Annotated in this window: 47 protein-coding genes and 3 pseudogenes (1 of these 50 running past the window's edge); 6 read left to right on the top strand and 44 right to left on the bottom strand. The window is 41.2% G+C overall.

Going from position 1 to position 57,671, the window contains the following annotated elements:
• The 3 genes in view from A3I5_RS0107355 to A3I5_RS0107345 are tightly spaced (at most 6 nt apart) and all read right to left on the bottom strand, a layout consistent with a single transcriptional unit that may run on beyond the window.
• On the bottom strand, window positions 1-465 hold the beginning of the coding sequence (locus tag A3I5_RS0107355) for a hypothetical protein (RefSeq protein WP_018373958.1). 1,170 nt of this gene lie to the left of the window's left edge; 465 of the gene's 1,635 nt are visible here — the first part of the coding sequence; its start codon is at window positions 463-465; the stop codon falls past the left edge of the window.
• Window positions 458-1,159 (bottom strand): ATP-binding cassette domain-containing protein, encoded by a 702-nt coding sequence (locus A3I5_RS0107350; RefSeq protein WP_026216985.1) that lies wholly within the window; start codon window positions 1,157-1,159, stop codon window positions 458-460. Before A3I5_RS0107350 ends, A3I5_RS0107355 begins: the two co-directional genes overlap by 8 nt.
• 6 nt (window positions 1,160-1,165) lie before the next feature.
• Window positions 1,166-1,792, bottom strand: coding sequence for an alpha/beta fold hydrolase (locus A3I5_RS0107345; protein ID WP_018373956.1), 627 nt, complete (start codon window positions 1,790-1,792; stop codon window positions 1,166-1,168).
• Window positions 1,793-2,023: 231 nt separating this feature from the next.
• On the opposite strand from A3I5_RS0107345, the gene A3I5_RS12630 reads away from it, so the two are divergent.
• Window positions 2,024-2,209 carry a hypothetical protein gene (locus tag A3I5_RS12630; protein ID WP_156809076.1) on the top strand — a complete coding sequence of 62 codons (186 nt, stop codon included), beginning with the start codon at window positions 2,024-2,026 and terminating at the stop codon, window positions 2,207-2,209.
• A 365-nt stretch (window positions 2,210-2,574) separates the two neighbouring features.
• On the opposite strand, the gene addA is transcribed toward A3I5_RS12630, so the two are convergent.
• The 16 genes from addA to A3I5_RS0107265 form a co-directional block, all read right to left on the bottom strand.
• On the bottom strand, window positions 2,575-6,243 hold the full coding sequence (gene addA / locus A3I5_RS0107340; RefSeq protein ID WP_018373955.1) for a helicase-exonuclease AddAB subunit AddA: 3,669 nt from the start codon (window positions 6,241-6,243) through the stop codon (window positions 2,575-2,577).
• Window position 6,244: 1 nt separating this feature from the next.
• Entirely contained in the window at window positions 6,245-9,499 is a 3,255-nt protein-coding gene (gene rexB, locus A3I5_RS0107335; protein ID WP_018373954.1) for an ATP-dependent nuclease subunit B, read from the bottom strand.
• A gap of 402 nt (window positions 9,500-9,901) precedes the next feature.
• On the bottom strand, window positions 9,902-10,669 hold the full coding sequence (locus A3I5_RS0107330; protein ID WP_018373953.1) for a MurR/RpiR family transcriptional regulator: 768 nt from the start codon (window positions 10,667-10,669) through the stop codon (window positions 9,902-9,904).
• A 71-nt stretch (window positions 10,670-10,740) separates the two neighbouring features.
• On the bottom strand, window positions 10,741-12,078 hold the full coding sequence (locus A3I5_RS0107325) for a 6-phospho-alpha-glucosidase (protein ID WP_018373952.1): 1,338 nt from the start codon (window positions 12,076-12,078) through the stop codon (window positions 10,741-10,743).
• A gap of 14 nt (window positions 12,079-12,092) precedes the next feature.
• Window positions 12,093-13,631 (bottom strand): PTS transporter subunit EIIC, encoded by a 1,539-nt coding sequence (locus tag A3I5_RS0107320; RefSeq protein ID WP_018373951.1) that lies wholly within the window; start codon window positions 13,629-13,631, stop codon window positions 12,093-12,095.
• A gap of 413 nt (window positions 13,632-14,044) precedes the next feature.
• On the bottom strand, window positions 14,045-16,432 hold the full coding sequence (gene pheT, locus A3I5_RS0107315; RefSeq protein ID WP_018373950.1) for a phenylalanine--tRNA ligase subunit beta: 2,388 nt from the start codon (window positions 16,430-16,432) through the stop codon (window positions 14,045-14,047).
• 410 nt (window positions 16,433-16,842) lie between these two features.
• Complete coding sequence (gene pheS, locus A3I5_RS0107310) at window positions 16,843-17,889, bottom strand: phenylalanine--tRNA ligase subunit alpha (RefSeq protein WP_018373949.1); 1,047 nt, start codon at window positions 17,887-17,889, stop codon at window positions 16,843-16,845.
• Window positions 17,890-18,614: 725 nt separating this feature from the next.
• Window positions 18,615-19,463 (bottom strand): DNA/RNA non-specific endonuclease, encoded by an 849-nt coding sequence (locus A3I5_RS0107305; protein ID WP_018373948.1) that lies wholly within the window; start codon window positions 19,461-19,463, stop codon window positions 18,615-18,617.
• Window positions 19,464-19,500: 37 nt separating this feature from the next.
• Entirely contained in the window at window positions 19,501-19,719 is a 219-nt protein-coding gene (locus tag A3I5_RS0107300) for a DNA-directed RNA polymerase subunit beta (protein ID WP_018373947.1), read from the bottom strand.
• On the bottom strand, window positions 19,712-20,992 hold the full coding sequence (gene murA, locus A3I5_RS0107295) for a UDP-N-acetylglucosamine 1-carboxyvinyltransferase (protein ID WP_018373946.1): 1,281 nt from the start codon (window positions 20,990-20,992) through the stop codon (window positions 19,712-19,714). The genes A3I5_RS0107300 and murA overlap by 8 nt, the downstream gene beginning before the upstream one ends.
• Before the next feature lie 89 nt (window positions 20,993-21,081).
• Window positions 21,082-21,312, bottom strand: a complete 231-nt coding sequence (locus A3I5_RS0107290; protein ID WP_051071097.1) for a DUF1146 family protein — start codon at window positions 21,310-21,312, stop codon at window positions 21,082-21,084.
• A gap of 174 nt (window positions 21,313-21,486) precedes the next feature.
• Window positions 21,487-22,365, bottom strand: a complete 879-nt coding sequence (locus A3I5_RS11800) for a class C sortase (RefSeq protein ID WP_408640774.1) — start codon at window positions 22,363-22,365, stop codon at window positions 21,487-21,489.
• Window positions 22,366-23,045: 680 nt separating this feature from the next.
• Window positions 23,046-24,473 carry a SpaH/EbpB family LPXTG-anchored major pilin gene (locus A3I5_RS0107280; protein ID WP_018373943.1) on the bottom strand — a complete coding sequence of 476 codons (1,428 nt, stop codon included), beginning with the start codon at window positions 24,471-24,473 and terminating at the stop codon, window positions 23,046-23,048.
• Window positions 24,474-24,542: 69 nt separating this feature from the next.
• A complete protein-coding gene (locus A3I5_RS0107275; protein WP_018373942.1) occupies window positions 24,543-29,456 on the bottom strand; it encodes an InlB B-repeat-containing protein in 4,914 nt (1,637 codons plus the stop codon).
• Between the two features lie 31 nt (window positions 29,457-29,487).
• Window positions 29,488-30,072, bottom strand: coding sequence for a signal peptidase I (gene lepB, locus A3I5_RS0107270; RefSeq protein ID WP_018373941.1), 585 nt, complete (start codon window positions 30,070-30,072; stop codon window positions 29,488-29,490).
• Between the two features lie 10 nt (window positions 30,073-30,082).
• Window positions 30,083-30,337, bottom strand: a complete 255-nt coding sequence (locus A3I5_RS0107265) for a hypothetical protein (RefSeq protein WP_018373940.1) — start codon at window positions 30,335-30,337, stop codon at window positions 30,083-30,085.
• A 645-nt stretch (window positions 30,338-30,982) separates the two neighbouring features.
• On the opposite strand from A3I5_RS0107265, the gene A3I5_RS0107255 reads away from it, so the two are divergent.
• Window positions 30,983-32,632, top strand: coding sequence for an Rqc2 family fibronectin-binding protein (locus A3I5_RS0107255; RefSeq protein ID WP_018373938.1), 1,650 nt, complete (start codon window positions 30,983-30,985; stop codon window positions 32,630-32,632).
• 197 nt (window positions 32,633-32,829) lie between these two features.
• Here A3I5_RS0107255 and A3I5_RS0107250 read toward each other — a convergent pair whose 3' ends face one another.
• The 7 genes from A3I5_RS0107250 to A3I5_RS0107220 form a co-directional block, all read right to left on the bottom strand.
• Complete coding sequence (locus A3I5_RS0107250; RefSeq protein WP_018373937.1) at window positions 32,830-33,495, bottom strand: ABC transporter ATP-binding protein; 666 nt, start codon at window positions 33,493-33,495, stop codon at window positions 32,830-32,832.
• Entirely contained in the window at window positions 33,488-34,366 is an 879-nt protein-coding gene (locus A3I5_RS0107245; protein ID WP_018373936.1) for a cell division FtsX domain-containing protein, read from the bottom strand. The genes A3I5_RS0107250 and A3I5_RS0107245 overlap by 8 nt, the downstream gene beginning before the upstream one ends.
• The gene (locus A3I5_RS0107240; RefSeq protein ID WP_018373935.1) at window positions 34,363-34,761 is read right to left on the bottom strand and encodes a hypothetical protein; all 399 of its coding nucleotides are present in this window, start codon (window positions 34,759-34,761) and stop codon (window positions 34,363-34,365) included. The genes A3I5_RS0107245 and A3I5_RS0107240 overlap by 4 nt, the downstream gene beginning before the upstream one ends.
• A gap of 494 nt (window positions 34,762-35,255) precedes the next feature.
• Window positions 35,256-35,885, bottom strand: coding sequence for a uracil phosphoribosyltransferase (upp, locus tag A3I5_RS0107235; protein WP_018373934.1), 630 nt, complete (start codon window positions 35,883-35,885; stop codon window positions 35,256-35,258).
• 92 nt (window positions 35,886-35,977) lie between these two features.
• Entirely contained in the window at window positions 35,978-37,135 is a 1,158-nt protein-coding gene (locus tag A3I5_RS0107230; RefSeq protein WP_018373933.1) for a MalY/PatB family protein, read from the bottom strand.
• Window position 37,136: 1 nt separating this feature from the next.
• Entirely contained in the window at window positions 37,137-38,228 is a 1,092-nt protein-coding gene (locus A3I5_RS0107225; RefSeq protein WP_018373932.1) for a cystathionine gamma-synthase, read from the bottom strand.
• 582 nt (window positions 38,229-38,810) lie between these two features.
• Window positions 38,811-40,442 (bottom strand): putative polysaccharide biosynthesis protein, encoded by a 1,632-nt coding sequence (locus A3I5_RS0107220; protein WP_018373931.1) that lies wholly within the window; start codon window positions 40,440-40,442, stop codon window positions 38,811-38,813.
• A 442-nt stretch (window positions 40,443-40,884) separates the two neighbouring features.
• On the opposite strand from A3I5_RS0107220, the gene A3I5_RS0107215 reads away from it, so the two are divergent.
• Window positions 40,885-42,333 carry a UDP-N-acetylmuramoyl-L-alanyl-D-glutamate--L-lysine ligase gene (locus tag A3I5_RS0107215; RefSeq protein ID WP_018373930.1) on the top strand — a complete coding sequence of 483 codons (1,449 nt, stop codon included), beginning with the start codon at window positions 40,885-40,887 and terminating at the stop codon, window positions 42,331-42,333.
• 233 nt (window positions 42,334-42,566) lie between these two features.
• Here the strand turns inward: A3I5_RS0107215 and nagB are convergent, their stop codons facing one another.
• Window positions 42,567-43,277 (bottom strand): glucosamine-6-phosphate deaminase, encoded by a 711-nt coding sequence (gene nagB / locus A3I5_RS0107210; RefSeq protein WP_018373929.1) that lies wholly within the window; start codon window positions 43,275-43,277, stop codon window positions 42,567-42,569.
• A gap of 141 nt (window positions 43,278-43,418) precedes the next feature.
• Between nagB and queA the strand changes: the two genes are divergently transcribed.
• Window positions 43,419-44,447, top strand: coding sequence for a tRNA preQ1(34) S-adenosylmethionine ribosyltransferase-isomerase QueA (gene queA / locus A3I5_RS0107205; RefSeq protein WP_018373928.1), 1,029 nt, complete (start codon window positions 43,419-43,421; stop codon window positions 44,445-44,447).
• A gap of 307 nt (window positions 44,448-44,754) precedes the next feature.
• Here the strand turns inward: queA and A3I5_RS0107195 are convergent, their stop codons facing one another.
• Together A3I5_RS0107195 and A3I5_RS0107190 are read right to left on the bottom strand one after the other, a co-directional pair.
• Window positions 44,755-45,159, bottom strand: coding sequence for a DUF4430 domain-containing protein (locus tag A3I5_RS0107195; protein ID WP_018373926.1), 405 nt, complete (start codon window positions 45,157-45,159; stop codon window positions 44,755-44,757).
• Window positions 45,140-45,631, bottom strand: coding sequence for a hypothetical protein (locus tag A3I5_RS0107190; protein ID WP_018373925.1), 492 nt, complete (start codon window positions 45,629-45,631; stop codon window positions 45,140-45,142). The genes A3I5_RS0107195 and A3I5_RS0107190 overlap by 20 nt, the downstream gene beginning before the upstream one ends.
• A gap of 143 nt (window positions 45,632-45,774) precedes the next feature.
• Here A3I5_RS0107190 and A3I5_RS0107185 point away from each other — a divergent pair, with 143 nt between their 5' ends.
• Window positions 45,775-46,629: a glycoside hydrolase family 25 protein gene (locus A3I5_RS0107185; protein WP_018373924.1), complete on the top strand. Its 855-nt coding sequence runs from the start codon at window positions 45,775-45,777 to the stop codon at window positions 46,627-46,629.
• A 692-nt stretch (window positions 46,630-47,321) separates the two neighbouring features.
• Here the strand turns inward: A3I5_RS0107185 and A3I5_RS0107180 are convergent.
• The 15 genes and pseudogenes from A3I5_RS0107180 to A3I5_RS13075 all read right to left on the bottom strand — a co-directional run.
• A complete protein-coding gene (locus A3I5_RS0107180) occupies window positions 47,322-47,900 on the bottom strand; it encodes a Cap15 family cyclic dinucleotide receptor domain-containing protein (protein WP_018373923.1) in 579 nt (192 codons plus the stop codon).
• Between the two features lie 10 nt (window positions 47,901-47,910).
• A complete protein-coding gene (locus A3I5_RS0107175; protein ID WP_018373922.1) occupies window positions 47,911-48,795 on the bottom strand; it encodes a nucleotidyltransferase domain-containing protein in 885 nt (294 codons plus the stop codon).
• Between the two features lie 21 nt (window positions 48,796-48,816).
• Window positions 48,817-49,593: a hypothetical protein gene (locus A3I5_RS0107170; RefSeq protein WP_018373921.1), complete on the bottom strand. Its 777-nt coding sequence runs from the start codon at window positions 49,591-49,593 to the stop codon at window positions 48,817-48,819.
• 71 nt (window positions 49,594-49,664) lie between these two features.
• Entirely contained in the window at window positions 49,665-50,018 is a 354-nt protein-coding gene (locus tag A3I5_RS13095; RefSeq protein ID WP_428835816.1) for a recombinase zinc ribbon domain-containing protein, read from the bottom strand.
• Between the two features lie 129 nt (window positions 50,019-50,147).
• Window positions 50,148-50,339: pseudogene (locus tag A3I5_RS13090) on the bottom strand (recombinase family protein); the annotation flags it as partial.
• Window positions 50,340-50,469: 130 nt separating this feature from the next.
• A complete protein-coding gene (locus A3I5_RS13085; RefSeq protein ID WP_428835815.1) occupies window positions 50,470-50,631 on the bottom strand; it encodes a hypothetical protein in 162 nt (53 codons plus the stop codon).
• A 38-nt stretch (window positions 50,632-50,669) separates the two neighbouring features.
• A complete protein-coding gene (locus A3I5_RS13080) occupies window positions 50,670-50,987 on the bottom strand; it encodes a recombinase family protein (protein WP_428835814.1) in 318 nt (105 codons plus the stop codon).
• 9 nt (window positions 50,988-50,996) lie between these two features.
• A pseudogene (locus tag A3I5_RS11785) lies at window positions 50,997-51,659 on the bottom strand (S-adenosylmethionine synthetase N-terminal domain-containing protein); the annotation flags it as partial.
• Between the two features lie 69 nt (window positions 51,660-51,728).
• Window positions 51,729-52,421 carry a DUF4336 domain-containing protein gene (locus A3I5_RS11780; protein ID WP_231869682.1) on the bottom strand — a complete coding sequence of 231 codons (693 nt, stop codon included), beginning with the start codon at window positions 52,419-52,421 and terminating at the stop codon, window positions 51,729-51,731.
• Window positions 52,422-52,799: 378 nt separating this feature from the next.
• On the bottom strand, window positions 52,800-53,969 hold the full coding sequence (locus tag A3I5_RS0107145; protein ID WP_018373917.1) for a hypothetical protein: 1,170 nt from the start codon (window positions 53,967-53,969) through the stop codon (window positions 52,800-52,802).
• Window positions 53,970-53,993: 24 nt separating this feature from the next.
• Entirely contained in the window at window positions 53,994-55,064 is a 1,071-nt protein-coding gene (locus tag A3I5_RS0107140) for a hypothetical protein (protein WP_018373916.1), read from the bottom strand.
• A 350-nt stretch (window positions 55,065-55,414) separates the two neighbouring features.
• On the bottom strand, window positions 55,415-55,900 hold the full coding sequence (locus tag A3I5_RS12990; protein ID WP_051071096.1) for an Abi family protein: 486 nt from the start codon (window positions 55,898-55,900) through the stop codon (window positions 55,415-55,417).
• Between the two features lie 4 nt (window positions 55,901-55,904).
• Window positions 55,905-56,396: an Abi family protein gene (locus tag A3I5_RS12985; protein ID WP_051071095.1), complete on the bottom strand. Its 492-nt coding sequence runs from the start codon at window positions 56,394-56,396 to the stop codon at window positions 55,905-55,907.
• Window positions 56,397-56,669: 273 nt separating this feature from the next.
• Complete coding sequence (locus tag A3I5_RS12805; RefSeq protein ID WP_026216981.1) at window positions 56,670-57,062, bottom strand: recombinase family protein; 393 nt, start codon at window positions 57,060-57,062, stop codon at window positions 56,670-56,672.
• Between the two features lie 72 nt (window positions 57,063-57,134).
• A pseudogene (locus A3I5_RS13075) lies at window positions 57,135-57,366 on the bottom strand (transposase); the annotation flags it as partial.
• A gap of 72 nt (window positions 57,367-57,438) precedes the next feature.
• On the opposite strand from A3I5_RS13075, the gene A3I5_RS0107125 reads away from it, so the two are divergent.
• Window positions 57,439-57,671: IS630 transposase-related protein (locus A3I5_RS0107125; RefSeq protein ID WP_018373915.1), on the top strand; the 233-nt coding region annotated here is incomplete at its 3' end.

The raw sequence follows: 57,671 nt of genomic DNA, 5'->3' as shown, positions 1-57,671 counted from the left end.
CATTAAGCCAAAAGAGAAGCTGACTAAGTAAAGCGTTTCTAAAATCAGCAACTGAAATAGATAATAGTGACGTGCTGTCAAACGAAAAATCTTAACCGCAAGGATACTGTCCTTATCATTATTAATCAGGCTTGCTTTTATAGCAGAGCCTATGAAGAGACTAAAGACCAAAAGCAAGAGCCAGAAGTTCTGAACCTTATCTAGGATAGCATAGTCTAATTTTTCTAGAACAACAGAAACTCCTGATAATACCAACAGATAAAGGAAACTATTGAAAAAGGGCGTGAGAACGTAACGAATGATTCCCAAAAATCGCAAGACTATCTTAGCAGACTGACCACGGTAAGCACGACCACTAATGAGATTTCCTAACCAAGGAATCTTTTGCAACCAATAGATAACCATGTTATAGGACTGGGCGATTTTGAGATTCCAGAGAAAACGAAATAGTTTAGCATTAGTCATGGGCAGGCCTACCTTGCAATTCCTCTAACAATTTGGCTTCAAAACTTGGATCATGAGCATCTAACTGGAGGTCATACAACTTTCCATCGCGTAGGAGAACAACCTCATCACAAAGGTCTGTGGCCAGCTGCAAGATATGTGTTGAGAGCAAAATGACTCGACCTTTTTTCAAGGTTTTGAGCAATTTTTTCAGTTGAATGCCAATAACCACATCAACTGAGGTCAGCGGTTCATCAAGCAAGATAATCGGTGGCTGCATGATAAAAACGGTGAGGATAGAGAGTTTGCTTTGCATCCCACTAGAATAGCTCTTGATAATGTGGTGACGATCTTCCTGACCAATCTCAACCATATCCAAATACTCGTCAGGTGACAGACTGTCGGCTGTACCATGTAAGTCCAGGAAGAACTGAACAAACTCGTAGCCTGTCAGGAAATCCGGTAGATAATTTTCTGCAAAAACCATGGCAACGTCAGAAACCGCTAGCGGTCTGCTCCTACCGTCCGCAGTCCAGACCACTTGGCCTTGATCGGCCTCAATCTCATGATTGAGAATGTTGAAGAGTGTCGTTTTCCCAGCCCCATTTCGCCCCAGAATCCCCGTTATCTTACCTGCTTCAAAGTTATAGTCACACCCTTGCAAGACTGATTTATTTTGAAAGGCCTTGTGAATGTTGGTGAGTTGTAGCATGATGTCTCCTTATTGATTCAAAAGTGCCATAAATGCTTGGACTTCTTGAGAAAGCACCACTGGAAAATCCTTATTGAGGGTGTGATTGCCCTCAGGTACTATTCTAAATTCTCCCTGTGGCGCTAACTGCGCAATCGTCCGAGAAGTCTTCAGATTTATCTTATCCTTCTCTCCACAGATGGTTAAAACTGGTTTTTGAAAATCCTTTAAAGCTGCTGTCATATCTAGGTCTGAGATAGACTGGTAAAAGCTGATCAAAGTCGCTTTATCCAGTCCTTGTTTTTTGAAAAAGCTAGCAGGCAAACACTTAAAAGCCAGACCCTGCAAGCGATAAGATAGATTTCCCATCAACTTGTACTGACCAGCTGAAATGATGAGACCTTTAAGCAAAGGCAACTTTTCGTTGATAAAGCTAAGAGCGAGCATTCCACCAAGAGAAAGACCGACCAAAACAAAGGACTCTGTCTGAACATTTAACACTGCTAAAACTTGCTGTCGCAAGAGGTCAAAGTTATCTGGCATTTGACCATTCGGAAACAAATCTAAGGCCAAACAATCCTGTTCAGGCAACTCTGCTATCACCTTATCCCAGCTGTCTTTGCGCTGACCAAGACCATGTAAAAAAATCAATTTCATATTGTTCTCCTAATAATAAGATACAAAGGGCGTGTAGAAATGCGATGGAAAATAAGGGAGTGACCGATGAGTCCAAAGACTCAAGGGAACTCACGCATTTTACCGAGCATTTTAGCCCGTGTTCAGTTTTAAGATATGAGGCCGTGAAAAAATGCGTTGGAAAATGGCGGTAAGTCAGCCATCTTTGATGGCGTCGACGCACCCCGACCAGGACGACTAGGGTTTTCACAGATGAAATCGAAGAAAACCCAGACGGCTACGGTCTCAGTCATACCAAACTCAATCGAGCATTTTAGGCCGAATTCAATTCCAAGATACAAGGCCCTTCAAGAAAATGACGGTAAGTCAGGGAGTGAGACAGAAGTCGTGATTTTATTAAAATTGACTTCGTCGTCTCACCCCCGCAAGGTTGACTAGGTTTGTAGAATACTGAGTTATCAGCATTTTACAAACCAGACAACTACTGCGTCAGTCTGTTCAAACTATAAATGAAACGAGGCTCTATCTTTGCCCCAGCTTCAGCGACGCACCCCGACCAGGACGACTAGGGTTTTCACAGATGAAATCGAAGAAAACCCAGACGGCTACGGTCTCAGTCATACCAAACTCAATCGAGGATTTTAGGCCGAATTCCATTCCAAAATATTAAGCCCGTTTAAAAAAGCGTTGGAAAATAGCGGCAAGTCAGTCATCTCCCCAGTAGATGATTTGACGGGGAACACAACTGACAAAGCAAGTATCAAAAACCATTGAGTTAAAGTATTTCGTTGTAAGTACAACTTCTAAATCTTAACAACCTCGAGCTTTTCTCCACCCAGCAAGATTAGGTACTGATCGACCTGACTGATGCCGTAGGCACGAGTCAGGGCTTGAGCGTAGAGAGCCATTTGGTCACGATAACGGTTGACGATGACCTGAGGGGTTTGATAGCGGTCAGTCTTATAGTCAAAGAGAACGATGCGGTCCTGCAAGACTATATACCCATCAACAATCCCACGAACGACAAAGTCTTCTTGACTGACAGGGTCTTGGACTAGCATGGCAAAGGGCGCCTCCCGTTTGACTTGAGCCGCATGAGCCTGTAAGAGCTTGCCGAGATCCGTCTCAAAGAAGGTCAATATCTTCTGCAAATCGAGACGCGCTTTGACATCGTCTGGCAGATGCATGTTTTCTAAGATGGCTTGGAGCTGACTGAGACTAAGGTCTTGAGCCAGCGGCAGACGCTGCATGAAGCCGTGGAGGGCAGAGCCGACCGCAGCGCTGGTAATCGGAGCGTTTTGTCCAAAGGTTGGCAGATCAAAGGTCAACTCAGCCTCTCGGTCTGCTCCTACCTGATCCATGATGTCTAGCCCCTCCTCATCTAGGACTGGTTTGTAGAACGTTTTCACTTGACTAGGCGTACGTACGGTTGGAAGCTGGGAGGCAGCTTTGTAGTGCTGGTTGAGCCTTTCAACTTCTTCAAGCTGGTCCAGCATGGCTGAGATGTCTGCTGATTGGCGGTTGTGGGCTAGATGGTCTGGATTAATGTTTTGCGTTAGCGTCAGCCTACCGATTTGCTCTGCGGTTAGTTCTTCTGCTCCTACATAGGTCACTTGGTAGTGGAGGTCTTCCTTGCTACCGAAAGCTTCTGCTACTGCTAAAAACCAATCTTGGAAAGAATCTAACTGCTCTCTGGCATTGACTGGCAAAAGACCTCGCTCAGTCTTGCCATCATAGCGCTCTGTTAATTTTTTCTGACTGCCCTTTCCGACCAGATAGAGTTTGGTCTCAGCACGTGTCATGGCGACATAGAGAAGCCGCATACTTTCTGATAAAGCACTGATGTGTTCTTCTTTTTTGGCCATTTGGTAGGGCAAGGTTTCCATAGAGACGCGCAAGCGAGGAAGCGGAGTTCTGTCACCAAAGTGGTCTTTCATGTCAGCTAGGAGTTTAATCCCAACACCATTTTGGCGGCTAATCAGCAGAGGAGAACTCTGCTCACGCTTGTTGCTAAAGAAAGACTTGTCCATATTGAGCAGGAAGACATACTTAAACTCCAACCCCTTACTCTTATGAATGGTCATCAGCTGAACAGCCTTTTTAGGCAAGCTGACCGGAACATCTGCCAGATCGTTATCGCTATCTAAAACCTTGTCAATCATGCCAATAAAGCGAGAAAGTCCCTTGAAACCTGTCCGCTCAAACTGATCAGCTCTGAATGCTAGAGCGTAAAGATTAGCCTGACGCTGCTCACCGTTAGGCAGAGCGCCCACATAGTCATAGTAAAACTTGTCGTTATAAATTCGCCAGATGAGGTCATAGAGGCTCCTGAGTTTAGCTGCTTGGCGCCAGTCCTGTAAGGTCGCTTCAAAGGCCTGTATCTTAGTCTTCAAAGCGGGCGTAATCAGTTCAGGCGCCTCGCCTGTGGCTTCGAGCGCCACCTGCAATTTCTCATAAAGGTAGGCAGAGTTTCGCTCCTGCCTGATTTGAAGAGCCAGTCTAGTCAACTCATCCTCATCAAAACCAAACATGGGCGAGCGCAGAAGGGCGACCAGAGCATAGTCATTGAGCGGATTGTTAGTGGTTCGCAAAGTATCCAGCATGATCTGAACCTCTAAGGATTTGAGGTAGTGCTGCTCCCCTCCATCTGCTACCAGAGGGATACCCTGTTGAGCAAAGGCGGCTAAAATCCCATTGTTACGGGTCCGAGATGGCACTAGCAGAGTTATATCCTCAAAAGGCACCTGCTCGTCATTGTGGAGACGGATAATCTCCTTAATGACGAGGTTAATCTCCTTGAAACCTAGGTCAGCCAATCCATCATCCTCGCTAGCTTTGATATCATCAGAAGTAGACTCCAAGTCTGTCTCGCTATCTGTATCATAAATGAGAAACTCAGTCACATTGGCAGGCTGAGCGAGTTTTTGCCGGTCACTTCCTGCTACCAGCCTGTGAGTGCTGTCATAGCGAATATCACCTATCTCCTCATCCATCAAATGACTAAACAGGCTATTGGTCGCTTCTAACACCTCGCCCTGACTTCGGAAATTTTCCTTGAGCAGGATTAGCTTGCCTGCTTTAGGGTCTTCTTGGTATTCCTTAAATTTCTGATTGAAAATTTGAGGATCCGCCTGCCGGAAACGGTAGATGGACTGCTTGATGTCCCCCACCATGAAACGATTCTGACCATTGGACAAGAGATCTAACATAGCTTCCTGAGTATGGTTATTGTCCTGATACTCATCAACCATAACCTCGTGGTAACGCTCCTGATACAGCTCTCTGACCTCGTCAAATTCCCTTAAAATCCGAATAGCAAAATGGCTGATATCTGAAAACTCAAAGGTTCCCTCCTGAATCTTGCGGGCCAAATAAGCCTCAGAAAAGTCCTGAACGAAGCGCCGAAGCAGCTGCAAAATCGGCAGAGCCTGTCCTTGGTATTCCAAAATCGTCGATAAATGCTGTAATTGGGTCAACTCTGCCTGCAAACTCTTGAAAATCGGGTATTTGACCCCTTTGACGGTTACGTCTGTCCCTGATGGGATTAAAAGACTAACATTCTGAGCCAAATCTGACAAGCTAGGGTAAAACTCCGCTCCTGTACTCCACTCATAGAGCTGGGTAAAAATAGCTTGATGTTTCTTGTAAGCAGCAGTCGGCTCACCCTTGGCAGTCACCTGCTTGTAGTCTGGTAAATTGGTCAAATCCTCCAGATTCTGAGCGGTCTGCTGCATCTTTGCTAGAAGACTCTCCTTTATCTGGTCTGGCAAATCGGCCTCAGTCTGGAAGGTCTCGTAACCTTTCATAAAAACGTCTTCAAGCCAGCCCTCAGGGTCACTGGTCGACTGGGTGAAGCTATAAATCTTATCGACCACCTGCTGAAAAGCCTTGGTTGATTTGCTGGTTCCTGAAAAATTCTGAACTAGGCGGACAAAGTCTTCTCGCGATTCTCCCTCATAGTAAGTCTCAAACAATTGGCTAAAGACTTCCTGTTTAAGCAGGTCTTGCTCACTCTTATCAGTTAAAATCCGAAACTGAGGTGCAATTCCCAGCAGATAGCCGTATTGGCTGACCAATTTCTGTGTGAAAGCGTCCATGGTTCCAATATCAGCTGACTGGACATCCGCCAGTTGCTGACTCAGGTGTTGTAGAAGGTCGAGATCTGTGGTCATGGCAATCTCTGTAGACAATTTCTTTTCCAACCGCTCCTTGAGCTCGCCAGCTGCCTTGACCGTAAAGGTCGAAATAAAAAGCTGACTAATCTTGATTCCACGCTTGATTTTATCAATGATCCGCTCAACCATGACAAAGGTTTTACCAGAGCCTGCCGAAGCTGAAACCAAGATATTTTGTCCATGGGTATAGATGGCCTCAATCTGCTCTGGCGTGCGCTTTTGAGTCTTATCAGACTGGGCTTCCTGAATTTGGAGCTCTGCTATTTCCGCAGGACTCAAAAAAGGTGAAAATGGCATATTAGGCTTGACCTCCTTTCCTTGACATCTGATTCAGCCAGTCTTCTTTTTTACGACCGAGCTTGGCCAAAAAGCGAGCCTGTCCCAAATGCAAATCAGCCTCAAAGTGGGTGATGCTATTGTACTGGTCGCCCGCTACCGAGCGCCCATCGCGACTGTAAGGGTTAATAGCAAAATGCCCCTGCAAAATCTTCTGGGCAGCCTGCTGATAGAGCTGTTCCGTGTGATCCAGCAAGATTCCCAGCTCATTGACATTAAAGGTCGTAGCAGCAGTCTTTCCATACTGACTACTCAAACTTTGACTAGCCTCAGCCTCAAAAAGCCCCTTGAATTGAAGTTCCGTCTTGCTGGCTTTTAGAATCTCATCTAAATCCTTGACCTTGCTTAGCTGAACCACTGGATCCGTCATGTGCAGGTACATTGCCCCAAAGATCTTCTCCTCAAAACTCAGGTGCGGATTGTCCTTCATGGCTAAGATATAGGTCATCAGCTGCGGGCTGAGCCCATTGTAAAAGTCACCAATCTTAAAGGACTGAGCACTGGACTTATAATCGATAATCCCCAGAGCTTGACTAGTCTTTAATTGGTCAATGCGGTCTATCTTGCCGATGATGTTTAGTGGCTTGCCTTGCGGCAAGAGCAGCGTTTTCTCAAAGGAACTTTCCTCCCCGACAGTAGCCACCAAGCTATCATCTCGTAAGGCTGTTGCTGTCGCCTGAGCAATCGCTGTCAACACCTGATAAGAATAAGCCGTCTCACTGGACTCCCCATAAACATCGCGAAAGGCTTCCAACTGGCTAGTTCTGGCCAAGGCCTGACTGACTTTTTGGTCAAAATCAGCCGATGAATCGTTCTCTAAGACCTCTTCAAAAACCTTGTGTAGGAAATTTCCGTGAACTCTAGCATCAGGCACAATCGATTGAACCTCTTCCAAGTGCAGGATATGCCTGAGAAAATACTTGTATTCTGAATTGTAAAAATCAGTTAAACTAGACGCTGATAGACGTAGAGGTTGGTCAGCAGGATAGAGCTTATCCAAGGTCTCTTTGGCCAGAGGCCGAGTCGCAAGAGTCGGTGTTGCTCCTTGATCTGGCCAGCTAATACCAGAACCAGCTAGCTTCTTACGCAGATAGCGGACAGCGACCGCCCAAAAAGTCTGATCTGTCTCACTCAGCTTCTCCTCCATATCTGACAGATCAGCTCGATTAAGTTCGATGACCTGAGACAGAAGCCCCTTGTAGTTGCCAACATCAGCACTACTAGCTTCCAGACTAGCTCGTCCTTTGTCTTGCTTAGGTAACCCCATAAACAGCAACTGGCTCAGATACGGTGACATCTGCTCTTCATTTTCCTTGAAAAGTTGAGGCGTTGACAAAACCAGATGGTCAGTTGCGGCATTTAGTAGAGATAGGGCTGTGAAATGATTTCGCTTGCCTTGCTCCCGACTAGGAACTTCAAAAACGGTCTCACCAGCTGCTTCATTGATAGCTAGCCTTTCCTCATCAGAAATCAGGCTAGTATTTTTGCTGAGTTTTGGAAAATTTCCCTGAGCCAAACCGATAGCAAAGACCAGCTTATTGGCCCGTGGCGTGATAAGATCGTAGGATTTAACATTGACCACATCTACTGTAGCTGGTACTGTCCTAAAGTTAGCACTCAGCATGCCTGCTCGAATCAGGCTGAGACTGTCTTCTACGCTAAGTCTTTCCTGACCAAAAATCGTTGCAAACTGCTCTAAAATCCCTGTAAAACTCTGCCAGACCTGCTCCGCCTGCTCACGGTCCTCTTGTGAGCCAGCCATAGCCAGACGAGCTAAATTCTGCGGAATCTGAACAGCCGCTAAAAATTGACTGAAAGAGTCCAAAAAAGCTTGTCCTGACTGATCTGGTACCTGCAAAAACTCAGCTAGTGGCTGCACAATTTTAGCCCGTAACTGGTTGAGCTTTTTCAAATCAAATTTCCCATTCTGATCAGCCTTAAAGGGCTTAGACAGTCGTGACAATCCCTTGATTTTAGCATAGCGAACATAGACCTCAAAATAGTCCAAGTCTTCCTGACGCCATTCTCCGTAAAGACCCGTTTTTAGCAGATTAATCAAATCATCTGCCTGATAGTGGTAGCGCTTAATCCGCAACAAGCTATCCACCAAATTGACCAATGGGTGCTGACTCATAGGTTCAGCCTTGCCCAGATAGTAAGGAATTTCATACTGGTCAAAAATCTTGCCGATCTGAAGGCGATAGCTGTCCACATCTCCCAAGAGAACAAGGATATCTTTGTATCGATAACCCTCATGGAGATGACGCCGAATGGCTTTAGCCACATGAACCACTTCTTCTTTCTGACTGATGACCTCCCAGATGCTCACGCGCTCCTTATCCGCTTCTGTCAACACCGTCTCATTCACGCTAAAATCATAATAAGCTGCGAATTTCTTGGAAATGCGTACCAGAGCATCGGTTTTTCTTTCTGGGCCTTGCAAGCGAAATTCAGGCTTGACAGCATAGGTCTGAGCCAGCTCACGCAAAAAGTCCACCCCAGCTTGATAGAGATTGCCAGAGACATAGCTAACCTGATAGGCTTCTTGGCTGGCGTAAGTCCCTATCACAATCGGCACCCCTCGCGCTTCTAAAGCCTTAACCAAATGCTCTTCCTCTACTGAAAAACGCGTAAAGCCATCGATAACCAAAGCCATACTCGCCAAATCAGCCGCCAGATGACCAGCTATAATTTCCTGTGTTAACTGCTGGGTTTTGGACTGAGACTGGTAATTTTCCTGGGCTAAAAGCTCATAAAACTGATGAAAAATGACCTGCAAATCAGCCTGTTTATCTGCCGAATCTAATCCTGTCAGCTCTGCTATGCTCACCTGAGAAGACTGTAACTCTTGATAAAGCGCCACCAACTGCTGGATAAAGTCCATATTCTGCTTGAGCCGACCATAGACTCGCAGAGCGTCCTCAGGTAAACTGCTGAGCGCTCGATAAAAGAGCATGCTGAGCCCCGTATCATCAATGGGTGTCTGCTCCTCTATCTCGTTTAAGGTCACATAGCGAACCATCTGACCAAAGCGAGTGACCAAAATCTCAAAAGACGCCTGCTGAGGCAAGAGCTCCAAGACCTGCCGTTCCTTTTCAAAAGACAAGGAATTAGGTGCAATATAGAAAACCCGACGACCAGACGCCGCCAGCTCCACAGCCTCTCCCACCAACATTTCTGTCAAATCCTGACTAATATCTGTGTAAATCAACTTCATAGCAAGTATTCTCCTCCAGCTTGTCCATCACAAGCACTACTATTCACTTCCCGTAATTCTTACGCCCATTATACCAAATTTAGACAGCAAAAAACACCGCCGAGGGGCGGTGCACTACGACAAATGAATGAAGAGGTACTTCTAAGAATTTGCATTCGCAAGCGGGATCCTTTGCTCCTGAGATTGTTTTTCGATAGTTACGCTCTTTGGAGGAATCGGACTATATGTTCAAAAAACGAATGATGAATAGCGAAAAAATGTCCCCTTGAATCAAAATATTGAGCCATGAATACAGATTCTAAAAGAAAAGGCCTTAGAAACTAGAGTCTCTAGGATTTCATCTTCTCCCATACCTATCCCTTTATCTACCACAAGTGATAATCAGTCCGTATGATGAATAATTTATTTAATTTGCTTTTTATAATCCACATAACCAAAAGTAAAGGCTTCTATCAATACAAAGAACGAAGACGTTGTTTGTAGCCACCAATTTCTGGGTAGAGGACTACGACTGGTTGTCGCATAAAGATTAAAGTCCGATTTTCCTGATAACCAATTATTTTGCAAACTAGTGATCGAGACGATATTACTTTTTACCAATTTTAAGCGCCTAACGATTGATTCCAAATTATTATTTTCACCAGACAAGGATAATACAAATACAATATCTTTGTCTGTCAAATGCTCAATGATTCGTCGAAATTCATTCGAATTTCCATCTCCTGGCACGATCTGCAAGGGCTTTCCGATCAAGAGAAATAATCGTTGCAATTCTGCTGCTTGATTTTTCTGAGTCACTCCTGTCGTAATAACATAAATATTATCAATAGTATCTAGCCTTTGATAAATAGGAGACCAGTCGCTTTTTCCTATAATTTCTAGTAAGGAGTGAATATCCTTTGTCACCTGCTCTTTAAAGGTCAGCTGTTCAACTAGCACCTCTTCCTGATCCTGCCATTTTATAAAGTTTTTTAATTCTGTAAAACCAGTAAAACCTAATTTCTGTGAAAAACGAATAACTGAAGATTTTGAGGACAGACTTCGTTTAGCAAATTCCACTACCCCCATTTTAGGTATAGCTGCGGTATTTTCTATAATATAGTTACACATCAATAACTCTGATGAATTTAGTTCATTATAATGTTCATTGACTATATCTGTGAAACGCATATAGAAGTCCATCCTATCTTCACATATTTTTGTTACTAATTATTTATACCACATTTTGATATAAATAACCACTAAACTAAAGTAGGCCAGTATTCTTTATTTGCTTCAATAAGCTCATCTAAAATTTGTTTTGCCACAGTAGCTGATGGAACGGTCTTTGATAAGCTAATCGCCTGCCACAGTTTTTCATAAGATTGTTGTTGATAAGCATCTACCACCAATTTTTCAACAGCGACTTGCTGTTCAATCATCCCTTTTTGGAAATGCGGAATTTTGCCCATACACAATGGTTCGTAACCGCGTTTGCTGACAATACAAGGAACCTCAACCATTGCATCCTCACTGATATTGGCTATCGCGCCCTCATTTTTAACAATGAGGAGCATTCTCTCATAGGTGTTATAAGCTAGTGCACCAGCTAATTGAACGATAAATTCTGCATGTTCTCCTGCTTCAATGCTTGTATCAACCGCAGTCTGATTAGCTGCAATTCGTCTACACTCTGCAAAAACAATTTTCTCACGATGATCCATGACTTCATTTGCACGAGTATAATCTGGGTTAGAATGCGCAACAACATAGTCAGGATAAAGATAGTATTTCAGATAAGTATTTGGCATTGTCGCCTGATCAACTCCCTGAACATCCCTAACTTTCAGGAACGTATCTTTCCAACTTGCCTCTTCTAATAAAGGATTATTCTCATCTACAACTGCTGTGTAACCATATTTTCGGACATGATCGCGTAAGATGGGCATTAAATCATTACCTTCTTTATCACGCATCTCTGTCCACCATCCAAAATGATTCAAGCCATAGTAACGATCAACAATCTCATTCTCGTCTTTCAAACCTAAAATGTCTGCAATTGATTTTTTTATAGCAACAGGCATATCACAAATATTAATAATTTTTGATTCTGGTCGCATCCGACGTGTAGCTTCAGCCACTATCGCAGCAGGATTTGAATAATTGAGCATCCAAGCATTAGGGGAGTATTTTTCCATGTAGTCAACCAATTCAATAACTCCCTTTATAGACCTCATACCATAAGCAATACCACCTGGTCCACACGTTTCTTGACCTACAACTCCATGTTTCAAAGGAATTTTTTCATCCTTTTCACGCATTTTTAACCCACCTACTCTGATGTGTGCCATGACAAAATCAACATCTGAAAAGGCTTCTTCTGGGTCTGTTGTTGCAGCAAATTCTATTTCCGGAGCACGCTCTTGTATGATTACCTCACAGGCCTTTGCTACAATATCTTGACGACTCTTATCATTATCATACAGTTTTAATTTCCTTAAAGGAAACCTATCTTGATTATTGATTAACATCATCACAATTCCTGCTGTATATGTACTTCCCCCACCTGCAATAACCACTGATTGTTTTTCTCTTACCATTATAATATCCTTTCTTACTCTGTTATTCCTAAGGCAGCACAAACTTCTTCTTTAAATGTCTGAACTCCCATACCAATAATAACCTGAATATTTTTGCCATTTTTCACGACACCTTTTTGTTGAGAAACTTTCTGCAATATACTATCATCCACTCTCATGTCATCTTTTACAGTAACGCGAAGACGTGTAAAACAATTCGTGACTTGTTCAATATTCTCTGCACCGCCCAAGCCTTTAATAACTAGGATAGCATCATCCTTCACCTTTTCTGGCACTAAATCTATTTTCTCTGAAATAGATTCTATAGTATTCTCTCTACCAGGGGTTTTGATGTCTAATTTTTTAATTAAAAAAACAAACACCACAAACCAAACAATCATCATAATGCTTCCAACAGCAATCACTAGGTAAAATTTAGTGATATTAGGACTAAATGGTGCATTTGATACAAGGGTATCAATCAATCCATAAAGCATATAAGTTCTAGCACCGATAGCCCATAGAATTGTCTCTGAAATAGCTGTTAGCAAACTATGAACAAACCATAGAAGAGGTGACGTAAATAGAAATATAAAATCTAAAGGCTCTGTAATACCTGCCGCCATTGCAACAAACGTTGATGGTAAAACCATTCCTTTGACTTCTTCTCTCTTTTCTTTTTTAGCACAATAGATAATTGCTGCTGCAATAGCAATTGAACCAAATATTTTTACAAACCCAAAGGTCGCAAACCTCAACGAATGATCTAATGACACTATAGAACCTGAGTTTGCTAGTTCCGCATAAAAGATATTAACTGCTCCGCTGTACATTTTTCCATTGATTTCAGCAGTTCCTCCAAGCGCTGTAAAGCAAAACGGCATCCATAACAAATGGTGAAGTCCAGTTGGAATCAAGAAACGATTCCCAAATGCGTAAACAAACACCCCTATCAAACCAGTTGTTAAAATAAAACCAGATAATGATGAAATGCCCTGATTGATGACTGGCCAAATATAACACATTGCGATTGCTAAAACTAGGGTCACAGGGATAAGGAGCATAAAAGTAAAGCGCGAACCACCATAAATACTAAATAAATCGATAAATTCCTTGTCCGAGAATTTGTTATGAAACCAAGCAACAAGACAGCCTATGATCATTCCTAAAAAAACATTCATATCAACCACTTGAAAGCCCAATACCATTCCTTGCCCAGTCCCAAATAACCCAACTTCACCTGTAGCTGCCAACTGATTTGTCAAGGTCAACCAAGCATTGTTCGCTGCTAGAAAAAATAGGAAAGTGATGAGAGCTATTAAAGAGGCCTCAACTTTCTTTTTATTAGCCAAAGAAGACGCAATCCCTATACAAAAAATCAACGATAGATTATTTAACATGCTATCCATCATCGTTTTTATCAATGAGCCTAATGTTTGAAGAAAACTAGGCATAAATTGAAGTTGCAGAATAACCCCTACTGCTAAAAATAAACCCATAACAGCCATAAACTTGACAGGAACAATGACTGATCTGGAAAATTTTTGCATTACTTCGTTCATTCGAGTGTTCATAACCTCTCCTTTTGTTATTTTGTTGATACGTATCTAGTAATAGGCTATCATTTTTAGAAAACGTTTACAATAACTTCAAAGGACAATGGACTTAAGTCCACTAATTGAAACCATCGAATTTCAGGAAGCATAACTTTTGTACAGTAAACACGATAAAATATTGATATTTGTATTCTAAGCCTTAACGAATACCAATATTTCATTTTTAGGATATTTCCTGAAAAGGTAGCGCGAAGGAACTCTTCCCTATACTACTTCTGATTTAATATCCAATATATATTTATTATTGATATGATGCTATCTACCATCTATGACTACATAATCTTTAGAATTAGTATTAGTTGAGCCATTCCCATCTTGCAAAAATCAGAAATTCAAAATCCCCACTAGCTTAAAACTAGCGGGGTATTTTCTTAACGTATTTCAGCGTTCAGGCTCTGGCTGAGTGCTTTCGTGATCTTAGCCATGTAAGCAGCGACCTCATCATCTGTCAGGCTGTCCTGCGGATTTTGGAAGGTCAGGCTATAAGCCATGGATTTCTTGCCAGGCTCAATTCCCGCACCAGCATAGAGATCAAAGAGCTCAATCTTAGTTAAGCGCTTGACACCTGCTGCTGCAATCGCATCTAGCACTTCTTGGTGACTGATCTCGCTCTTAAGGAGCATGGAAATGTCACGACTAACGCTTGGGAATTTAGAGATTTCGACAAATGGTTGAACAGGCTGGCGGGCTGTTTCAATCGCCGTCAGGTTAAGCTCGACCACATAGGTTTCAGGCACACCGTAATCCTTAGCCGTCGCTGGGTGGACTTGGCCGATAAAACCGAGCACTTGACCATCCAGTTCAATGCTGGCTGCGCGTCCAGGGTGAAGGTTTGGCAGATTTTTATTTGCCACATAGCGCACATCCAAACGCAACTGGTCAAAAATGGCTTCAACAATGCCCTTAGCTGTAAAGAAATCAACCTTATCCTGAGTACCTGCCACTTGGCCTGTAAGCGCTAGCGCAAAGGTCTCGATTTCCTGTGGCAGATCTTCCTTAACATCTCCTGTCTGCTCAAAAATCTTACCGATTTCGTAGAGGGCCAGATTCTGGTTCTTACGGGCAACGTTGTAAGCGACAATTTCTAGCAGACCTGTGACCACATTTTGGCGAAGAGCCGAGCGATCGATAGTCATTGGCCACATAAGCTCTGTTACAGTCGTTGGCTCTGGTGTGAAGGCGACAGCCTTTTCAGGTGTGGTCAAGGCGTAGGAAACCACCTCGCTCAAGCCAGCGCCTTCTGCCAGCGTTCGAACCTGACGGCGCAAGCGTTGCATGCCGGTCAGCTCACCGGCTGTACCTGTCGTATCTGGTAACGTTGTTGGCAACTTGTCATAGCCATAGATACGCGCAATTTCCTCAACCAGATCAGCTGGAATACGAATATCCCAACGACGGCGAGGTACCTGCACCGTAAAACTTTCCTCATCGCCAGAAATAGCCATTCCCAAACGGCGGAAAACGTCAGCAATCGTTGCATAATCCAACTGAGTTCCCAGACGTTGGTTGACATAGTCAAGGCGGGCAGAAACAGGAATATCAGATACATCTAGCTCGCCAGCTTTTACCACGCCAGAGAGAACCTCGCCACCAGCGATTTGGGCGATGAGACTTGCTGCCACATCCAGAGCCAAGCCCAATTCAGCCACATTAGTCCCTTTTTCGAAGCGGGCAGAGGATTCTGAGCGCAGATTGAGACGACTGCTCGTCTTACGAATGGACTTCCCATCAAAGCTGGCAGCCTCCAGCACCACGCGCTTGGTCGTATCTGTAATCTCAGTCGCTAAACCTCCCATGACGCCACCGAGCGCCACTGCTTCATCGCCAACGGCAATCACAATATCATCAGCGGTCAATTGACGCTCTTCTTCGTCGAGAGTTACTAACTTCTCACCGTCCTTAGCCTGACGCGCCACAATCTTGCTGTCTTTGAAAGTATCTAGATCAAAGGCATGCATAGGCTGACCAAAGTAGAGTAGGATATAGTTGGTGATGTCAACCACATTGTTGAGCGGACGGATACCCGCATTCATGAGCAAGTTTTGTAACCACTGTGGGCTTGGTGCGATGGTGACATTATCCACCACACGAGCTTGATAGCTGGCTACTTTATCGGACTTGATTTCCACAGAGAGCACATCGCTAGCAGCTCTGCTATTTTCAACCACTTGGGGATCAGCAAAGTGAACGCTCTTATCAAAGATAGCAGCTACCTCATGAGCCACACCACGCATAGACAGGGCATCAGCTCGGTTAGGCGTGATCGATAACTCGATGATCTCGTCATCCATATCCAGATATGGAAAAATACTATCACCTGGCACAGCCTCCTCTGGCAAGTAGTAAATCCCATCCGCATAAGCCTTAGGAATCACACTATCAGAAATCCCAATCTCAGCCAGAGAACAAATCATCCCTAGTGACTCAATACCACGAATCTTGCCTTTCTTAATCTTGTGATTGCCAGCGATACGAGCACCTGGCAAAGCCACGATAACCTTAATACCAGGCTTGACATTAGGCGCCCCGCAGACGATCTGTGTCGTCTCCTCACCAATATTGACCTCACAGACATGGAGATGAGTCTCAGGCACATCTTCCACTGAGATGACCTCTCCCACGATTAACTTAGATAAGCCTTCTGCGGGTGATGTGACTCCCTCAACTTCAATTCCTGTCGTTGACATGACTTCTGACAAACTTTGGCTCGTCACATCCACATCAACCAATTGTTTTAACCATTTGTAACTTACTAACATCTTATTCCTTTTCCTTGAATTGCATTCATCTTAACCCCTAATGAACATCCATGCCATAGGGTTCTTCTGACCTATCACTAGATACGCGATTAAATCACGAATGGCACAGCTTTGTTTTAGAAAATCAGTCCTGCGACACTCTGATTTTATGGAAATACCGTCTTAATGCTATTTCAATTTCGCACTATTACAGCGTTGTCTACTGATTTTTCGTCATCACTGCAAAAATACGAACTGAGCTTCTGGCCTGATTGAAAAGAGTAAAACTAACTTGCTTCCACTCTCCAAAAGCGAACTGTAACTAGCAGCTTTGAATCCAAGTTCTTAGTCAACTACTTTTTAGCCCTCTTTTTCTTTTGTCAATAGCAGAGCGGCCAAGCTTTTATTAATCAGACAGCATTCTACGTAACTTAACCCTTAAACTGCTCCGAAAAGCGGGCATCGCCCTGATAGAATCCACGAATATCATTGATCCCATAACGAAGCATAGCAATCCGCTCCTGACCAAGACCAAAGGCAAAGCCAGAGTATTTCTCGCTGTCAATGCCAGACATCTCAAGAACGCTAGGGTGAACCATACCTGCACCAAGAATCTCAATCCAACCAGTCTTCTTGCAGACATTGCAACCCTCACCACCGCACTTGAAACAAGAGACATCAACCTCAACAGACGGCTCTGTGAAAGGGAAGTAAGATGGGCGCAGACGGATTTTACGGTCTTCTCCAAACATCTTTTGACTGATTAGTTGAAGCGTTCCTTTGAGGTCGCCCATGGAAATGTTTTCGCCAACAACCAACCCCTCAATCTGATGGAACTGATGCGAATGGGTCGCATCATCCGTGTCACGACGGAAAACGCGCCCAGGCGATACCATCTTAAGCGGTCCATTGCTGAAATCATGCTGATCCATGGTCCGTGCCTGTACGGGACTGGTATGCGTCCGAAGAAGGATTTCCTCAGTAATGTAGAAGGTGTCCTGCATATCGCGGGCTGGGTGATCCTTAGGCAAGTTCATCCGTTCAAAGTTATAATAGTCCTTCTCAACTTCAAAACCATCAACGACTTGAAAGCCCATGCCAAGGAAAATATCCTCAAGCTCTTCAGCCGTCTGCGTCAGGACATGACGATTTCCCACCGCAACAGGCTTACCAGGCAAAGTGACATCAATTGTTTCGCTAGCTAGCTGCATAGCGATTTTTTCTTCCTCAATCAGAGCATTAGCGTTGTCAAAAGCTTCTGTCAAGACATCGCGGACCTCGTTAACGTATTTCCCGATGACAGGACGTTCTTCCGCTGAAAGATCCTTAAGGCCTTTTAAAATCTCAGTCAAGGAGCCTTTTTTCCCAAGGACTTCGACACGAAGGTCTTGGATTTCTTTTGATTTTTCTAAATTAGCCTGTTTCAGCTTTTCGAGAGTGCTGTGGCGAAGCTCCGCCAACTTATCTTGAATGGTCATAATTCCTCCAATAATTTTCATAATGGCCAGACGGCCTTGATAGCAACGAGATGAATGGTGCCTTCCCTAGCGATAACGAATGGCTCTTACCTGATGGGCTACTTTAGTAGCAAGCAGGCTTAGAACTGAACTCAACCCAACTATTTTGAGAGATAGAATCGTTAATCGCCTGCTATTTTTTAACTAAAAAATTCAAAAACTTGCCAGAGTTTGAGGCTGGGCTCAAGTCCAATCTCACCGCTCATCGTTTGCGTAAACACCTAAGCATCTCAGTGCAGCGGTTGGGAGTAAGACTTGTTGGCTATGCCAACTTAGTCTTACCCCTGCTTTGTGGGGGGCTTTGTGGGGGTGGGAAAACGAACTCTTTTTAATTGCTTGAGTTCTTTCCCACTCCCTTTTTCATACGAGCTTTTGCGTACAAAAAACGCGCGTCAGCTCCTTAGCGGAGCGTTGACACGCGGTACCATCCGTTTTCATTTGCCATTCTTACCCAAAGTCGGCAAATCTTAATTTCCTTGTCCTGCAGGGTCCAATGCCTCATCCATCTCCTGCAGTGAGTGAATTCGCAAAGCTTTCCTTGAGCGGATTTTCAGTCACGATCCACCTCCCTGATCAATTGCCACTTTGGTACTAGTCTCACAGACAACTATTCAATTATTCGTAATGTGTTTAACAATACAGTCCTAGTTTAGCAGATTTAAGTTTTTTTGACAAGCGTTATGCTACTAATTAACAGTCACCGCTCCCGTCTCGTAATCAATGCTAATTCCAGTTTGAACATTTGGAACGAAGACATTAAACTCCAAACTACCGTCAGAAGACTTTGCCTCTAATTGGCGTCCTACTGCCACTAGGTCATCATTGTCCGCATAGATGAGCGTCACCCGATAACGCACACGCTTGTTTTTATCCAGAGCCTTGCGGACCAACGTCTCATAGTAATTCTGACCTGTCGAATAAGGCTTGTAGGCTTGATTGGACCAAGCAGTCTGTGTGGCAATATTATCAGGATTGCTCGTTGAGGCATCAAAACCTGACAAGCCACCTCCAATAGCGTAACCAATCAAATGCCCACGATCTACCGCATGGTCGTACTCTCCCGACAAATCATGAACCTGATGCCACCCTGCTGGTGTCCAGTAGGTCTGACCTTGACCTGTCTGTTCACGGTTTTTATACTGACGGGTTGATTTTTCAAGAATAGCATTAGCAACTGTGGGGATTTTTACCTGCTCGACTGTTTTGCTTTTATTATCAATGTAGGGTAAAGAAGACACGCTGGCATCCAGATCGGTCTTATTATGATTGATGATAAAGGCACCAGCCCCATTCCATTCAATGCTTTTTGGCAATTGGGCCCGCACTTCAGCCACTAAAACCGAGCTTGCTAATTCCTGATCAGGCGTCTCATCAGCAGTTGTTGAGTCATTTGCCGGAATAACAACATCTTGCGTTGCAGGACCAGCCAGACCTCCAAATAGACCCGATTCACTGACACCATAGCCCGAAAGGGCTAAAATAAGGGCTATAGCCCCTCCTAGAAGAGACTGCCTCTGTTTTTTACTTAGTTTCATGACACTTTCTTTGCTCCATTGAAAAAGTAGGCTACGCCTACTTCTCAGTGAATTTACCAATGAGCTCCTGCCATTTGCTAGGAGAGAGAATAGACCACATAGAGTCGCCGTCACCAATAACACCGTAGCCAATCATAAGACCAAGGGCAAAAAGCAAGAGACAGGCAAGGATCACCAAAGCAAGAATGAAAAGTCTCTGTAGCACGTATTGGCTGCCCTTGCTTTTTCTACGGCTGAAACTACTAATCTTATGCAAACTCGTCCTCCTTAATGCGCTCAATATCCGCTCCTAATTGGGCTAATTTTTCGTGAAATTTGTAATAGCCCCGATCGAGATGTTCCAGATTGCCAACACAGGTCACGCCTTCAGCTACCAAACCTGTCAAGATGAGCGCTGCTGAAGCGCGTAAGTCTGTAGAAAGTACAGGGGCCCCTTGCAACTTTTCACCACCAAAAATCAAGGCGGTATCACGCAAAATTTCAGAATGAAGTCCCATCCGGCGAAGCTCTTCAAGGTGTTGGAAACGATTTTCAAAGACTGTCTCAATCATAGTTGACTCCCCTTTGACAACTGTCATCAAGGCGGTCATCTGAGCCTGCATATCGGTCGGAAAACCAGGGTGCGGCTGGGTTTTGACAGTAACTGGTTTAAGGTTGGCTACATCAGCTTGGACGCGAATACCACCAGCTTCTTCGGCGACTTTCACACCCATCTCCATCATCTTAGCAAGAAGAGGACGATTGTGCTCCCAGACAGCGTCCTTGATGAGGACATTGCCACCCGTCATAGCCGCAGCTACCATAAACGTACCGGCTTCGATACGATCCTGAACCACAGCGTGTTCTGCTCCATGAAGGCAGTCTACGCCAGAGATTGTCATGGTCTCTGTCCCTGCTCCACGGATCTTAGCGCCCATTTTATTGAGAAGATTAGCCAAATCAACGATTTCAGGTTCACGCGCAGCATTTTCAATCGTGGTGACACCATCAGCCAAAGTAGCTGCCATCATCAGGTTTTGAGTTGCGCCAACACTAGGAAAATCCATATAGATATAAGCGCCCTTAAGGCGATCTGCCTTGGCTTCAATATAACCATGGGTCTGATGAATCTCAGCGCCCATAGCTTCCAAGCCCTTGAGATGAAGGTCAATAGGGCGCGAGCCGATTGTACAACCACCAGGCATAGAGACCTTAGCATAGCCATTACGAGCCAAAAGAGGGCCTAAAACGACAATAGAAGCACGCATTTTGCTGACATAGCGATACGGTGCTTCAAAGTGAAGCGTTCCCGTCGCATCTACTGTAATTTCATTTGCTTTTTGATTAAAGGATACCTCTGCATTGAGGCCACGCACCACATTGTTCATGGTGAACACATCCGATAAGATTGGGACATTGGTCAATCTGGTCTGACCGTCACTTGCCAATACCGTGGCTGCTAAAATAGGCAGGACAGCATTCTTGGCTCCCTCGATTGTGACTTCACCAGCTAAGCGCGTGTTGCCACCTCTAATAATAATTTGTTCCATGGGAATTCCTTTTCATGACTTAGTACACTTCTTATTTTACCATAAGCACCAAAATATTGCCCTTATTTGACATAAAGGCCAATCACCAATCAAAATAAAGCATGGGCCATTCCACGACCAATCGCCAATAGTTCTAGAAAAAAGCTAGAGGCCAAAAATCCTAAAACAAAACTCAGCATGAGTACCAAAAGACGTAAGCGACTGAGGTTATCCAAATGCGTTTTAGTAAACTTCGGCCAATCAACCACCGTTGTCAGAAGATGATAAGCCAAAGCCACGAAAAGCAAGTGACTGCATAATTGTAAAGTATAAGTTGCCATAAATTAATTATAGCAAAAAACTGAGAGAATGATTACCCAAAACTAGAACAAGAGGCTAGGATAAAAGTAATCCCAACCTCCTGTATTTTTAGATTTACTGGTAAGACACAGCGGTTGGGAGTAAGACAACGAAGTTGATTTCAACGAAATCACAGCTTCTGTCTCACTTCCGTTCTAGTTTGTTTTTCCAAAAGCAACCGCTACTTGTAATTCTTGCAGAGCTCTTTGACGTCTTTGCTGCGCCGATTCTCGTGTTGAGAGAAAGACATAGATGACCATGGTCATGAGCAGCGGTAAAGCCAGAAATGGTGCGATCACAATCGGTTTTATCTGTATAGCATTCGCTGTCACCCTTGCAAGACCATCTGTGTTTTCCACACGATGCCCTCTGACTAGCAAACGGTGTGTGTTCACACCATAGGGTGTACAGGTAACTAATGTGCATAAATCTTGACCGTCTTCGATCACAATGCTGGACAAATCTGTCGGCTCAACCACACGAATCTGGTCCACCTCGTAAGTCAAGGTTTCATCCAAGATGTGCAACGTAAAGCGGTCTCCCTCTCGCAATTTATCAAGATCGGAAAACAATCGTGCTGACGGAAGTCCCCTATGCCCTGATAGAACACTATGCGTATTCTCACCACCTACTGGCAATGATGTTCCCTCAAGATGACCGATGGAGGTCTGCAGGATTGACTCATCCGTCCCGTGAAAAATGGATAATTTCACATCAATCTTAGGAATCGTAATATAGCCCATAACCCCTTGTGGATTAAATTGCAATTCTCTGTTATAGGCTTCTTTATCTTCTTCTGAAATAAGCCAATTAAGAGGCTGAGTCGCATTGTAGGCTTTAGCACTCTCTAAAATGCCACTATAGTCCTCTTTGTCCATATCAGCTATCTCCTTGGAATAATCCAAGATAACCTGGGACTGGTGAAAGGAGTTCCAGTAGTCACTCACACTCGGATAGGCCAAGAAGCCCAGACCAAGGAGCAAGATAACCGTTAGCCCAATCATACTGATATGATCCTTAAACCATTTTTTCAAATCCTATCCTCCCTTCTAGCTTTAGTACAAAAAAGGTAATTGTCGAAATGACAACAGTCGAGCTGGAGGTCCTTCGAAAATTACCTTTTTGTTTTAGAGTCTGGGGTGAAAATCCTCAGTCTCGTTTCTTTTACAGATTGACGCAGCAGTTGACTGATTTGTAAAATGCTGATAAATCAATCTTCTACAAACCTAGTCAGCGGTTCGCTGTCTCCAGTCGTTTGCTTACTAACTGAACACGGCCTAAAATGCTCGGTAAAATGCGTGAGTTTCCTTGAGTCTTCAGACTCATCAGTCACTCCCTTATTTTCCATCGCATTTTTAAACGGCCTTTGTATCTTGTAGTGCGCAACTCTTGGACAGCTATACATAGATGGAACATCTGGTTTGTCTTCAACAAACCAGTGTCACCACCGTAACTGTGCGAGGGGAAACGAACTCTTTTTTGGTTAATCAAGTTCTTTCCCACTCCCTAATGGTCTGTGCAAGGGTACGACAACGAAGTCGATTTTATTGAAATCACGACCTCTGTCTCATTCCCTTCATTCAAAGCTCATTTTTCGCTACTCATCGTTCGTTTTTGTCAAAATACCGTCTATATTCCTTCAAAAATTGCTACAATGATAGAAAAACGCTCTCCTGAATCAAATGCCCTTACTTGTCAATACAGGACTTTAAAATTATTGTTGGTTTTTTATCCGACGTTTTGAAATCATCACAATCATAGCACCGATAACTAAGACAGAGCCAATAAGGTAAAAGAGCATCGTACCAAATGAACCGGTTGACGGCAACTCAGTACCAGCCTTGTTAACAACTGTAACTTCAATATTGTCTTCGGCAAACTTAACCTCTTGGCGCTCTGTTAAAATATTATAACCATCTGGCGCCTTGATTTCTTCAAGCCAATAGCTGGTATTCCCTTTAAGACCTTTGACTGTAGCAACACCCGCATCAATCAAGGCACCTTCTTCACCAGCTTCAGCCACTCGGTAGGTTCCTTCTGCTTCTTTGACAACCTTAATCTCTGTGCCTTCTGTTTTGGCATCAAAGAGTTTGAACTGAGCGCCAGTGATCGTTGTATTCTTTTGATTGACCTTATTCAGTTTAAAGTTGTAGTTCTTAACAGTTGTTTTTGTCTTATCTGGATCGGTTGGAGGGACTGGAGTGTCCGTATCAGAGCCTTTCGTTTTATAGGAGATGTCAGCCGTGTTTGTAGCAGCTCCCTCTTTTGCATCTTTCGTCACAGTTGCTGAGTAGGAAAGGACGATGTCCGCTGGAGAATTATAAATGCTATTCTCGCCTGAAACCCATGGAATTTTAACCGTTAATTTTCCTGTTTGAGCATCTTTTGTAATGGTTGCTCCTGAAGTGACATCCTGTCCACCAACGGTTACTTTAACAGACGCTTGATCAATATTAAGGCCTGTTGGAGTATCGGCAATCGTATATTCCGTAATTTGTTTCGTTTCTTTGTTTTCAGTTACAAAGTTTGTTGCTGAAAACTTAACTTGGAAGTCAACTTTATCACCGATTTTGGCAGTTGTTGTGTTTGAAGCTCCGCCAGCTGACACGATCTTCTTCCCTCCATCGCTATCATCTGGAATAACAGGCTTGGTATCATTTTTATCGATAACTGTAGCGGATGGATTTGTACTATCAACAGTCAAGGTTGCTCCCAAAGAAGACTTGATAAAGTAGTAGCCATAAGGAACCTTGGTGAAAGTGAGCGACTGGTCTTCAGCAGTAGCCTTAGCGACTTCTGTACCATTAGCTTCCGCCCATGTTTTAAATTCTGCGCTAGAGACATCAACGTTTTCTTTTGCCATGATATTGCCTTTGGCATCAACAGTGAACCATTTGTCACCACCAAAGTTTTCTGCTGTCTTGCCAGCTGGGAGTTTATAGGAAATAATTCCTCCTTCTCCCACAGTCGCATCAAATAGCTTGTAAATCGTATAGGTTTGCCCCTTAGAGGCATTTGTGATGGTGATCGTCCCTTCGCCACCCTTAGTTGTATCAACTTCTTGGGCAAAACCTGGAAGAGCTCCTGCCAACAAGACTACTGCTATCATGAGCAGTGAAAAAAGTTTTTCTAATGTTTTCATCTTTTATTTCCTTTATAATTTCATGGTAATTGTGATTAAGCATTTCTTAACAGCTCGTTAATTTCGGACTTAAGCGTTCTTTTTTGAACTTCTTTTATAAAATCCGTACAAAGCTGTACCTGTCAACAAGGTTCCAACCAGCAATATCAGCTGATGGCCTATCCCGCCTGTATGAGGAAGAGCTCGACCTGGTTCATTCATAATTTGAATGCGGTGGCTATAGGATGATCCTGCAGGCATCAATCGCGCACTGTTGGTGTCATGTGGTGTTCCAGCCTCATCTGTAAGGCTAAAGACATAGTGACTACTACTGTCATCTTCTGCGGGAAATTCTTCCACTTTGAAGTACACATCTTGTCCTAGTATGATGTAGCCATCTGGCGCCGCCAGCTCCTCAATACGATAGAGCCCTTGTGTGATGCCATTTGGTAGGTTAATCCCCTCTGAGCCATTGCTCACCAGCTCATAAGCACCATCGATGGCTTCCCACATGTTCCCATTCCATCTGGTAACACGGAACTTCCCACCTGAGAGCGCCTGCCAACTTTGATCTGTTTTTTGAAGATTAAGAGTCGGTTGAACTTTCAGCTGTCCAAATTGAGTTTCAATCTCATAGTTGCTCGCGTTAGTATTAGGCTTCAGCTGATAGGTAAAGGTATTTTGACTTTTTCCTGGCAATGTTTGACTTCCAGTAACGGTCGTACTCACTCCTTCTCCTGCCACAAATCCTGGGTCGCTGATCAAAATGTCTTCCGAAACCAAGGCGCTTCCATCGTAGGCTTTGCTAGCGTCTTTTGAAGTCAAGGTCACCTTTCTAGGAGTGATCTTTAACTGTCCATTAGCGATTTGGAATGTCACTTCAATATTTGGATTGTTATTTTTAAACTGACCAACCAAATTCAAGTCATAAACGCCGGCATCTTTTTGACTAATACTTGAGCTCTTGCCATCAAAGACAATGTCAGATTTTTTCAAAAGGTTCGATGGATCTGAAAGCTCCATGCTATAAGAAACCGTTTCTGCTTTACCATCATAGGGTTTTTCTTTACGCTCTCCATTAATAATCACCGTTGCCTTGAGCGGTGTAACAGAGAGACGCCCTGGCTCTGTAACGACTTTATAGTAGTAATTTCGGTCTTGACCAGCAGTATCGACTATCTGATAAGCCACTGGTTTTGTTTGGCTAGAGCCAACCTTGGTCTGACTTCCTTCAAAACGAACGGACTTCAACTGATCTCCAGCAATAAGCTGAGTTTCATAATTTGGCAGAAGATCAGCTAGACCGCTACTTTCAAGAGAGTTTCCATCGTAGACCTTTTGTTTGTCCTGAGCTTGTAGGGTGAGATTTTTCTTATAGTAAAGATTGACTTCAATCTGATCACCGTTGATAATTTTGTAGTAGGTTTTGTTTTCAGCTTTCTGATTATCAATGGATTTTTCAAAGGTATAGCCAGAAATAGCTTTTCGATTGACAGAATAACTTCCTGGCTTTTTCTTCAAGACAGTCAAAGAATCCTGACCAGGAATGGGATTGCCATCCATATCCAGATAGTTTACCTTGATCTTTGCCGTCTCGTAATTCGCATACCTAAAGGTAATGACGTTATTTTGAGAAACGGATGATAAGACAAGTTCTTCCACATTGTCTATTGGATAATAATCCAAGGCCAACATATCTGGAGTGACACCAGCTTGCTTTCCAAAATGTTCTTTATCAACAGGGACAGCCTTTTCCTTAGCACTGAGCCAAGAGCCATCAACTACTTTAGTCTGGCTAGGAGCAACCTCAATTGCTGGGTTATCTGCCAATACGTATTTAATGGTATAGGTAACCGTAGGCGCCTTTTTCGTGTAGTAGAAGGTTATGACATTCTTACCATGGTCAAGTTGAATGCTTTGCGAACGCTCAGCCGGTCGATAGCCACTAATTGCTAGAGCTTTTTCAGAAATGGTTTGACCTTTGACAAAAGCAGGATTGCTTTCCACCTTCTCAGTCGCCAAAGGAGTTTCCGTTCCTTCTTCTAAATACTTGACCGTATAAGTGATCGGCTTTGCCCGCCACCTTGCATAAAGAGTGGTGTCAGCAGTAACAGGCTTGCTCCAGTCATAACGTGATCCACCAGTCGGCTCTGTGTACCAGCCCACAAAATCATAATGCTCTCTTGAAGGATTAGGTGGCACTGTGACTGTTTTATATTTTTCAACTTGCTGACTATTCGGAGCTTGACCGTCTCCTCCGTTAAGATCAAAGTTAACCTTAAAGATTGGTGCAATCCATTTAGCGTAAAGCACCAAATGATTCGCTGGCATGGTTGTGAACTGGTAAGGCGTATTCAGTCCAGCATCTGCATACCAACCACCCCACGTATAATCACTGTCAACATCTTTAGGGCGAGTTGGCCTATAGTTATAGACTGATGTATTAATATTGGCATCAAATGGGATGTCTGGTGTTGTCTTCACTGTTTGACTACCATACATATAGTTGATTTTGTATCTGTCTCTCTTGTAGTAGAAACGGTAGGTTGCTACATCATTAGAATAAGGATAATTAATATTTCGTTCGTAGTAATAAGTGAAGCCAGAAATATTCTTACCAGATAAGTTAGATTTACGCGTCGTTTGATAGGTTTGACTGTGTTCATTAGACAGAACATAATCCCCTTCTGGAGACTCAAGATAGTATTCAACCCTCTTTGTTATCAGTCCCCGCTGCCAATAGGCTGAATAGGTAATCTCATTATTTGAGTTAGCTAGTGTAACCAGATCTGGAGTAACCTTCTGGCGCCGTGTCACATAATAAGCTGCATCACTAGCATATTTCCACCCTTTGAAAGAATATTCCCCAAGGTTATCATATATTTGGTCTCCTGTAGGCCATAAGTTAGAAATGTCTTGATCCATGACAACATCTCTAACGACATACTGTCTGTTGGTATAAGTACCATTATTGATATTAATGACACCTCTAGAGCTACCAATCGAATTACTGATAGTCCGTCCCCAGTTATTAACAACAGGCCCATTCAGATCAAATATGAAGGTATACCGCTTTAGGCTATAATAAACATTTAGCACCGATGTTCCATCGGGTTCGATCGTTACGCTAGAACTAGCGTTCTTACCATAGGCTCGTTCTTTTTCGTAGCCTGTTGGGATTGAAGATGAAGACAGTCCCGGAACAGTAGCTGATGTCGCTTGAATAGTGTCTCCTACGGTTGCTTGAGCTAGTCTTGAACTTTCATAAACATAGCTTGTTGTACCTGTAGCATTGTCATAAACTTCTCTGTAATAAGCTATCGTATAATTAACTTTCCGAGGTGTCCACTTGGCATACAAGGTTTTATCCGAGCTTAGCTTGGTTGACCTAGTGACCGCTCTTCCGCTAAAGCTAGGATTGTCATACCATCCTGCAAAGTCATAACCAGTCCGCGTTGGGATTGTTTTTGTGATTGGAATTTCCTGATCATATAACCCCGTTTGAGGGTCAATATACGAGCCACCATTGGTCTCATAGGACAAATTGTAGGACTTCCGCGTGTAATACACATTAAGCTTTTGACCACGCGCTTGAGTGATTTCTTTTGCTTCAGTCCGTTCAAAATTAGCATTTGGGAAGGTCAAGACTTGCGGGTAAACAGTTGAATTCAGAACGCCATGAGCTTCCACGCGTTTCATTTCTGAATAGCCATTGCCAGTTAAATTTTTGAGGAGATAAACATATTCGAAAGTTGCTGTGCTTGGCACAAACTGAACTTTAAGCGTCACATGATTATCTCGTTGCCCATCTTTACCGTCCAAATCAGCTAGCTGCCCAGGAGCAATTTCAACAATTGACTTTTCAGGATAATAGACTGAATCCGCCTGAAGGGTAGGATCTTCTCCACGGCTGACCTTTGTAGAGGCAGGTGGCGTAATTTGAAGAGGAGTATCCTTTTCTTCCTTCTGATAGGTTTCTTTGTCAAAAACGACATCCTGATGAGAAGAATTGTTGTGATAGTAGTACTCTACAGAAATCGTGTAAATGGTGATGGGTACAAAGGCAGCTTCTACAAGCATATCTTCTGTCACAAGGGTCTCACTAGTAACAGGCTCGCCTGTCTTAGCATTTTTCCAACTGTCAAATCGATAGCCTTCTTTAAAAGGATTTTCAGGTAATTGACCAATCGGTGTGCCACTTTCAACATCAGAAATGCTTGTAATCTCTTGGCCATCGGATTGGAAAATAATATTAAACAGCGTGCGACCATCGTTTACCGCAGCATTTATAGCCTTGGGCAGGGCTTGAACAAAGCCGTACTCTGAAAAATGATCCGTCATGAAGGAGACAGAAGAAATCTGCTTGTCCTTTCGCTTCGCATCTAATCTGAGAAATTCAGCGCCAGCTTCTGGGTGATAATGAATAGCCATGAGACTGTACTGTCGGCTAATTTCAAGAGGTGTCTTATAGGATATTTCAACCTCAACTGGACCAGCAGGTTCCACTTCCTTATCCTTGCTCCAGAGAGAAATATCATAAAAATGTACCCCAAAAACACCATCTCCCAACTGCCGATAGATTTCTTCTTGCTTTATCTGCCGACTCTCTGGTGTTAGTTCACTAACTCTGAGCGTGACATCACTAGGCAGCTTTGCCCGATCATCAATTCTTACCTTAACCGTGTACTGCTCTGACTCAAACGTCAAAGTAGTCGGTTCCGTTATAAGCATTGCTTTCTCTTCTGAGGAGTTAATATCATCTTCAGATGTTTGAGATAAACCAGCGAGCGTCTCTTTTCCTAAGTCGGATCCCTGATTATCATCAGAATGAACCGACTCATCCCCTTGTCCCAAGGTAACTCCTGACTGTTCAACAGCGGTTTCCTTATCTAGGGTTAAGGCAGGCAATATCAAGGCATAGGTCGTTAAAAAGACAACAAGCGCAGCAAGAATTCTCGTGATGCGGCGGTGTCTTTTGAAAATATGACCAATCATCTTCATCATTGGCGTCCCTCCTCTCTTTCTTTATTTCCTCTTACTTAACAAAACCAATATCACTCAACGGCCAAACTCTAAAAACCAGTTTGCCCACAATTTGCTCCTGAGAAACAGTCCCCACAGCACTATTACGAGAATCTATCGAAATTTGACGATTATCCCCCATAACAAAAAGCCTATCATCGGGAACTTGATAGGGTAAAGTAATATCTGTCTCACCGTATGCTTTTTTGGCAATGTAAGGCTCTTCTACGTATTGATTATCCACGTAAACGTTGCCTTCCTCATCCATGTCCACCCATTGTCCAGAAGTTGCAATAACACGTTTCACTAAAACGTTGTTATTGTAGTAAAACGCTAAAACATCGCCCGTTTTAAAATGACTAGATTTGACAGAGACAACAATGTCGCCATTATCTAGCGTCCCATCCATAGAATCACCATAAATTTTTAAAATTGGTAAAAATAAAACAGCTACTAAGACCGCAATCGCAGCAACTACTAATAGCATAAAAAATGTACTTTTAACACTTTCTAAAAACCGATTCCGATATAAGACCTCTTGGTAGGCACTTTGAATAGCTTTCGTCTCTGGCAACTCCAACTGGCGTCTCTTTTTCATTGAAAATAGCCTACCTTTCCCCTTGTCTTCGAATGTTTTCAAGGTAGATATCCGCCGCCTTTTGGGCCTCCTCAAAAATATTCGTTAGCCTCAAAGAGGCCTCCGCTATTGACCCAACCTCAGCTAGTTTAACCTGCTTATCCGCTAATTGAGACTCTAACTCGTCAATTGTTTGCCGCAAACGGTCAATCTCTTCAGCCTGTTTGCTCATAATTTCAAGCATCTCTACTTTTTTTAGGCGTTTTATCGTTTTTCCTTTTAGCATCTTTTTTTGCCTTCTATAACCTACCTTTTTAAAATACTTTTTCTAGTATACTATTATTTTAAAGATTTTGCAAATCCATGCACTTACAAATACAAGGAGCAAATGGGTTTGAAAATGATAAATATGGCAACTACCAGCTAATTATCACTATTTTTTGGTACATACTTTAAAAATAGATCACATAACCCAGGAATATATATTCGAAATCAATTCTTTTATTCAATATCAGTTTTTTGCTGGTCATCTTTTCTTTTTTAATACTTTTCTGAATCAAAGCAATTTTACTGTGAATGCAGCTTCTAAATGCCTCACCCCAAAAATTCTCATTTATTAAAAAAATATCCTCAAAATGAACTGAGATGAACAATTTTCCTGCATTTGCTGTGTTTGCAGCTCCAAGTCAAACCTGTAGGAGTAATCAAAAACTTTAAGAAAACTGAGCAAACACACGAAGAGACCTTCTCCTGCTTTTTAATAATTTGTGTCGTTTTACATAATATATTAGCCCTTGCTCAAAATAGCTATTTTTCCGTTTTCAACGATTGATTTTTTTCATGCGTCTGTCGTGAGAGAAACTGGTGCTATAAGCGATTCTCCACCACTTTGTGCTATAATAGAGGATAAGACTAATTTCAGGAGAATACCATGTCCTTCGACGGCTTTTTATTGCACCATCTGACTCAAGAACTGAATCGCGACCTCTTAGGTGGCCGAATCCAGAAAATTAATCAACCTTTTGAGCACGAGCTTGTTTTGGCGATTCGGAGCAATCGGCAGAGCTATAAACTATTGCTTTCGGCCCATCCTGTTTTTGCCAGAGTTCAGCTGACGCAAACTGATTTTGCCAATCCGCAAATTCCCAACACCTTTACCATGATCATGCGTAAATACCTACAAGGTGCCGCTATTGAGAGAATCGAGCAGGTCGAGAACGACCGCATTTTAGAAATCTCTGTTTCCAACAAAAATGAAATTGGAGACGCTATCCAAGCGACCTTGGTCATTGAGCTTATGGGCAAGCATTCTAATATCATCTTAATGGATAAAGCAACAAGCAAGATTATTGAGGCCATCAAGCATGTTGGGTTTTCGCAAAACTCCTACCGCACCATTTTGCCAGGCTCGACCTATATCGCTCCACCACAAACTGATGCCCTCAATCCTTTTACCATTGCAGACGAGAAACTCTTTCAAGTCCTCTCAACGGAAGAATTATCTGCGAAAAACCTCCAAAAGCTCTTTCAAGGACTCGGTCGAGACAGCGCTCAGAGTCTCTCTAGTCAGCTGACAGACAATCGCCTGCAAGCTTTTCAAGACTTCTTCCTTCAGCCTGTCCAACCTAACCTGACTGAAAAATCCTTTGCCCCTGTTCTTTTTGAGGACAGTCAAGACCGTTTTGATAGCTTGTCTCAGGCTATGGACGCTTATTACCAAGATAAGGCCGAGCGAGACCGCGTGAATCAGCAGGCTAGCGAATTAATTCGGCGCGTAGACAATGAGCTTGAAAAAAACCGTAAAAAGCTGAATAAGCAAGAAACTGAACTTTTAGCCACTGAAAACGCCGAAGAATTTCGACAAAAAGGAGAACTCCTAACGACTTACCTCCACCAAGTGCCAAATGACCAAGACCAGGTTGAGCTGGACAATTACTACACTGGTGAGACGCTTTTGATCAGCCTAGATAAAGCTCTGACGCCTAGCCAAAACGCCCAGCGGTATTTCAAGAAATACGCTAAACTCAAGGAAGCCGTCAAACACTTGACAGGTCTAATAAGTGAGACACAAGCAACCATTACTTACTTGGAGAGTGTTCAAACCATGCTCTCTCAAGCAAGCCTGACAGAAATTGCCGAAATCCGTGAAGAATTGATCCAGACAGGCTTTATTCGCCGTCGTTCCCGTGAAAAAATCCAGAAACGCCAGAAGCCAGAGCGTTACTTGGCAACCGATGGCAAGACCATTATTTTAGTCGGGAAAAATAACCTTCAAAATGATGAACTGACCTTCAAAATGGCCAAGAAGGGCGAACTCTGGTTCCATGCTAAAGACATTCCTGGCAGTCACGTTATCATCACCAATAATCTTGACCCGACCGATGAGATCAAGACGGACGCGGCTGAGCTAGCTGCCTATTTCTCTAAGGCACGCCTCTCTAATCTTGTCCAAGTTGATATGATCGAGGCTAAAAAGCTCCACAAACCCACCGGTGGCAAGCCTGGCTTTGTAACCTACACCGGTCAAAAAACCTTGCGAGTTACCCCAGACGAGGAAAAAATTAAACGCATGAAACTTTAAAGCCAAACCAAAAAGGCTCTATAATCTCTGATTGGGGATTTACCCACTACAGAAATTATAGAGCCGCTTTTTCTTTGTTAATTTTTGACGATTTTTACGTTTTCAACGGGCCCTAAGACTGATTCCTCATTTTTAACTATTTTTATTGAAAACTTCCTCTCCCAAAACGATATTTCCCCTAAGCTTGGTGCGAATCGTTATTTTTCTTCTACCAGCTGCAATTTTCTATCCTTTATTTCATAAGTAGTATCAGCAATCTTTTGTAAGCGACTATCATGACTAGCAACTATGACAATAGTTCCCGCTGCTTTTTGCTCTTGTAAAAGATCAATAACCAAGGCTAAATTCTCTTCGTCCAGATTAGTTGTTGGCTCATCTGCTAGCAAAATCTTAGGCGAGCCAATGATGCTACGAATAATAGCCACGCGTTGCTTTTGTCCCCCCGAGAGAGTACGGACTCTTTTGTCTGACAATGATGTGAGATCAAACAACCTCAGGTACTCTAGCATTTTTCTCTCAGCTTGCTCCATGTCTTTCTGCTTATTGTACAAATTTGGAAGGAGAATATTTTCCTTAACAGTATAGTCTTCAATCAAGGCAAAATCCTGAGGAATGTAGCCAATATAACCTCCCCTAAAAGCACTCAATTCTTCATCTGAAAGGTTTGAAAGTTCCCTTCCCTCATAACGATAGCTTCCTGAATCCATCCGTTGTAAACCAGCAATCATATTGAGCAAGGTTGTTTTTCCGATTCCTGATCGCCCTGTTAAAATCGTTATTTTACCAGAACAGGCTGTAAAGGATGTTTCTTGGAAAATCACCTTATTTTTAAAGCGTTTTGTCAAATTATGAATTTCAATCATTGAATACACCTCTCAGTTGTCCTTTAGTCATCCAGTAAGCGCAAAAAATCAAAAGGAAATTCAAGAGGCTTAAGTAAGCATAATCCGCTAAAATAACTCCGAAAGGCAGTACGACATGTATAAAGAAGAGAAAGAGAACAAAAGAGACAATAATCGGAAAGATAAAGATGTATAAAAATTGCTTGACTATGCGGTTTTGAGGCATACCAACTAAGCGGAAAACCTTAATCTCTTCTTTACAGATCTGGACTGAAGCCTTCGCTAAGCGGTAAATCAAGAAAGAAGCAAATACAGATAATAAGCTAGCAACACAACAACCAAATATAAAATTATTGTAGTAATAGTCTCTTTCAAGTTTGAAGACTTCTGAAAAAGGTCTGATGATGATATCAATTCCCATATCCTGAAATTTCTGGGCAAGGGATCTTATCTCAGCTTGTTCAGGACTGCGAATGATGAAATCATTTAACAAAAAGAGGGTTGAATCTTGATCAAGCACTTGCTGTCGCAATTCTTCCTCTTCTAAGCGAGCTGGAGCAGCAAGTTCACCATTGAGGTAGCGATTTTTTTCCGAATAAAGCGTTCCTACATGAGATGGTGTGAAAAATGTCTCAGATAGCACTTCTACAAGTTGCTCTTTCTGATTTTGAGTAAGGGGTGTCACCATGCCAGATGGGGCTCCCTGAGATTGAAACAGGAATTCGTAACTCTCTCTTTTGACTTCTTCCTGCATGCGCTCAAGTCTTTCATAGGCTCTAATAGCCTGAGTAGCTTCATTCCACAAAAAGAAATTCATGAAAAAAGCGATGAGGGCAATGATTAAAAATAAGTACCATCTTTTTTTCAAGAGAAGTTTTGCTATTAGTTTCATAACATCCTCCTTATTGAAGCATTTACCAGAATAGTGTTGCCTAAAAATAAACTAGTCACCACCACTAAAAGTAACAAAGCAGGTCGAATCAAGTCTGAGATGTAAAGGCTAGAGACTATCGTCCAAATCAAGTATCCCAGAAATAAACTAGCGCCGTGATAGCCTTGATAGGCATAGACCACATCCATATAAGCCATCCCTAGAATACGCCTGATGTGTAACTCCTTTTTGATAGATAGCAGTTGCAAAATGGTCATGATGCTGTTGATTAGGAAAAGACCAGTGACAACTTGAAAACTGTTCCTCCCCCAATAGAAAAAGAGGGAAAGAAAGCTCACAGTCGCTAAATCCAAATAGATGAACGGATAATAGAACTTTCTCCACCCTTTTTTCATAAAGACCTCCCCACTTACATCTTTTATTTTATATCTTATCGTTTATAGGTAAACGTGGTCTTAGGAGCATTCCAATTGAGACTGTCCCAAACTGTCACACTAGCTCTAACAGTGGTACCGTCTGTTCTCCAGCTGTCTTTGTAGGCTGTCGCATCACCAAGATAGACACCTCATGGTAATGAAGATTTTATTACAGTGATTTCCACCAATCAAAAATGAAGTCTTTTGAGAAGCTCATCCACTAGCAGGAATATCAGTGATAATTTCAATGTTTCCTTTTTTAGAATAGCATCCATTTTTCAATTTGTCAATAGTTTTTTGAAAATTTAGACTTTTAAAACAAGGATACAAAAGGGAGTGAGACAGACACCCATGGTGGCTCCGCCTTCACCCCAAAACGTATAATCGTTGAAGATTACGTATAAGACAACTACTGCTTCAAATTATAAAAAACGAGGCTGAGTATTTTGCCTCAACCTCTGTCATAAACCTTTTTATTTTGTGCCAAAGAGGCGGTCACCTGCGTCACCAAGTCCTGGTACGATATAGCCGTGTTCATTGAGTTTTTCATCAAGAGCGGCTGTGTAGATGTCCACATCTGGATGCGCGTCTTGTAGAGCTTTTACACCTTCAGGAGCAGCCACAAGGCAGACAAACTTGATATTTGTCACACCACGCTTCTTGAGGGAATCTACTGCTAATACGGCTGAACCTCCAGTTGCTAACATTGGATCCACCAAGAAAATTTGGCGTTGCTCAATATCTTCTGGTAATTTAACTAGGTATTCTACCGGTTGAAGGGTTTCTTCATCGCGATACATGCCGATATGACCAACTTTGGCAGCAGGCGTCAAGCTCAAAAGGCCATCCACCATACCGATACCTGCACGCAAAATTGGAACAATGGCCAGTTTTTTACCTGCAATTTGTTTTTGAGTTGTTTTCGTAATAGGTGTTTGAATTTCCACATCTTCAACTGGAAGATCACGTAAAACCTCATACCCCATCAGCATCGCAATTTCATTAACTAATTCACGAAAAGCTTTCGTTGGCGTGTCTATCCTGCGAAGGATGGACAATTTGTGCTGAATCAGTGGATGAGAAATGACTTGGAATTTTCCCATGATAGCCTCCTTAAAATGATATTGCTAAAATTATATCAAAAAAGGACTAAAAAGGCATGCCTCAACACTATTTTTTAAAAAGCAAACTTAACCTAGCCAAATACCTGAGTCAATCGTTGACACGCTTCTTTTATCATATCAAAAGGCATGGCAATGTTAATCCGCGCGTGTTGCTTACCTGCTTGACCAAAGCTCGTACCTGCACTGAGAAGCAAAGCAGCTTCTTCACGACATTTTCTGATTAGGGTCTCCTCATCAAAGCCATAAGCTGAAAAATCAAGCCACACAAGGTAACTCGCTTCAGGCTTCATGACTTTGATTTTAGTCTGACTCTCTAAAGTCCTCACCAGGTAATCAATATTTTTTTCCAGAGTGGTCTTGAGTTCAGTTAGCCAAGCTTCACCGTGGGTAAAAGCAGCTTCTGTTGCAATCATTCCCAAGGTTGATACCTCATGCTGGTTATTCGCCATGCGTTGTTTGGTGAATTTTTGACGGAGATTAGCATTTGGAATCAGGGCATAACTGTTCTTAGTTCCTGCGATGTTAAAGGTCTTGGTCGCACTTGCTAGCGTGATAGAAATATCCTTGAAACGCTCGTCAACTGTGTTAAAGCTAGTGTGCTTGTGGTCATAGAGGGTCAAGTCGCGGTGAATTTCATCAATAACGATGAGAACATCATGCTTGAGACAAAGTTCACCCAGTCTTTGCAGTTCGGCTCGAGTCCAGACACGGCCGCTTGGATTATGCGGATTACAAAGAACATAGAGTTTGACATCATGGTTGATGATGTCCTGCTCCAACTGCTCAAAATCAATCTGATAACGTCCATCATTTTTGACGAGATTATTTTTTACCAATTGACGTTCCAAAAGTTGAATGGTACGAGGAATGGGACCATAATAAGGCGTATTGATTAGAACCGCATCATTTTTGCTTGTCAACGCCTGAAGCGCGATGGAAAGAGACGGCACAACACCTGAGACAAAAAGAATATCATCGCTATGAACAGCATTCCCATAGCGCCTCGCTTCCCAATCAATGACAGACTGATAAAGACTGTCTGGCTCATAGGCGTAGCCATAATCATCTGAGGCAATATAGCTTGCCATGGCTTGCTTAATCTCTGGCGCAATGTAAAAATCCATGTCTGCAATCCACATAGGAAGCAGATTCGGGTCCTGTTCTACTTCTTTCCACTTGACAGAATGCGTATTTAAACGATTAGGGCGTTTGGTAAAATCATAAGTCATCTTATCCCTCCAATGCCTGTTTCAAATCTGCAATCAAGTCCTCTGCATCTTCAATCCCGATAGACAAGCGCAGCAAGTCATCGGTCAGCCCGTAACTGTGACGGACTTCAGCGGGAATATCCGCATGGGTTTGAGTTGTCGGATAAGTAATCAGACTTTCCACACCACCTAAACTCTCAGCAAAGGTAAAGAGCTTGAGGTTGTTCAAAATGGTCGGAATCTTCCTCTCATCAGCTACCTTAATCGATACCATACCACCTTTTCCTGGGTAGAGAATCTCCTTGATACTTGCATGGTTTTTCAGATAAGCGACAATCTGCTGGGCATTAGCTGTGGAGCGCTCCATCCGAAGAGCTAAGGTCTTGAGGCCGCGCATAAGCAAGTAGCAATCAAAAGGCGAAAGAACAGCCCCTGTTGTGTTCTGGTTATAAAAATACTGATCATAGAGTTCTTGGTTGCTAGTCATAAGAGCACCTGCTAGAACGTCATTGTGGCCTGATAGATACTTTGTCGCCGAGTGGATGACCACATCTGCCCCATCTTTAATCGGCGTCTGATAAATCGGTGTGTAGAAGGTATTGTCCACAATGACCTTAGCTGATTGAGTTTGAGCAGCTTTGATGATGGCTGGCAAATCGTATTCGACCATAAGAGGGTTGGTCGGAGTTTCAACGTAAACCACATCGTAAGCTGCCGTGTCAATCTCTGCCAACAATTCTTGCTCGGTATTGACATAAGTAAAATGGAAGCGCCCCTCGGTTTCCTGTTGATTAAACCAACGGAATGAACCGCCATAGAGATCGCGCACAGCTAAAATCTTAGTACCTAAGGGAAAAATACTAAACGCTAAAACAATGGCTGACATACCAGAACTAGTCACCAAAGCATGGTCAGCTCCCTCAATAGCGGCCAAAGTTTTCTCTAGGATCGAGCGGGTTGGATTTTTGGTGCGGGTATAGTCAAAGCCTGTAGACTGACCAAATTCTGGATGCTGATAGGTGGTTGACAGGTGAATCGGCGCTACCAATGCACCCGTTTTCTCGTCCGAATTGATCCCTGTCTGGGCTAAAATTGTCGCAATCTTATGGGTCATGTCCTACCTCCAATTTCTTAAACCTGTATTCATCAGTAAGGCATTTGATTCAGAAGACTGTTTCTTTCAAAGTGGAAACAAGGTCAACACCAAGACCTAAAGATGAGTCCGACAAACTAGTTTTGAATCAAAGCGTTGAGCTGTGAATGCAGATCCTTACACCTATTTTATCACGAATTGGAGAAGCGCTCAGCCTCCTCTTTATTCTTATTTAAGATAGCTAGGTATAGTTTCAAGTTATATTAAACATGTTCCTGAGGCAGAAGCTGTGGTTCATCGAAAGTGGCTTCATCGCCTCACCCTCCCAATCACTGCGTTAAACTGGTCAAACGCTAAATAAAACGAGACTGATACTCAAAGAAAATCAAAAGTAGACAAATTGAACTAGAGCTAAAAGTGACTGAAAAAAGACAGCCTTCCTCACGTGCATTGAACACGAGGAAAGCCATCTTTTTTTCGCCCTTAGTCCTTATACTAGGAAACAACGTCGCAGATTGAACTGAAGTTCCTCAAGACGAGTTGACAATGTATCCTTTTGATTTTTAAAGAACATGAGCACTTTTGGCTCAGTCTCATTGTTCCTTAAGATAACTTCAGTTTACGTCGTAAAGCCTGGGCTTTGTTTTTCCCGATTAGAAAATCAATCGAACGGGTCACCAAGCTTAAGATACCGTATGTCAATACGCCAACGCTAACACCAATCATCAAATGAACTAAGCTAGAAAAACGATCAGTTACTGGATAGATAAGATGCAATCCTAGCTCCACAATCATGACCAGCACAGCCATGACCAAGGTCTGTAAAATCACGGACAGCCCGCGATTAAAGAGTAAGTTATGGTTAAATCCAGTGATGCGTTCCGTCCGCTTGTACATCAAAACAATTGGAACCATGAGACCAACAATTGTTGATAAAAGTGGCCCATAAGCTCTGAAAACGAAGATAAGTGGCATTTGGATAACCAATTTTGCCAAGGTTCCATAGAGAAAATACCTGACAGCATTACGATTCTCAAAAAGAGCTTGAAGCATGGGAGCAAGCACTGTGTAAAGGCCAAGAATAATAGAGCTAATCATGGCCACAATAAAAAGTCCCAAGGCCATCGAATCTGGCACTCCATAGAACACCGTGTAGAGCGGTTTGGCCAAAAGAGTTGCTCCCACAGCTGCTGGCAGAAGGAAAACCATGAGCATGGTCAGACTGTTTTCGATCAGCTTTGCGGAGGCTTGCTTATCTTGTTTGACAAAGTTTTCCGTCAAAAGCGGAATCCCAACACCTCCAATAGCTGTAGCTACCGAGATGAGAATCATGTAAACCTTGTTCGGATTAGCTGCAAAGTAAGAAAAGAGAACCTGTAAATCGGCATTGCTATAATCCGTAAAAACTTCCATAGTATTGATAAAAGTAAATTGATCAATCAGTTGGAAAATCTGAATAGCGGCACCTGTTATGATGAAAGGAATCGCTTCTTTGACAGTTTCCAGCAAAATCGACTTGGTATCAAGCTGCTCTTTGGGTGAGCGTTCTAGGAAAATCGGTCTAATCAAATCCGCCTTCCAGAGGTAGTAAGATAAAACAGCAAAGCTAGCAATCATACCGATAAAAGCTGCTAAAGTCGACTGGGTCACAGCCTCCACGTAATTTCCTGAACCCAGCTTCATGATGTAAAATGTGGTCAAAAGCATCCAAATGACACGAATAATCTGCTCAGCCACCTGACTGATAGCGTAAGGCTTCATGTCGTTTAACCCTTGAAAGACACCACGAATAATACTCATAGATGGAAAGATGAGAACCGCTAGCGTTAAGCTTCGCATGACAGGCACTAGATCATCCTTGACACCAGAGATCTCTGCAAACAGTGGCGACCCCAGATACATGATAGCAGCTGCTAAACCACCTAGCACCAACATGAAGGTGAAGGAAGTCCGCACCAGCTTGTAACTCATCTCTGGACGATTCATAGAGTTATACTTAGAGATTTGCTTAGCCACCGCTACGTTTATACCTGCGGTGGACATGTTAAGGAAAATCCCATAAATGTTGTAACCCATGTTAAAGAGGGCATTGGCCTGATAGGAGTGTTCCCCCATCCATATTAACCAAGGGATAATATAGAGAATTCCTAAAAGACGACTGGAAAAATTCCCAATGGTCATCCACATGGTCCCACGAACCATCTTCTCCTGTTGTGCAATAGCTTGTTCTGACATTATCTTTCCTTTTAATCTAAATTAATGGCAATAATCAAGTGAAATTCTACTTAAAAGAGCGCATTGATCACTTCGACAGTCATCTAGTTGATAAACACAGGTTAAAACGTTGGTGTCATGTTAAAACAGTTTGAGTCCATAGAAAACTTAACTTTCCAAGAATTTACCCGTAAATCTTCTATTGCTCTGACTGTATTTCATCGGTCTAGTGGCTTACAGAGCAGGTGTCAAACAGTCTGGAAAAGACTGTCAAATGTTGGAAATTAAGAAGCGGGGAAAATAACTCCGTACTCTCTTCAGAAGCTTGTGATCGTTAAAATGGATTCCCTTAGAAGGCTCTACGTTAATTTTCTACGTTTCTCTAAACAACTCCTGTATCTTTTTAATTATAAACTTTTCTGTTCTGCTTGTAAAACTTTGACTTTAGTTTTACAATAGAAGTATGTTAAAAATCGAATCTGTTTTACAAATTTTAAAAAAGGATCAAAATTTCCGAGAAGTGATTGCTGAGGGGCAGTATTATTATAACTGGTCTGGCGTGACTTTCGATAGTATTTCCTACGACAGTCGTCAGGTGCAAGCTGGCACGCTTTTCTTTGTCAAGGGTGCGGCCTTTAAGACCGAATTTCTAGCATCTGCTGTGGCTCAAGGATTGGGCTTTTACGTCGCAGAAAAAGATTATGAAGTTGATATTCCTGCCATCATCGTCAATGACATCAAACAGGCTATGAGCCTCCTAGCCATGGCTTTCTACGACAATCCTCAGGAAAAACTCAAACTGCTCGCCTTTACTGGTACCAAGGGCAAAACCACCGCGGCTTACTTCGCCTACAACATCTTGAAGCAAACCCACAAACCTGCCCTGCTCTCCACCATGAACACGACCTTGGATGGCGAGACCTTCTTCAAATCCCAATTGTCAACACCTGAGAGCTTGGACCTCTTTGCTATGATGGCCAAAGCTGTCGCCAACGGTCGTACCCACCTGATTATGGAAGCCTCTAGCCAAGCTTACTTGGTCAAACGCGTCTACGGCCTGACTTTTGATGTCGGTGTTTTCCTCAACATCAGCCCTGATCACATCGGCCCTGTTGAACATCCGACCCTCGAGGACTACTTCTATCACAAGCGTCTTTTGATGGACAATAGCAGTGCAGTTATCGTGAACAGCGAGATGGAACATTTCGAGATTGTCAAAGCCCAAGTCGCTCACAAACCGCACGACTTCTATGGAGCCATGTCTGACAATCAGATTCATAACTCCAAAGCGTTCTCCTTTGAGACCACTGGCAAACTGGTAGGTACCTACAACATCCAACTCATCGGTCATTTTAATCAAGAAAACGCCCTTGCAGCTGGCCTAGCGACCCTAAGGCTTGGTGCTAGTTCAACTGATATCCAAAAAGGCATCGCCGAGACAACCGTTCCAGGGCGCATGGAAGTCCTAACTCAGGCCAACGGCGCCAAGGTCTTTGTAGATTACGCTCATAACAAGGACAGTCTGGAAAAGCTAGTCACTGTCGTTCAAACACACCAAAAAGGCAAGATTATTCTTATTATCGGTGCTCCTGGCAACAAAGGTCAAAGCCGCCGAAAAGATTTTGGCGACCTCCTCAATACCTTACCTGAAGTGGAGGTTATACTATCAGCTGACGATCCTAATTATGAAGATCCTGCGGATATCTGCCAAGAAATTGCCAGCCACCTGACACGCCCTTATGAGACAATTGTCGATCGCAAAGAGGCTATCCATCAAGCGATGAAACGCACCGCAACAGCAGATGATGCTGTTATCATTGCTGGTAAGGGTGCTGATGCCTACCAAATCGTCAACGGTCAGAAAGACGAGACCTATCTCGGCGATCTAGAGGTTGCTCGAAATTACCTCTAAAAAACAATCATCCTCATTATCAGATTACCGAAAAAGTAAAAAGAAACAAAAAGACGACGAATACAATTCTTTTAAGTGTAAAAGATACGTATCCGTCGTTTTTTGAGATGCTTATTTTTTCAAAAATCAAAGTTGTTGCTATTGTTTCTTAGCAAAATAGTCTTGTTCGAAGACCGAAAACTATTTCAAATTTAGAATGATTTGTCAATGCATTTCCAAACAGGTCTAATAAATCATAGCGCCTTATAAAGACTCAGAGCAGCTTCATCAGCAATGATGGTCACATCTGGATGCTTCTGTAAGACTGAAGCCGGTAAATCTTCTGTAATGGGACCGCTAATAAGCCCAGCAATGGCTTCTGCTTTTGATTTCCCGTAAGCAAAGAGAACAATCGATTTGGCTGTCATAATGGAAGCAATCCCCATGGAGATAGCTTTTTTAGGAACCTCATCAATGTTGTCAAAGAAACGCGCATTCGCTTCAATGGTAGACGGCTGAAGGTCAACGATCTGGGTCTTAGCCTCAAAGCTAGAACCTGGTTCGTTAAAACCGATGTGTCCATTACGCCCGATGCCTAAAATCTGCAAATCAATCGGATGTTCCTCTAAAATCTGATCATAGGCTTTGGCTGATGCTTCCAAATCACTAGCTTGTCCATCTGGTAGATAAGACATTTTAAATGGCTTGGCGTCAAACAAATGCTTCTGCATAAAATAATGGTAGCTCTGGTCATTTTCAGGATCAAGTCCAACATATTCATCCAAATTAACGGATATTAAGGCGCTCAAATCAAGATCACTGTTGATTATTTCTTGGTAAAAGGCAATCGGGCTAGAACCTGTCGCAAGCCCCAAAACCTCAGCGCCCTCAGCCAATTTGTCTTTTAAAAGAGCAAAAGCAATTTTTCCGCCTTCCATCTGATCACGTACTTCAATTATTTTCATAAGCAGCCTCCTTCTTAGCTATTTCATAATTCCATTATATGGTATAGACCAATTTTTGTCAAGTACAATCATCAAGAAAATGGTATAATAGAAACCGCTGTGAGCTTGGCTCACAAAACTGGATAGGATGAGGAACTTACCATGAACACTGCTGATTTTGATTTTAATCTCCCAGAGGAGCTAATTGCTCAAACACCGCTCTTAAAACGAGACAGCTCCCGCCTTTTGGTCTTAGACCGTAAGACTGGAACCATGTCTGATCAGCATTTTGACCAGATTATTGACCAACTCAATCCTGGCGATGCCCTCGTCATGAATAACACTCGTGTTCTTCCTGCTCGTCTCTATGGCCAAAAACCTGAAACAGGTGGCCATGTGGAACTTCTTCTTCTGAAAAATACCAAAGGGGATGAATGGGAAGTTCTCGCTAAACCAGCCAAGCGCCTCAAAAAGGGGACAGTCATTTCCTTCGGTGATGGTCGTTTGACAGCTACAATTACGCGGGAGTTAGAACATGGTGGCCGTATCGTGCAATTTGACTACGATGGCATCTTTCTTGAAGTCCTTGAATCCTTAGGTGAGATGCCTCTTCCGCCATATATCCACGAGAAATTGGATGACCGCGAACGTTACCAGACGGTCTATGCCAAAGAAAACGGCTCTGCTGCTGCACCGACAGCTGGGCTGCATTTTACCGAGGATTTACTGAATAAAATCGCAGCCAAAGGGGTTAAACTGGTAGAATTGACCCTTCATGTCGGCCTTGGAACTTTCCGCCCAGTCTCTGTCGATAATGTCGATGAGCATGATATGCACTCGGAATTTTACAGCCTAAGCGAGGAAGCAGCTCAAGTTCTTCGCGATGTTAAAGCAGCAGGCGGTCGTATCGTCGCTGTAGGAACTACCTCTATCCGTACCCTTGAGACCATCGGGGCTAAGTTTGATGGCGAGATTGTCGCTGACTCTGGCTGGACCAATATCTTTATCAAACCCGGTTATCACTTTAAAATAGTTGATGCCTTTTCAACCAACTTCCACCTACCAAAGTCTACTTTAGTCATGCTAGTCGCAGCCTTTGCTGGTCGCGAATTTATCCTTGACGCTTACAAACATGCTGTTGATGAGCAGTACCGCTTCTTCAGCTTCGGTGATGCTATGTTTGTAAAATAAATGAGTGGAGCTGGACAAAAAATCCTGCTCAAAACGATTCCGATTCATAGATGCTAAATTACCTAATGACCTATGCAAGAGTAAAACTTGTAAGAATATCATCAGCTTGTCAGACGAAAATGAAAAACTGCATGAAGGATAACGTTGATATCAACGAAATCTTCATGCAGTTTTACTATTTTGAGCTGTCAGTAGAGGTTCTCGCACTCTTCAAAAATCAAATTCAAACTTGGCCAGCGTTGCCTTGCCATACACCAATACAGCCTTCGGCTACCTTCCTAGTTTACTTTTTGATTTTTATTGAGTATTAGAATGTTTCCAAATAAAACTCTACCTTGTCACCCGCTTTGAGTTTATAGCTTTCAGCTCCTACTTCGGCCATCTCATTGTTGACCTTATACATCCAGTAGGTGTTTTTGCTAGCATCTTGACTAACACCATCAATCACTGTCACCATACCGTCTTCTTCTTCTGCCGCAAAGTTGTCCTCTAGAACATCCATAACGGAATCTCCAACCTCAAAAGTTACTTCTTTTTCAGTTGTCTTGCCATTGGCAGTTACTAAAAAAGTTGCTTTAGCAGTTTGGTCATCATCCACTACAGTTGTTTGAGGATGCGATGATGTTGAAGTTGGCGCTGAGGTATTAGCTCCACACGCGACAAGGGTCATTGTTGCCAAAAGAAGGGCGAGACTAGAAAATATTTTTTTCATAAACGAAAAACCTCCTTAAAATGTAAAATAAAATGGGGTAAAAGCAAACCGTCGAAACAGCGTGCAAGACATCAAAGGATAAGCCGTTAATCACATACGGCCAAAGGCTAGTGCCATAGGTCACACTGGAAAACAGAGCCATGACCAAACTATAAATAAAAGGCATTACTCCAGAGAGTATCGTTTGCAGAACTAAGGTAGCTTCTTTTTTGCCAAATAAAATAGCCGTTAAAGCTTTCCAAATAGCCAAAACCACAGTATAGGCCACAATTTGCCAGATAACCCAGATGCCAAATCCAAGGTAAAGCCCTGTCACCAGCATGGTCAAGCTAGCAATCGTAACCACCTGCCAAAACGGTAAGTAGCCAATCAGTAATAAAAAGATAGCCGTTATCGGTTTGATATTGGGAAAAGCCCCGAAGAGAAGCCTGAGTGCGACACAAAGACTGGATAAAATAGCAATTCGTGTCATCTGCCTTACGGTCATAGCTTTTTACGTCCTTTCTCCATTAAATACTAGAAAATTTTTCAAAAGATGTCAAGATTTTTGATTACCCTGACCTATTTCATACACTTCTTTTGATTTTTTTGTGAATATAGTATAAAATGATATGGATGAAAAAACAGATTAAACCCCTATTCGTGGTTGCTTTCTTTGCTCTTTTCATTGTGACCATTCTATTCACAAAGACACGAGCAGATCAGCAAGAAGCTAAGCGTCAAGAAGCGATACGAATCGCTACTGAGAAAAATGCTGTTGAGGAAGCTCTTGCAAAAAAAGCTGCTAACACTACAAAAATTACTGAAGAACTCGTCTCCAGACCCATTATCGATCTCTCTGGTTGGCAATTGCCGACTCATATTGATTACGATACCATGGCTAATTACGTTTCAGGAGCCATTGTCCGTGTCCAAAGTGGCATGAATACAACAAAAGACAACAATGCTTCTGATATTAATGGACTTGATAAAGCTTACAAACGTCATATCTCTGAGTTTCAGAAACGAGAAGTTCCTGTAGCGGTTTATGCTTACCTCACTGGCAAGAATGAAGAAGAGATGCGTAAAGAAGCGAGATCTTTCTACAAGGCTTCCAGTCCCTACAAGCCGACTTTTTACTGGTTAGATGTGGAAGAAAAAACCATGTCTAATATGGATGCTGGCGTTGAGGCTTTTCGATCTGAGTTAGAAAAGCTCGGAGCTAAAAACATCGGAATTTATATCGGAACCTACTTCATGGACGATCATTCTATCTCAGTTGATAAGTTTAATGCCGTTTGGATCCCAAATTATGGATCGGACTCAGGCTATTTTGAAGCTTTGCCATCTACTGATATTGACTATGACCTCCACCAGTACACCTCACAAGGTTGGTCTGCAGGCATTAATGAAGTCGTTGACCTCAACCAATTGTCTCCAAACAAAGACAAAATCGAAACCTACAAAAAATTATTCACTTCCGCAGAATAAGGCAGAGAAAGCGCATGGGTGTGGGCAGATCCCCATGATAGCTCGCTCTCACCTACAAAGCATGAAAACAAGCAGATGAGCCCTCATTAGGTGTATAATCCTATTGAGGGCTTTGTGGTTGATTCTTTATTGATGAGGGCTTCATCGAGGGACAAACTAATCCACTCTATCTGTGAGCACCCCAAAATATCGCCGTGAGGCATGCATATAAAATTACGATTTTAATCAGATAGATAAACACTCTTACTTTTGTTTGGAGGAAATCGTTATTATACGTAATCTTCAAAGATTACATGTTTTGGGGGTGTGGATGAAGCCATCATGGTAGTCTGTCCCACTCTCTTTCTTGTTTTTCTCTTCGAGAAAACTGGCTTGAAGCCATAAAAAACGAGAACACCTATTAAAATGTTCTCATCTAACTTATATATTATAGAACATATCTATTTTTCGTCTACGCAAACGACATCTAAACAGATAATTACAGCAATGTAAGATTTTTGAACCTTTTTTATATTAAAATCACCTTTTTCAATAAGGGCAAAATGCTTAAAAAAGTGCTTAAAATAAAGTATTTTTAGCCTTTACTTCGTTGTAGCAACACTACGCACTCCACGTGTGCTGATAGTTACCATCTATACTACGGAACGAAAAGAATACCCGTTTATTGCAAGTTATACTATGGGACAAAACTATTAAATTTCAAAAACCATAGATCCTTTAGAATCTCTGCTAGTATAGTAATTTCCTTCCAATTTTTCTGGATTATCAATATCTAAAATTACTGTTCCATAATGTATTACACTATTTTGCTGAAGTTCAGCTTTTGGTACATTTAAATATGTATAAATAAGATTTTTATTTCCACTGATTTTATTAATGGATGCAGTTATACTGTTGCTTGTACTTTCGTTAGTTTTAAATTTAATTTTAATATTCAAAAACGATTGCTTCAGAAATAGTTCGCACTCTCTAGAAGTATTATCATAACTTGAAGTGAACTTCCCAATATATTTCGGATAAAGCACAGGTACACTATGAATCTTTGTAAAAAATTTCCATCTCCAAGCCCTTTTTTCAAAAAATAACATAATCAAACTTGTAACACCAATTACTTCACCGATGTAGCCAATTACTGAATATACTAATGATGATATCCCATTTATTTTGATTAAGTTTGTTAGTTCACTCCAATTTATGAATAATCGTAACACAAAAAGTACTGCGAAAGTCCATAAAGTTATTGTAATAAATTGTTTCTGCTGTTCAGACATAAATCCCTCTTTATGATTTTATATACCTACTCATCATTTCAATATATGCCCTAGTATCATTTAAATTCCATTTTTGCTGATTATGAAAAAGGTAGAACATATTACTTACTTCACACCAATTTGAATCAATATTATTTACAATAAAAATTAAAACAGCTTCTAAAAGTTGAGTGTAAGATTTACAACTATTAAAAATATAATCCGGAACATTCCACACTAGACACTCAAGTAAATAAGAAGAAATGGTTTCATTTTTTATTCCCTCATCAAACATATTATTCCTAATACGCTTGATAATTCTTACCATTTTTTTATATTTGTAATTAGTGTTATTATTTTTAGAAATGCCATTCTCATTATGAACTTTAGGATAGTTAACTACTTCTTTATTCTCATAACTTGTGAAAAATTTTATTCCCTCAATATACTTGCTATCACTATAGCTATTCAAATACTCATAGTTCCTATACTGCAAGCAAGGTACTACATCTGCATTAACATGATAAGAGTTAGCACTGATATTGATACATTTATTTCCAATAGTAATTGAATTATAACCAAATTTTAATTCCAATGATTTAATTACTTCAGCTTTAAAATCATAGAATGTAAACTGACTGGATAAATGCCCATAATCACTCTGTTCCTTTCCTTCAACATACTTAGGATAAAATACAGATTTTAACATTACACAAATATCTATGTCGCTATTTCGTTTAACATTCGTATTATTTGCATAGGAGCCTTGTGCAAAAACTTCGATAGTATAATTAGCCAGAAGTTCATTCTTATTTATTGCATCCTTTATCATACGTACAGTATTCTCAACCCTTGCTTCCTCTGTAGACGATAGCGGTGATGTCCATGATAGTAACGTACTTTCATCATATTTCATTTGATATCGTTCCTTTCCATTTTAGAGAATATGGTAATTCTTCAATTTAATAAATGTTGGTATTTCTGAGCAATCAATTTTCTCTATTAGAGATAATTTACAATCCACTAGCTTAAAAATATAGAATTTTTTACAAACTATAGTTAAAAAGTAAGTGTCAAACTCCTTCATCTCAAAGTTTCTATACGAAAAAAGAGAGGAAAAGTCATGATTTAGTGCACTTATAATTATATCATCTAAATTCTGTATACTAATTTCATCTTCAGTACTAAAAATATAAGGAAAAAATAGTAATAAATTTTTCTGCTTTTCTAGCATGCTTAATACTTTTACAATGTCTTTTTCAATACATTGTTTTCTAACCTTCTGAAAATCCTTCTTGAGTTGTAATAAATCATGTAGATCTCTCGTTCGAAAAGCAACATGAATTTGAGTTGCTTTTATTTCTCCATCCTGCTTATTACTACCTCCAATAGCAGTAATGCCACTTCCAATTTTTGAAATACTGGGAGAAAATAAACTGCTTGCTTGAAGTCTGCTACCCGCTGAAAGAAGTTTAAAATCAATCTCGTATTCAGTAGCTATTGCGTCACATTGTCCATGACTCTCATCTTTCGGTTTATAAAACTCAGATTTTCCTTTCTCTCTAAAAAAAGGTGATGAATTAAGTAATTCCAACAAATAAATTTCATAATTACAATCAGGTTCACCAGCTACATAGCCCTCAATTATAGTAGCTGGTGGTAATTGTTGAAATCTAATTCTGGGATCTATATTCGGATTCAGGTTTTCAATCATATTACATAACTCCTCTTACTAAATTATACCACGAAACCACAAAAAAACTGCCACCTTTCGGTCACAGTTTCTCACAATTCTATCTCAGTCCCTTCAAGAAAGACAACTATAAGTTGTCCATTCTCTGAGACGCTTATATGGTCTAGAACCTGACACATCTCTCCTGCATCAAACTCCCATACCTCTCTTTTGAGCAATTCCCCCAATATTATACCGTAATGTTTGTCCAGTAATCTTCCCTCACTTAGAATTTCCTCCCACTTACCATGTAAAAGGTCTACATGGTCACTTAACGTTTCTGTCGCCTTCACAACGGCTAGTTCAAGTGTTTCTTCATCAATGTGGTGATTGTGACAACCAATCTGCCCCTTAATCTTGTAGCGGTTGTTACACTGCCAAATCTTACGTTTCCTTCGACTGGTCATCCAGTTCTTTCGACCAAAGGCTGAACTGCATTCGGCACAGAAGACCTTGGTCGCAAATGGATTATCCTTGTTTTGCATCATATAGGATTTCAGTTTGTGCCTTACTCTGAATTCTTTCCGCCTTGCAATTTCCAGTTGAACCGTCTCCCACATATCCGCATCTATGATCGCTTCATGATTATTGGCGACATAATATTGATTAACCTGTCCTTCGTTCTCCGAGCGTTTCTTGGTTAAAAAATCTACCGTATAGGTTTTCTGAAGCAAGGCATCACCTTTGTACTTCTCATTCTGAAGCATTTTAAGAATAGCACTGGGATACCAATTAGCCTTTCCCGACCATCCTTTGACATGATTTTAATTCAACTCTTTAGCAATGCTCTCTGGACTATATCTTTAAGAAATTGATTATAGATGTCTTTAACCACTTCTGCCTGTTCTGGATTGACGACTAACTTACCATTCTTGTCCTTATGTTCACTCGAACTTCACCACGTTCGAACCTCTTCCGAATTCCCCAAGTCGCATTCTCAGAGATAGAACGTGACTCGTCTTGGGCAAGCGATGAAAGAATGGTTAAAAATACCTCTCCCTTGGAATCAAGGCTGTCAATATTCTCCTTCTCAAAGGTAACACCAATGCCAAGTTTCTTTAACTAACGAACATACTTAATACAGTCCAAAGTGTTCTTCGCAAAACGACTAATGGATTCACTAAAATCCTATCCACCTTACCTTCCCTACAGTCCTGTATGAGTCGGTTAAAGGCCTCACGCTTCTTAGTGTTGGTCGCTGAAATACCTTCATCCGCATAGATATCAACTAGCTCATAGTCTTCTTGTTTGGAAATGTAATCACGATAATACCTCACTTGGTTTTCATAACTTGATAGCTGTTCGTCCTGGTTGGTGGACACACGACAATAGGCTGCTACTTTGATTTTTCGTGATACTTGATGTGCAACACTCACTTGTACTTTCTTGGCTGGAATAACTGCTTTGATGACTTTCTCAATAACGTCCTCACGAATTTGTACGTTAATCGCTTCTGGGTCATGCTGAATTGAGATAACAACGGTCTCCACACGGACTGGCTGGTCGTTCTCATCATACTCAACCGTCACCTGTGACTTAGCATCTGGACGAAGATAGCTAATGCTACCGTCTTTACGAAGCTCAGCTAATTTTCTAACCAACTTAAGAGAAAGTGAAATTGGAAGTGGCATGAGTTCTGGCGTTTCGTCAATGGCAAAGCCAAACATAAGACCTTGGTCACCCGCATCGATAAGGCTGAGTTCATCTTTTTCACCGTCACGCACCTCAAGCGCCTCGTTGACACCTTGAGCGATGTCTGGGGATTGTTCTTCAATCAATGACGGGTGAACTCCAACAGAATCCGCAGCAAAGCCATACTCAGCATTGTTGTAGCCAATTTCTGCAATGGTTTCACGAACAACCTTGTTAATATCAACATAGGCTGTCGTTGAAATCTCACCAAAAACATGGACAGACCCTGTATAAACAGCAGTCTCAGCAGCCACGTGAGCCTCTGGATCCTGCTCTAAAATAGCATCTGAAATCTGGTCGGCAATCTTATCCGGGTGCCCCTCAGAAACCGACTCAGACGTGAAAAGTTTACGTTCTGGCGTAAGTCTCTCCTTATTATTTTATCAACCAAAAGAAAGCTTCTTTTAATTTATTACCACCATCTTCTAAGATAATTCTTCCATGAGAGAAGATAATTTTATCTGCTCTCCACTTTTCAATAATATTATAACTTGTAATAGCTTTTTTCTTAAAAAGAAAAGATAAGCGTAAATCTCGAGGGGTTCGTGATTTTGGGTATTGATTATCTCCGACTCTAAATAAAAGCTTATAAAAAATGGTAGCTTATTTACTTCAATATTTTCTATTAAATCCGTTAATATTAATGTCGAACTCTCTTTATGAAAAAAGACATTCTCTTCCATTACTATACTTCCCTTAAAGGGAGTAAACAATATTTCTTCTGACCAAATAGGTTGACAGTTAGCAGTAAGTGATATGAATTTTTCCTTTTCTTTCACTTTTAGTTTATCACTCACTCCTTTTGCTAACCAGATTTCTGCTTTGGGATAGTGTTTGTACCAGTCTAAAATATAGCTATAGTGATATTTGTTAGGAGCTACAATATAAGCTATCTCACCTAGTTCCTTTATTTTATCATCTAATTCCTCGTTAAAAGCAATTGGAGAGTGTATCCACAACTTATTATTGAACAACCTAACTATCGTCATTCTTGTTGTAAAAGGGATTTTAAAAACTTTAAAATTCATTTGTATTTCTGTTCCATCTACAATCCAAATATTTTTATCAAGTTGTTTCAATTCATTAATCGGAGAATATAATTTCAATAATCCTTTCATAGATACTCCCTTCTAATAAACTAAGTTACAACCATCAGTTCAACTGGTGGTTTAATATTGACCCTAATAAGGGTCAATCAGAATGTTCTCGTCTTAAATATATATTATTGGACGTATCTATTTTTCGTCTACGCAGATGACATCTAATACTACATTTACATCAATGTACTTTTTTTGAACCTTTTTGATGTCATTTTCACCATCTTGAATAAAGACAAAATGCTTGAAAAAGTGCTTAAAATAAAGGATTTTTAAGCGTTGACTCGTTGTAGCAACACTACGCACTCCACATGTGCTGAGAGCTTGCTTCTATACTAATAGACGAAAGAGGCTTAAAGTGATTTTGGAATTATATTGTGGAACGGAAGTTCTAAAAAATCATTTAGTAAGTAATATTCCAAGTTCATCAATCAGTTTCTGCTTTACGGAACGGAAATCAATACTTTGAACTGCTTCCTCACGCAATCTAACTTTTTGTTCAGTAGTATAAAAATCTAATTCATCCTGAGTGAAAAAATCTAAACTACTATATCTACGTATAGGTATAAGTTTCCTGCTATAATAAACTAGCATTTTAATCGGATTAGCTCGAAGTACCTCAGCTAATCCAGAATCCGCAGTTGCAAAATAATGGAGATACACAACTTCTCTATCTTCCATACAGTCAAACAAAACACTTTGCTCTAATAATCTTATATGAAAAATATCCCATGCTGTGTTATGTATTTTATCTACTAGTTTCTTAGCTCTTATCTGCAACTTTTTAAATACTTCTTGAACCGAACTATCATTTTTCAAAAACAATATTAGTAGAGGCATTTCCAACTCTAAAAATACACATAATTCGTCAAAACAATAGCGTTTGAACTCAGCTATTTTAGATTCTGTAGAAAGATTTTTTGTATTTTTCAAAATAAATGCTTTCAGTATATAACAACAAACCGCCTCATAATGCTGTATTGCTTCATCATTGTTTAGATAAGTGTCTGCATCATCCCAAATTTCTCTCATCCAAATATACTTGTTTTCCTCTAAAGTCTGAGGCACATTTGATTGAAACACATCAAACTCAAGACTATCAAAATAAACGTAACTTTCAATCATTTTAGCTAACAACTCTGAATTTATCGGGGTAGTATATCTTTCCATTAATGCCGTTGAAATATTATTTGTCAGATGTGTTTGTTTTATTTCATTTAAAAATTTGATTAAATTTTCCTTATCCGGTACATTTCTTCCCCGATACAAATCGTTTATATAGGTGAATATATTTAGGTCATAGTTAACAATTCTAGCAACAGGTAACACATTGTCCCTCGTATTAGAGGTATTTTCATCAATAACCCAAATTTTTTGATAATCTCCTAGACCAATCAAGTTAAACTTTCCATAATTAATTGATCTCCCTATATTGCCAAAATTTGATTTTTCTTCATCAAATAGAAAAACTCTACACTTATTCAGGTTCCACCTATTGAAAACTTCTATTTTCTGTATAGTTGTTTCACAATTAATCATTTCTTGAATAAAAGGATACAATTTCAGCATAGCAATCTAACCTCCAGCCAATACTTAATTATCTTGTTCGTATCGGATAACTTCCACCCAATAATCATACTCATCATATATATACAGAATGACATTAAATAACTGTAGAAACATTTTCTCGGTTATTTCTCCTTCCCAGCGGCCATGACCAATCATGTGACGATTAGGTTCATCAAGTGTAAAACGTTTGGTATCTTTGAAAAAATTATATAGCCAATACATCAAACCGATATCTGTAAATGATTTATCAATAAATAATTCATCAATTTCTTCAACAGCATTATGACCAACCGGTATTCGCTTTTTTGAAGAAGTCATTTCTGAAACTCTATTGAGAGCTCCATCAATTGCTAAACTAGCCAAAGTATACGCAGCATAGAAGTTGTGATTCCGATAACTGTCAACCATTGACTTTATTAGCGGGTCTGAATAACATTGTGAATTTTGTAGTTCAACTATAGCATCTTTATCCGCTAACTTTTCTCTCAATGTTACAAACCACTCTTCCTCTATTTTAATCCAGTCCTCAGTACAAATACGGCGATAGATATTACTATCCTGGAAATAGATAACCCATCCGTCTTCAGCTAATTGCTTTACACGTAGGGTAATTTGTTCAATTTCCTCCCTCGTATAAGGTGAAGGAAGTGACTTTAGAACTTCGCTTAAATTACTAACTATCTTAGAATAATCAATTTGATAGCTATCAATCAATCTTTTAGCAGATTCAGTAATACTCTGAATCGCATGTAAATGCTCACCTGCCCAAACCTTATTGTACGAAGAAACAACTTCCGATATTGCATTAATAGCACTTTTATTTATTTGAATGGATGAACTGAGTTTTTCAAAAGGGAGAGTTAAATTAGCAAGATTTGCTAAACTAGATGTATTTAATGCATTAGAAGCCGCTATAACTGCTGATAAATTTGTCTTATTTATTACATTTTGAAAGTTACTAAGCGAATTTGTTAATGCAGAAATCATCAATGAGCTTTGTTCTAATCCTATTTTTTCAGGTAAGTTCGTCAAACCGACAACATCAATTCTAATAGAATCATTCTCCACTTTGCTTACATCATTATTATCAATCATCCCTTCCTCCCATAATATCTCTATTCTTTTAGTTTTATTTTATCACAAAAACGCAAAAAAGCTGTAACGACAATGGTTTTCCGCTGTCGTTACAGCCCCTCTTTACTCTATAAATCTCCCTCAGTTCCTGCAAGTCTTAACGTTTTTTATTAACAAAATTATAATAACTTCTAAATCAATTATTAATAAAATTGATCACCTAGGCACTGTATCCCCTTTTAATTTATTTATAATTGTACTGTTGCAATAAAAAATAGGACACCGTCGTAACGTTGCCCCGTCAAAAATTGGTCTCCAATTTTTAGTTGATAGACTCATTTTACCATTGCTGTATCACCTTGTAAACTATTTTATTTACTTAGGATTAAGAAAGTTACAATGTGATGAATAAACTTATATGTACTACTGATAAGATCATTTTCTCTAAAGAATCCCGATTTTTCTATCATTCTTTTATTTATAAGTAAATTTAGCTCTTGTAACCGATGCTTTCTAACTTTTCCAGTTACAAACTTATCATAAACATAAATAAGTGCAACAAATTCTAATACAGCCCGAGAAGATAATTTTTTTCTTCTACTGGATTTTGTAATTCCTTCTATACTTTTTACAAAGTCAATAATAACTTGAGTTGAAACTGTTGTTTTAGAATTCAAATCAGACAAGATACAATTGTTATGGGCTGCAGCATTCCTTAAACTGCGAACTAGATTCAAAACTTCCTTTGGAATATGAGAGATTCCTCGACTACCGTAATAATCTAAGTAAAAGTTGATAATTGAGCCAAAGCTCAATAGCTCCATTAAAACCCATACTGGACAATCATCATAATTCACTATTTCATGATAATCTCTTCCAAATCGACTCGTTGTTCGTATTGTAAAGTATTTCCAAAGGAGATTCTGTATGTGGGGAAGCAATTGTACTTTGGATCTTTTTAATCTCTTTGGGATACTTAGTGAAAAAATCATGGACTAAATCATACCCATCAGTAGTAGAATCATTTTCAATATCACGTATAAGCTGAACACACATACTGTGTTCAATGTCAGAACACATCTTTTGAATCAAAAATCTATAGTGCATATCAAGTACACTCATTTCAACCAAGTAAGAAAAATCAAGATTTAAGTATTTTCCTTTTTTAGGCCCCTTTTGATATTTTTGATAGTTTTTACGATATGCAGCCGTTCGAAGGTAATTATTAATATTAGACAAATAGTCAATTGCTATAGATTCACCCATATAATTAAAGGTAATTCCTCTACTAACCTTCATATCTGAAACCAATTGCGAAACAAGCTTCTTTGGTTTAGTAACTTTATTAACCATCAGTCCCTCCATGAACAACTATACTTATAAGTTAGTATAGCACAAAAAGGCTGTAGCCACAATGGTTTCTCACTGCCGTTACAGTCTTTCATCTACTCTATAAATCTACCTCAGTTCCTTCCAGGAAGCGAACGATAATTTCGCCATCAAGACCTATCCTGATATGGTCTAGCACTCGAAACATGTCAGAAGGGGGAGGTTTGTCTGCTCCTGCCTAAGCAGGTCACCCATAGTATTGGTTGACTTGCCCATCATTCTGAATGCGTTTCTTGGTCAAAAAATCAACGGTGTAGATTTTCTAAAGTAAAGCATCTCCTTTGTACTTCTCATTCTGAAGCATTTTGAGAATGGCTCCTGGACACCAATTTGCCTTTCCCGACCATCCCTTGACGCCTTCCTTGTTGACCGCTTTGCTATGAGTTCTGGACTATAGCCATCAAGGTACAAGTCATAAATGTTTCTTACCACCTGGGCTTGTTCTGGGATGATAATCAGCTTACCCTCGTCATCCTTATCATAGCCCATGAACTTGGTCGCATTAACTCGCACTTCTCCTCGTTCAAACCGTTTTCGAATACCCCAAGTCGCATTCTCCAAAATGGAGCGTGATTCATCCTGCGCTAGGGAGGACAAAATGGTAAGAAGTACTTCGCCTTTAGCATCCAAGCTATATTATTCTCCTTTTCAAAGGTATAAGTGTAATCTGTTTTATCACATTCGTTCTCCTTCTTTTTAGTCGATAACCAACTGACCTGTTAGATACTGCACGACGATATTTTCCATCATCATCTTTTCGATTTTCCGACCAGAGAAAATGCCTTGCGAATAGCAACGCTGCTAAGAACATTTTGGGATGATAAGACGGACGACCGACTTCATGGTAGTAGTTCTCAAACACTCGTTTATCAAGCGTGTTCACTACCTGTTCAATCGTAAAAACTAAGTGATTTTGTGGCAAGAAGGAACTGATTTCTAGTGGTAAAGTCGTTTGATTTGTGTTATACTTCTTTAGATTTTAGATAGTATATGATATACTGATTTTATGACATACGAATTAGATTTTAGAAAACGCGTCATTGCTTACGTTCAGGAAGGACATACCAAAAAGGAAACGAGTAAGTTATTTGGAATTAGTCCCAATACCCTCTATCTCTGGGAAAAACAACTCAGAGAGTTGAATAGCTTAGAATGTCAACCCCGTAAGCGTAAACCATTCAAAATACCGCTGGAAAAGTTGGAACAATTTGTTCATCAATATCCCGACGCTTTTTTACG

Origin of the sequence: Streptococcus merionis DSM 19192 (assembly GCF_000380085.1) — a bacterium.
Classification (GTDB): Bacteria; Bacillota; Bacilli; order Lactobacillales; family Streptococcaceae; genus Streptococcus; species Streptococcus merionis.
Note: the sequence above shows the minus strand (reverse complement) of the source record. Positions and strands in the feature narration are given on the sequence as shown.

Coding starts and splice junctions, on each gene's coding strand:
- A3I5_RS0107345 (WP_018373956.1), bottom strand. CDS start 1,792: ATGAAATTGATTTTTTTACATGGTCTTGGTCAGCGCAAAGACAGCTGG.
- A3I5_RS12630 (WP_156809076.1), top strand. CDS start 2,024: ATGAAATCGAAGAAAACCCAGACGGCTACGGTCTCAGTCATACCAAAC.
- addA (WP_018373955.1), bottom strand. CDS start 6,243: ATGCCATTTTCACCTTTTTTGAGTCCTGCGGAAATAGCAGAGCTCCAA.
- rexB (WP_018373954.1), bottom strand. CDS start 9,499: ATGAAGTTGATTTACACAGATATTAGTCAGGATTTGACAGAAATGTTG.
- A3I5_RS0107330 (WP_018373953.1), bottom strand. CDS start 10,669: ATGCGTTTCACAGATATAGTCAATGAACATTATAATGAACTAAATTCA.
- A3I5_RS0107325 (WP_018373952.1), bottom strand. CDS start 12,078: ATGGTAAGAGAAAAACAATCAGTGGTTATTGCAGGTGGGGGAAGTACA.
- A3I5_RS0107320 (WP_018373951.1), bottom strand. CDS start 13,631: ATGAACACTCGAATGAACGAAGTAATGCAAAAATTTTCCAGATCAGTC.
- pheT (WP_018373950.1), bottom strand. CDS start 16,432: ATGTTAGTAAGTTACAAATGGTTAAAACAATTGGTTGATGTGGATGTG.
- pheS (WP_018373949.1), bottom strand. CDS start 17,889: ATGACCATTCAAGATAAGTTGGCGGAGCTTCGCCACAGCACTCTCGAA.
- A3I5_RS0107305 (WP_018373948.1), bottom strand. CDS start 19,463: ATGAAACTAAGTAAAAAACAGAGGCAGTCTCTTCTAGGAGGGGCTATA.
- murA (WP_018373946.1), bottom strand. CDS start 20,992: ATGGAACAAATTATTATTAGAGGTGGCAACACGCGCTTAGCTGGTGAA.
- A3I5_RS0107290 (WP_051071097.1), bottom strand. CDS start 21,312: ATGGCAACTTATACTTTACAATTATGCAGTCACTTGCTTTTCGTGGCT.
- A3I5_RS0107280 (WP_018373943.1), bottom strand. CDS start 24,473: ATGAAAACATTAGAAAAACTTTTTTCACTGCTCATGATAGCAGTAGTC.
- A3I5_RS0107275 (WP_018373942.1), bottom strand. CDS start 29,456: ATGATGAAGATGATTGGTCATATTTTCAAAAGACACCGCCGCATCACG.
- lepB (WP_018373941.1), bottom strand. CDS start 30,072: ATGAAAAAGAGACGCCAGTTGGAGTTGCCAGAGACGAAAGCTATTCAA.
- A3I5_RS0107265 (WP_018373940.1), bottom strand. CDS start 30,337: ATGCTAAAAGGAAAAACGATAAAACGCCTAAAAAAAGTAGAGATGCTT.
- A3I5_RS0107255 (WP_018373938.1), top strand. CDS start 30,983: ATGTCCTTCGACGGCTTTTTATTGCACCATCTGACTCAAGAACTGAAT.
- A3I5_RS0107250 (WP_018373937.1), bottom strand. CDS start 33,495: ATGATTGAAATTCATAATTTGACAAAACGCTTTAAAAATAAGGTGATT.
- A3I5_RS0107245 (WP_018373936.1), bottom strand. CDS start 34,366: ATGAAACTAATAGCAAAACTTCTCTTGAAAAAAAGATGGTACTTATTT.
- A3I5_RS0107240 (WP_018373935.1), bottom strand. CDS start 34,761: ATGAAAAAAGGGTGGAGAAAGTTCTATTATCCGTTCATCTATTTGGAT.
- upp (WP_018373934.1), bottom strand. CDS start 35,885: ATGGGAAAATTCCAAGTCATTTCTCATCCACTGATTCAGCACAAATTG.
- A3I5_RS0107230 (WP_018373933.1), bottom strand. CDS start 37,135: ATGACTTATGATTTTACCAAACGCCCTAATCGTTTAAATACGCATTCT.
- A3I5_RS0107225 (WP_018373932.1), bottom strand. CDS start 38,228: ATGACCCATAAGATTGCGACAATTTTAGCCCAGACAGGGATCAATTCG.
- A3I5_RS0107220 (WP_018373931.1), bottom strand. CDS start 40,442: ATGTCAGAACAAGCTATTGCACAACAGGAGAAGATGGTTCGTGGGACC.
- A3I5_RS0107215 (WP_018373930.1), top strand. CDS start 40,885: ATGTTAAAAATCGAATCTGTTTTACAAATTTTAAAAAAGGATCAAAAT.
- nagB (WP_018373929.1), bottom strand. CDS start 43,277: ATGAAAATAATTGAAGTACGTGATCAGATGGAAGGCGGAAAAATTGCT.
- queA (WP_018373928.1), top strand. CDS start 43,419: ATGAACACTGCTGATTTTGATTTTAATCTCCCAGAGGAGCTAATTGCT.
- A3I5_RS0107195 (WP_018373926.1), bottom strand. CDS start 45,159: ATGAAAAAAATATTTTCTAGTCTCGCCCTTCTTTTGGCAACAATGACC.
- A3I5_RS0107190 (WP_018373925.1), bottom strand. CDS start 45,631: ATGACACGAATTGCTATTTTATCCAGTCTTTGTGTCGCACTCAGGCTT.
- A3I5_RS0107185 (WP_018373924.1), top strand. CDS start 45,775: ATGAAAAAACAGATTAAACCCCTATTCGTGGTTGCTTTCTTTGCTCTT.
- A3I5_RS0107180 (WP_018373923.1), bottom strand. CDS start 47,900: ATGTCTGAACAGCAGAAACAATTTATTACAATAACTTTATGGACTTTC.
- A3I5_RS0107175 (WP_018373922.1), bottom strand. CDS start 48,795: ATGAAATATGATGAAAGTACGTTACTATCATGGACATCACCGCTATCG.
- A3I5_RS0107170 (WP_018373921.1), bottom strand. CDS start 49,593: ATGATTGAAAACCTGAATCCGAATATAGATCCCAGAATTAGATTTCAA.
- A3I5_RS13095 (WP_428835816.1), bottom strand. CDS start 50,018: ATGACCAGTCGAAGGAAACGTAAGATTTGGCAGTGTAACAACCGCTAC.
- A3I5_RS11780 (WP_231869682.1), bottom strand. CDS start 52,421: ATGAAAGGATTATTGAAATTATATTCTCCGATTAATGAATTGAAACAA.
- A3I5_RS0107145 (WP_018373917.1), bottom strand. CDS start 53,969: ATGCTGAAATTGTATCCTTTTATTCAAGAAATGATTAATTGTGAAACA.
- A3I5_RS0107140 (WP_018373916.1), bottom strand. CDS start 55,064: ATGATTGATAATAATGATGTAAGCAAAGTGGAGAATGATTCTATTAGA.
- A3I5_RS12985 (WP_051071095.1), bottom strand. CDS start 56,396: ATGGTTAATAAAGTTACTAAACCAAAGAAGCTTGTTTCGCAATTGGTT.